Source organism: Streptococcus oralis, from assembly GCF_016028255.1.
Taxonomy (GTDB): Bacteria; Bacillota; Bacilli; order Lactobacillales; family Streptococcaceae; genus Streptococcus; species Streptococcus oralis_AC.
This window is the reverse complement of record NZ_CP065707.1, coordinates 865,686-923,356: the sequence shown is the minus strand read 5'-3', so window position 1 is coordinate 923,356 and position 57,671 is coordinate 865,686. Positions and strand designations below refer to the sequence as shown.

General features: G+C 41.6%; 50 protein-coding genes and 2 pseudogenes (1 of these 52 only partly in view). 16 read left to right on the top strand and 36 right to left on the bottom strand.

Annotation, left to right across the window (positions count from 1 at the left end; translation table 11 throughout):
* Positions 1-54 precede the first annotated feature (54 nt).
* From I6G42_RS04500 to thrS, 3 genes are all read left to right on the top strand, one after another.
* On the top strand, positions 55-429 hold the full coding sequence (locus I6G42_RS04500; protein ID WP_038804859.1) for a hypothetical protein: 375 nt from the start codon (positions 55-57) through the stop codon (positions 427-429).
* 262 nt (positions 430-691) lie between these two features.
* Positions 692-1,315 (top strand): ATPase AAA, encoded by a 624-nt coding sequence (locus tag I6G42_RS04495; RefSeq protein WP_038804858.1) that lies wholly within the window; start codon positions 692-694, stop codon positions 1,313-1,315.
* A 10-nt stretch (positions 1,316-1,325) separates the two neighbouring features.
* Entirely contained in the window at positions 1,326-3,269 is a 1,944-nt protein-coding gene (gene thrS / locus I6G42_RS04490) for a threonine--tRNA ligase (protein ID WP_038804857.1), read from the top strand.
* A 153-nt stretch (positions 3,270-3,422) separates the two neighbouring features.
* Here the strand turns inward: thrS and I6G42_RS04485 are convergent, their stop codons facing one another.
* From I6G42_RS04485 to I6G42_RS04470, 5 genes and pseudogenes are all read right to left on the bottom strand, one after another.
* Positions 3,423-4,472, bottom strand: coding sequence for a DUF389 domain-containing protein (locus I6G42_RS04485; RefSeq protein WP_038804856.1), 1,050 nt, complete (start codon positions 4,470-4,472; stop codon positions 3,423-3,425).
* A 330-nt stretch (positions 4,473-4,802) separates the two neighbouring features.
* Positions 4,803-5,053 (bottom strand): annotated as a pseudogene (locus I6G42_RS04480) (hypothetical protein).
* A gap of 55 nt (positions 5,054-5,108) precedes the next feature.
* Positions 5,109-5,207, bottom strand: a pseudogene (locus I6G42_RS10330) (peptide ABC transporter); the annotation flags it as partial.
* A gap of 6 nt (positions 5,208-5,213) precedes the next feature.
* The gene (locus tag I6G42_RS04475) at positions 5,214-6,188 is read right to left on the bottom strand and encodes a sensor histidine kinase (protein ID WP_038804855.1); all 975 of its coding nucleotides are present in this window, start codon (positions 6,186-6,188) and stop codon (positions 5,214-5,216) included.
* Positions 6,181-6,858 carry a response regulator transcription factor gene (locus I6G42_RS04470; RefSeq protein ID WP_000548982.1) on the bottom strand — a complete coding sequence of 226 codons (678 nt, stop codon included), beginning with the start codon at positions 6,856-6,858 and terminating at the stop codon, positions 6,181-6,183. Before I6G42_RS04470 ends, I6G42_RS04475 begins: the two co-directional genes overlap by 8 nt.
* A 325-nt stretch (positions 6,859-7,183) precedes the next feature.
* Here I6G42_RS04470 and I6G42_RS04465 point away from each other — a divergent pair, with 325 nt between their 5' ends.
* The 4 genes from I6G42_RS04465 to I6G42_RS04450 all read left to right on the top strand — a co-directional run bounded on the left by I6G42_RS04465 (position 7,184) and on the right by I6G42_RS04450 (position 10,513).
* Positions 7,184-7,753: a TetR/AcrR family transcriptional regulator gene (locus tag I6G42_RS04465; RefSeq protein ID WP_033605317.1), complete on the top strand. Its 570-nt coding sequence runs from the start codon at positions 7,184-7,186 to the stop codon at positions 7,751-7,753.
* A gap of 85 nt (positions 7,754-7,838) precedes the next feature.
* Positions 7,839-8,615 carry a ferredoxin reductase gene (locus I6G42_RS04460; RefSeq protein WP_038804854.1) on the top strand — a complete coding sequence of 259 codons (777 nt, stop codon included), beginning with the start codon at positions 7,839-7,841 and terminating at the stop codon, positions 8,613-8,615.
* Between the two features lie 111 nt (positions 8,616-8,726).
* The gene (locus I6G42_RS04455) at positions 8,727-9,800 is read left to right on the top strand and encodes a DUF2974 domain-containing protein (RefSeq protein WP_038804852.1); all 1,074 of its coding nucleotides are present in this window, start codon (positions 8,727-8,729) and stop codon (positions 9,798-9,800) included.
* Between the two features lie 83 nt (positions 9,801-9,883).
* A complete protein-coding gene (locus I6G42_RS04450; RefSeq protein WP_038804851.1) occupies positions 9,884-10,513 on the top strand; it encodes an MBL fold metallo-hydrolase in 630 nt (209 codons plus the stop codon).
* A 39-nt stretch (positions 10,514-10,552) separates the two neighbouring features.
* Here I6G42_RS04450 and I6G42_RS04445 read toward each other — a convergent pair whose 3' ends face one another.
* A complete protein-coding gene (locus I6G42_RS04445; protein WP_038804850.1) occupies positions 10,553-12,445 on the bottom strand; it encodes a M13 family metallopeptidase in 1,893 nt (630 codons plus the stop codon).
* 178 nt (positions 12,446-12,623) lie between these two features.
* Here I6G42_RS04445 and I6G42_RS04440 point away from each other — a divergent pair, with 178 nt between their 5' ends.
* The 6 genes from I6G42_RS04440 (at position 12,624) to I6G42_RS04415 (ending at position 17,017) form a co-directional block, all read left to right on the top strand.
* A complete protein-coding gene (locus I6G42_RS04440) occupies positions 12,624-13,346 on the top strand; it encodes a metal ABC transporter ATP-binding protein (RefSeq protein ID WP_038804849.1) in 723 nt (240 codons plus the stop codon).
* Entirely contained in the window at positions 13,343-14,191 is an 849-nt protein-coding gene (locus I6G42_RS04435) for a metal ABC transporter permease (RefSeq protein WP_000559799.1), read from the top strand. The genes I6G42_RS04440 and I6G42_RS04435 overlap by 4 nt, the downstream gene beginning before the upstream one ends.
* A gap of 26 nt (positions 14,192-14,217) precedes the next feature.
* Complete coding sequence (locus I6G42_RS04430; protein WP_038804847.1) at positions 14,218-15,150, top strand: metal ABC transporter substrate-binding protein; 933 nt, start codon at positions 14,218-14,220, stop codon at positions 15,148-15,150.
* 117 nt (positions 15,151-15,267) lie between these two features.
* Positions 15,268-15,762 (top strand): thiol peroxidase, encoded by a 495-nt coding sequence (gene tpx / locus I6G42_RS04425; protein ID WP_038804846.1) that lies wholly within the window; start codon positions 15,268-15,270, stop codon positions 15,760-15,762.
* An 83-nt stretch (positions 15,763-15,845) separates the two neighbouring features.
* The gene (locus I6G42_RS04420; RefSeq protein ID WP_038804845.1) at positions 15,846-16,496 is read left to right on the top strand and encodes a metal-dependent transcriptional regulator; all 651 of its coding nucleotides are present in this window, start codon (positions 15,846-15,848) and stop codon (positions 16,494-16,496) included.
* A gap of 107 nt (positions 16,497-16,603) precedes the next feature.
* Positions 16,604-17,017, top strand: a complete 414-nt coding sequence (locus I6G42_RS04415) for a hypothetical protein (RefSeq protein WP_038804844.1) — start codon at positions 16,604-16,606, stop codon at positions 17,015-17,017.
* A gap of 30 nt (positions 17,018-17,047) precedes the next feature.
* Here the strand turns inward: I6G42_RS04415 and dtd are convergent, their stop codons facing one another.
* From dtd to I6G42_RS04295, 24 genes are all read right to left on the bottom strand, one after another.
* On the bottom strand, positions 17,048-17,491 hold the full coding sequence (dtd, locus tag I6G42_RS04410; RefSeq protein WP_038804843.1) for a D-aminoacyl-tRNA deacylase: 444 nt from the start codon (positions 17,489-17,491) through the stop codon (positions 17,048-17,050).
* 18 nt (positions 17,492-17,509) lie between these two features.
* Positions 17,510-19,726: a RelA/SpoT family protein gene (locus I6G42_RS04405; RefSeq protein ID WP_038804842.1), complete on the bottom strand. Its 2,217-nt coding sequence runs from the start codon at positions 19,724-19,726 to the stop codon at positions 17,510-17,512.
* A 143-nt stretch (positions 19,727-19,869) separates the two neighbouring features.
* Entirely contained in the window at positions 19,870-21,000 is a 1,131-nt protein-coding gene (locus tag I6G42_RS04400; RefSeq protein WP_000229944.1) for an ABC transporter ATP-binding protein, read from the bottom strand.
* 114 nt (positions 21,001-21,114) lie between these two features.
* On the bottom strand, positions 21,115-21,984 hold the full coding sequence (locus tag I6G42_RS04395; RefSeq protein ID WP_038804839.1) for a helix-turn-helix domain-containing protein: 870 nt from the start codon (positions 21,982-21,984) through the stop codon (positions 21,115-21,117).
* Positions 21,985-21,986: 2 nt separating this feature from the next.
* Positions 21,987-22,373 carry a Mini-ribonuclease 3 gene (locus I6G42_RS04390; protein ID WP_038804837.1) on the bottom strand — a complete coding sequence of 129 codons (387 nt, stop codon included), beginning with the start codon at positions 22,371-22,373 and terminating at the stop codon, positions 21,987-21,989.
* Entirely contained in the window at positions 22,366-23,709 is a 1,344-nt protein-coding gene (gene cysS / locus I6G42_RS04385) for a cysteine--tRNA ligase (protein WP_038804836.1), read from the bottom strand. Before cysS ends, I6G42_RS04390 begins: the two co-directional genes overlap by 8 nt.
* Positions 23,710-23,726: 17 nt before the next feature.
* Complete coding sequence (locus I6G42_RS04380; protein WP_000301974.1) at positions 23,727-24,248, bottom strand: dihydrofolate reductase family protein; 522 nt, start codon at positions 24,246-24,248, stop codon at positions 23,727-23,729.
* A gap of 8 nt (positions 24,249-24,256) precedes the next feature.
* A complete protein-coding gene (locus tag I6G42_RS04375; protein WP_038804835.1) occupies positions 24,257-25,021 on the bottom strand; it encodes a nucleoside phosphorylase in 765 nt (254 codons plus the stop codon).
* Between the two features lie 125 nt (positions 25,022-25,146).
* Positions 25,147-25,764 (bottom strand): serine O-acetyltransferase, encoded by a 618-nt coding sequence (cysE, locus tag I6G42_RS04370; protein WP_038804834.1) that lies wholly within the window; start codon positions 25,762-25,764, stop codon positions 25,147-25,149.
* A 15-nt stretch (positions 25,765-25,779) separates the two neighbouring features.
* The gene (gene pnp, locus I6G42_RS04365; protein WP_038804833.1) at positions 25,780-27,993 is read right to left on the bottom strand and encodes a polyribonucleotide nucleotidyltransferase; all 2,214 of its coding nucleotides are present in this window, start codon (positions 27,991-27,993) and stop codon (positions 25,780-25,782) included.
* 485 nt (positions 27,994-28,478) lie between these two features.
* A complete protein-coding gene (gene metF, locus I6G42_RS04360; protein WP_038804832.1) occupies positions 28,479-29,345 on the bottom strand; it encodes a methylenetetrahydrofolate reductase [NAD(P)H] in 867 nt (288 codons plus the stop codon).
* Between the two features lie 94 nt (positions 29,346-29,439).
* The gene (gene metE / locus I6G42_RS04355; RefSeq protein ID WP_000108239.1) at positions 29,440-31,689 is read right to left on the bottom strand and encodes a 5-methyltetrahydropteroyltriglutamate--homocysteine S-methyltransferase; all 2,250 of its coding nucleotides are present in this window, start codon (positions 31,687-31,689) and stop codon (positions 29,440-29,442) included.
* Between the two features lie 352 nt (positions 31,690-32,041).
* A complete protein-coding gene (locus tag I6G42_RS04350) occupies positions 32,042-32,335 on the bottom strand; it encodes a helix-turn-helix domain-containing protein (protein WP_050562294.1) in 294 nt (97 codons plus the stop codon).
* The gene (locus tag I6G42_RS04345) at positions 32,325-32,690 is read right to left on the bottom strand and encodes a type II toxin-antitoxin system RelE/ParE family toxin (protein ID WP_038804830.1); all 366 of its coding nucleotides are present in this window, start codon (positions 32,688-32,690) and stop codon (positions 32,325-32,327) included. The genes I6G42_RS04350 and I6G42_RS04345 overlap by 11 nt, the downstream gene beginning before the upstream one ends.
* A gap of 156 nt (positions 32,691-32,846) precedes the next feature.
* Complete coding sequence (locus I6G42_RS04340) at positions 32,847-33,212, bottom strand: TIGR02328 family protein (protein ID WP_001241808.1); 366 nt, start codon at positions 33,210-33,212, stop codon at positions 32,847-32,849.
* Positions 33,196-33,600 carry a YbgA family protein gene (locus I6G42_RS04335; protein ID WP_000438473.1) on the bottom strand — a complete coding sequence of 135 codons (405 nt, stop codon included), beginning with the start codon at positions 33,598-33,600 and terminating at the stop codon, positions 33,196-33,198. Before I6G42_RS04335 ends, I6G42_RS04340 begins: the two co-directional genes overlap by 17 nt.
* Before the next feature lie 80 nt (positions 33,601-33,680).
* Positions 33,681-35,282: a type I restriction-modification system subunit M gene (locus I6G42_RS04330; RefSeq protein WP_000450450.1), complete on the bottom strand. Its 1,602-nt coding sequence runs from the start codon at positions 35,280-35,282 to the stop codon at positions 33,681-33,683.
* Positions 35,283-35,335: 53 nt separating this feature from the next.
* Positions 35,336-36,487, bottom strand: coding sequence for a restriction endonuclease subunit S (locus I6G42_RS04325; RefSeq protein ID WP_000042199.1), 1,152 nt, complete (start codon positions 36,485-36,487; stop codon positions 35,336-35,338).
* Positions 36,480-37,517, bottom strand: a complete 1,038-nt coding sequence (locus I6G42_RS04320) for a hypothetical protein (protein ID WP_000524474.1) — start codon at positions 37,515-37,517, stop codon at positions 36,480-36,482. Before I6G42_RS04320 ends, I6G42_RS04325 begins: the two co-directional genes overlap by 8 nt.
* Before the next feature lie 474 nt (positions 37,518-37,991).
* Positions 37,992-38,702: a hypothetical protein gene (locus I6G42_RS04315; protein WP_050562293.1), complete on the bottom strand. Its 711-nt coding sequence runs from the start codon at positions 38,700-38,702 to the stop codon at positions 37,992-37,994.
* Positions 38,703-38,705: 3 nt separating this feature from the next.
* Entirely contained in the window at positions 38,706-40,553 is a 1,848-nt protein-coding gene (locus I6G42_RS04310; protein ID WP_000784066.1) for an ATP-binding protein, read from the bottom strand.
* Positions 40,550-41,614 carry an SIR2 family protein gene (locus I6G42_RS04305; protein WP_000229487.1) on the bottom strand — a complete coding sequence of 355 codons (1,065 nt, stop codon included), beginning with the start codon at positions 41,612-41,614 and terminating at the stop codon, positions 40,550-40,552. The genes I6G42_RS04310 and I6G42_RS04305 overlap by 4 nt, the downstream gene beginning before the upstream one ends.
* A gap of 34 nt (positions 41,615-41,648) precedes the next feature.
* On the bottom strand, positions 41,649-44,642 hold the full coding sequence (locus tag I6G42_RS04300) for a type I restriction endonuclease subunit R (protein ID WP_038804829.1): 2,994 nt from the start codon (positions 44,640-44,642) through the stop codon (positions 41,649-41,651).
* 67 nt (positions 44,643-44,709) lie between these two features.
* Positions 44,710-47,343, bottom strand: a complete 2,634-nt coding sequence (locus tag I6G42_RS04295) for a DEAD/DEAH box helicase family protein (protein WP_038805612.1) — start codon at positions 47,341-47,343, stop codon at positions 44,710-44,712.
* Positions 47,344-47,478: 135 nt separating this feature from the next.
* Between I6G42_RS04295 and I6G42_RS04290 the strand changes: the two genes are divergently transcribed.
* Positions 47,479-48,096, top strand: a complete 618-nt coding sequence (locus I6G42_RS04290; RefSeq protein ID WP_000076173.1) for a TVP38/TMEM64 family protein — start codon at positions 47,479-47,481, stop codon at positions 48,094-48,096.
* Between the two features lie 324 nt (positions 48,097-48,420).
* On the opposite strand, the gene scrK is transcribed toward I6G42_RS04290, so the two are convergent.
* Positions 48,421-49,308, bottom strand: a complete 888-nt coding sequence (gene scrK, locus I6G42_RS04285; protein WP_000164292.1) for a fructokinase ScrK — start codon at positions 49,306-49,308, stop codon at positions 48,421-48,423.
* A 158-nt stretch (positions 49,309-49,466) separates the two neighbouring features.
* Positions 49,467-51,353 carry a sucrose-specific PTS transporter subunit IIBC gene (locus tag I6G42_RS04280; RefSeq protein WP_038804828.1) on the bottom strand — a complete coding sequence of 629 codons (1,887 nt, stop codon included), beginning with the start codon at positions 51,351-51,353 and terminating at the stop codon, positions 49,467-49,469.
* Between the two features lie 380 nt (positions 51,354-51,733).
* On the opposite strand from I6G42_RS04280, the gene I6G42_RS04275 reads away from it, so the two are divergent.
* Together I6G42_RS04275 and I6G42_RS04270 are read left to right on the top strand one after the other, a co-directional pair.
* On the top strand, positions 51,734-53,188 hold the full coding sequence (locus tag I6G42_RS04275; RefSeq protein ID WP_038804827.1) for a sucrose-6-phosphate hydrolase: 1,455 nt from the start codon (positions 51,734-51,736) through the stop codon (positions 53,186-53,188).
* The gene (locus I6G42_RS04270; protein ID WP_000225991.1) at positions 53,169-54,134 is read left to right on the top strand and encodes a LacI family DNA-binding transcriptional regulator; all 966 of its coding nucleotides are present in this window, start codon (positions 53,169-53,171) and stop codon (positions 54,132-54,134) included. The genes I6G42_RS04275 and I6G42_RS04270 overlap by 20 nt, the downstream gene beginning before the upstream one ends.
* 141 nt (positions 54,135-54,275) lie before the next feature.
* On the opposite strand, the gene I6G42_RS04265 is transcribed toward I6G42_RS04270, so the two are convergent.
* From I6G42_RS04265 to I6G42_RS04250, 4 genes are all read right to left on the bottom strand, one after another.
* A complete protein-coding gene (locus I6G42_RS04265) occupies positions 54,276-55,550 on the bottom strand; it encodes a hydroxymethylglutaryl-CoA reductase, degradative (RefSeq protein ID WP_038804826.1) in 1,275 nt (424 codons plus the stop codon).
* A complete protein-coding gene (locus tag I6G42_RS04260; RefSeq protein WP_038805611.1) occupies positions 55,550-56,722 on the bottom strand; it encodes a hydroxymethylglutaryl-CoA synthase in 1,173 nt (390 codons plus the stop codon). Before I6G42_RS04260 ends, I6G42_RS04265 begins: the two co-directional genes overlap by 1 nt.
* Before the next feature lie 118 nt (positions 56,723-56,840).
* Positions 56,841-57,296, bottom strand: a complete 456-nt coding sequence (locus I6G42_RS04255) for a threonine/serine exporter family protein (RefSeq protein WP_038804825.1) — start codon at positions 57,294-57,296, stop codon at positions 56,841-56,843.
* Position 57,297: 1 nt separating this feature from the next.
* Positions 57,298-57,671: the final stretch of a threonine/serine exporter family protein gene (locus tag I6G42_RS04250; protein WP_038804824.1), read on the bottom strand. 385 nt of this gene lie beyond the right edge of the window; only the last 374 of its 759 coding nucleotides appear in the window; the start codon falls outside the window, past its right edge; it ends in the stop codon at positions 57,298-57,300.

Here is a 57,671-nt window from a genome sequence, read left to right as displayed (position 1 = left end):
GGATCATGTGGTCTTCAACATCTCTCAATTTTTGTAGATTGGAGGACTATTGCCATGCGGAAATATCTTAAGTATATTCCATACTGCCTTGTCATTTTCTTCTTTTACTGGCCCCTCTATGAGTTGCTTTTGCTGCTGATATCTGACCCTTATACGCTGAAAGGGCTTTACATTTACAACATCATCCTCTTTTCACCTTTGGCAACCTTCATCGTGTCCCTTCTTTATAGCTACCGTTTCCAATTCTCACTGTGGTGGTTGCTCGGTATTGCTCTTCTCTATTGCTTTACCATCATCACTTTCAATGAATTCATTCTCGTTTATTTCCTAGCTTATGAACTCTTTGCCCTACTTGGTATGGCTTCAGGTTCAGGTATTAAATATATGCTCCAGCAAGGAAAAAATAAAAAACTTTCACAAAATCCTTGAAAAATCTCGCAATCATGCTATAATAATGCATAGAGACAAGTCACTTAGTACCTTTCTACTAGAGAGTGCGTGGTTGCTGGAAACGCATAGAGAGTCTAAACTGATACTACTCTACTGACTTTTATGAAAACATAAAACGGTGGCCACGTTAAAGCCAATCAGAGGTGTCCCTCTTTTTTGAGGAACATAAATGAAGGTGGAACCACGTTGCGACGTCCTTTCGAGGATGTCGCTTTTTGTTTTGTCAGAAGGAGGAAGAACGATGCTTTATATGATTGGCGGATCGCCTTGCAGTGGAAAGTCAACAATTACCTCACTTCTTGCTAGACAGTATCAACTACTTCATATCAAACTAGATGATTTGATAGAAGAGATGATGAGTCAAGCAAGTGCAGACTCACAGCCGATTTGCCTTCTTAGGCAGGATAGAAATCCAGAACAAATCTGGATGAGAAATCCAGAAGAGATGGCAGATGAAGAATGGCGCTTTTATGAAGAGATTTTTCCTTATGTGAAATCTTACTTGATAAAAAATCAAGATAAACCTCTCTTGGTGGAGGGGGCAGGACTTTTGCCTCACTTGGTAAAGGAGCTTGAATGCCCAGCATCTTCCTATCTATGCTTGACTCCGACAGCTGATTTTCAGAAAAAGCATTATAGACAGAGAGAATGGGTTCCTTATGTCTTAGAGGGTACAACCAACTCTGAGCAAGCTTTTGAAAACTGGATGCAACGAGACATTCTTTTTGCCCAAATGGTTCGGCAGGAAGCGGTGAGATTAGGCTATCCTAGTCTCGTAACAGATGGTAGTCAGTCAGAAAATCAGACTGCGGAAGAAGTTGCTCGGCTCTTAAAATTGTCCAATAAAAATAGAATAAATATTTAAGGAGAAAACCATGATTAAGATTACTTTCCCAGATGGCGCTGTTCGTGAATTCGAATCCGGCGTTACTACTTTTGAAATTGCTCAATCCATCAGCAATTCCCTAGCTAAAAAAGCTCTTGCTGGTAAATTCAACAGCAAACTCATCGACACTACTCGTGCTATCACTGAAGATGGAAGCATCGAAATCGTGACGTCTGATCACGAAGATGCTCTGCCAATCTTGCGCCACTCAGCTGCTCACTTGTTTGCCCAAGCAGCTCGTCGCCTCTTCCCAGACATTCATTTGGGTGTCGGTCCAGCTATCGAAGACGGTTTCTACTACGATACGGACAATCAAGCTGGTCAAATCTCTAATGAGGACCTGCCTCGTATCGAAGAAGAAATGAAGAAAATCGTTAAAGAAAACTTCCCATCAATCCGTGAAGAAGTTACCAAAGACGAGGCCCGTGAAATCTTCAAGAACGACCCTTACAAATTGGAATTGATTGAAGAACACTCAGAAGACGAAGGCGGTTTGACTATCTACCGTCAGGGCGAATATGTAGACCTCTGCCGTGGTCCTCACGTCCCATCAACAGGTCGTATCCAAATCTTCCACCTGCTCAACGTAGCCGGTGCCTACTGGCGTGGAAATAGCGACAACGCGATGATGCAACGAATCTACGGTACAGCTTGGTTTGACAAGAAAGACTTGAAGAACTACCTTCAAATGCGTGAAGAAGCCAAGGAACGTGACCACCGTAAACTCGGTAAAGAGCTTGATCTCTTCATGATTTCACAAGAAGTCGGACAAGGTTTACCATTTTGGTTACCAAACGGAGCCACTATCCGTCGTGAATTGGAGCGCTACATTGTTGACAAGGAAATCGCTGCAGGCTACCAACATGTTTACACTCCACCAATTGCCTCAGTGGAACTCTATAAAACTTCTGGTCACTGGGATCACTACCGTGAAGATATGTTCCCAACTATGGACATGGGGGATGGTGAAGAGTTTGTCCTCCGCCCAATGAACTGTCCTCACCATATCGAAGTTTATAAACATCATGTACACTCATACCGTGAATTACCAATCCGTATCGCTGAAATTGGCATGATGCACCGATATGAAAAATCTGGCGCCCTTACAGGTCTTCAACGTGTACGCGAAATGTCCCTAAATGATGGTCATACTTTTGTAGCTCCAGAACAAATTGAGGAAGAATTCAAGAAAATTCTTCAATTGATCATCGACGTGTATGAAGACTTTAATTTGACAGATTACCGTTTCCGCTTGTCTTATCGTGACCCAGAAGATAAACACAAATACTTTGACAACGATGAGATGTGGGAAAATGCACAACGCATGTTGAAAGCAGCTATGGATGATATGGAACTGGACTACTTTGAAGCTGAAGGTGAAGCAGCCTTCTACGGACCAAAATTGGATATCCAGGTTAAAACTGCCCTCGGTAAAGAAGAAACTCTTTCTACGATCCAGCTCGATTTCTTGTTGCCAGAACGCTTCGACCTCAAATACATCGGAGCTGATGGCGAAGAGCACCGTCCAGTCATGATTCACCGTGGGGTTATCTCAACCATGGAACGCTTCACAGCTATCTTGATTGAGAACTACAAGGGTGCCTTCCCAACATGGCTTGCACCACATCAAGTGACCCTTATCCCAGTATCTAACGAAAAACATGTGGACTACGCTTGGGAAGTAGCCAAGAAACTCCGTGACCGTGGTGTCCGTGCAGATGTAGATGAACGCAATGAAAAAATGCAGTTCAAGATCCGTGCTTCACAAACAAGCAAGATTCCTTACCAATTGATCGTTGGGGACAAGGAAATGGAAGACGGAACAGTCAACGTTCGTCGCTATGGCCAAAAAGAAACACAAACTGTCTCAGTTGATGACTTTGTTCAAGCTATCCTAGCTGATATCGCCAACAAATCACGCGTTGAGAAATAAAACAATCACAGTCTGAGAAACATTTTTCAGAGCCAGAAAAAGCAACAACTATTTCAGCTGTTGCTTTTTATATTTTATTTAATCTGAGCTAGTAGTGATTGGTCAAACCACCACACAAGATTTGCTTTCATGAGTTAGATAAGTTGACTATCCTCAATCCTTGTCTGCTTCATTTTCTTTTACGAGATCTTTTTGCGAATCCTTTTCAGAGAGTTTTTGATCGATATACTTGTTAATGTTTTCATAAAATTCCTTGGTCATCTCACTATCTAATTTTATCGAATTATGGACTTGATTGACTTTTAATTGAACAGATTGAATACCGTAAGAGGCTTGTTTTTGGTGGATCCTTTCTAATTCTTCTTCTGAAATCGGATCTCCAACAACCGTCAAGACTAATTCATTGTCCCTTGACTTATAGACTTGATTAATGACCGTGTGATTGGCGAATTCTTTTCCTACAAACTGTTTGATCCCTTCTTTTCGTGCTTGATCCATCGTCAGAGTGACTGCTGAATAGCTGGCTGGAAGAACCAATAATACAATCAAGGATATCAAGCCAATTTTCATTTTAATGTTTAGCTCATTAAATGAACTTAAGGGAGATTTTCTCATCAAAATTCTTGTTCCAATAATGTTGGCTAGCATGATAAAGACACAGTTGATCAAGAAAAGATAGAGAGCCCCAAATAAAAATCGTACATTTCCGTTAGCTAAACCATATCCTGCAGTACAGATAGGTGGCATCAGAGCTGTTGCAATGGCTACTCCTGGCACGATATTGTTTGCTTCTTTTTTCCTTGACCCAATTACACCTGCTATCCCACCAGCAATAGCAATGAGAACATCCCAAATGGTTGGAGAGGTTCGTGCAATCAACTCGCTACTTGCATAAGATAAGGGGGAAATCCAGAAATACAGAGTCGAAACAAGCAAGCTGACCAATACTTGAGTAAATAAAACCTCTAAAGATTGCTTGATTAAACGCGTATCAAAAATAGCTAAACCAAATCCGAGTCCAACAATCGATGTCATAAGAGGGGAAATCAGCATGGCTCCAATAATGACAGCTGTTGAATTCATATTTAAACCTATAGAGGCAATAAAAATCGCACACATCAAAATCACTATATCTCTTAATCGAACATGAAGATCATCATATAATTTCTCACGGTATTCACGTGTTGAATAATTTCCGGTCATTGGTTACTCCTTTTATTTCATATAATCTTGTTTCTGCTTGGATGATGGCAGAGAGACTTCTTTTCAATCTTACATATTTTTAATTCTCACCTGTTATTTTTTTGAAAATTATCTTTTAAGCATCCGTCAGTCTATCCTTAACATTGTATCAAAAATTTTACAGTCTTTCTCTGAAGAAATATATCAATTGAACAGATAGAGAAGGAAGAAACTTTTGTTTCCTTATACGAAAAAGAAAAAAAATGGTATCTCCTCTGAAAGAAGATGCCGTTTTAATCTTTAAACAAGATTGGTGTGTTCGACAATCCATTGCTTCATTTTTATTTTCAATCAGAAGCCATAGATCCCAAACGTGATGATGGTTAGAAGAAACCCCTTGATCCAGTTGCCGAACAGTTGTGCTCCAGTCCCGTCAAAGTATAGACGTTGCTCATCCACTACCGTGTGTTTGGTTTTCAATTTTGCATCATGCAAACCGCCCAAGATGTTGCGATCCCCAAGGTAAGCCTGAAAATTATGGCTACTAAGATAGAGTATCCAATATAATCTAGGATTCCTCCGTCAAAATAACTTTCTTTCATTTTTGCCTCTTTTATTTTTTGACTATATTCTAGTCGTTTCCTAGTGTAACATTTTTTACATCTGGACAATCTTACGGTAACTTCTAGACATTATCATGAAAATAGAGATATAGACTAGAACAAAAATTCCACAGATGGATAAGGTCATCATCAACTATGCTCACTCAATCATCAGATTCCTATTGGAAAACTTGATGCGTACTGTTGTTCCTTTTCCAACCTCAGACTCGATGCGAATCTGGTGGCCCAGTTCTTCAGAAATTTTCTTAGATAAGTAAAGACCAAGGCCAGATGACTGCTGAGTCAAACGACCATTGTAGCCTGAAAAGCCACGTTCAAAGACTCGGAGCACATCGCTGTTTTTAATCCCGATTCCCGTATCCTTGATACAGAGCTCCTGACCTTCCATATAAATCTCTAGCCCACCTTCCTTGGTGTATTTGAGACTGTTTGAAAGGATTTGTTCAATGACGACCAACAGCCATTTCTTATCAGTCACGATGATTTTGTCAAGGTCATGGAGATTGAGCGTCAGTCCTTTTTGGATAAAGAAAAGGGCATACTTGCGAACCACTTCCTTCACCAAATCCTCCACTTGAACCTTTTCAAATACCAAGTCATCATGGAAGCTCTCTAAACGCAGGTACTGCAACACCAGGTTGGTATAGGAGTCAATCTTAAAGATTTCCTGTTCCAGTTGCTGCTTGACCTCCCGATCAGAGACTTCTGCCACTAAAAGTCGACTAGCCGCAATGGGGGTCTTGATCTGATGAACCCACAAGGTGTAGTAATCCAGCAAATCCGTCAGCTTGCTCTGAGCCTCAGACTTCTTTTGATACAATTCAGATTCACGCTCTTCGAGCTTTTCTGCTAGCGCACATTCTAGAGGAGACTTGGGGTCTCGCTCAGCATAGAGTACTTCCTGCCGGTAAACCTGAGCTTCTGCAAAAATATCCCAAGCCAAAAATAAGAAGGTCAAAAAACTACTGAGCAGAAAGAAATAAAGAAAATAAGTTCCTAGACTAGCAAATAAAAACTGAAAGAGAAGGACGAGAAAGCCTAATGAAAAAATATAGGTAAAAACGCGACTGCGAGAACGCAGATAGGCTAGACAAAATGATTTCCAATCAAGCATGTTTCAGTCCGTATCCTATCCCTTTCTTGGTTTCGATAAAGCCTACTAAACCTTGCTCCTCCAACTTTTTACGCAAGCGAGCAACATTGACAGACAAGGTATTGTCATCGATGAAAAAGTCGCTATTCCAGAGTTCCCGCATCAAGTCATCACGCGCCACGATATTGCCAGCATGTTCAAACAGCACTCGCAAAATTTGAAATTCATTCTTGGTCAAACTCAGGACCTCCCCCTGATAGTGCAGGTCCATAGACTTGGTATTGAGGATTACACCTGCATACTCTAGCAAACTTTCATCCCGCCCAAACTCATAGGAACGGCGCAACAAGCCCTGAACCTTAGCAAGGAGGACCTGCTGGTCAAAAGGCTTAGTTACAAAGTCATCCGCTCCCATATTGATTGCCATGACGATATCCATAGCCTGATCTCTCGAAGACAGAAACATGATAGGTACCTTGGAAATCTTACGAATTTCCTGGCACCAGTGGTAACCATTAAAGAGTGGCAGGCCAATATCCATGAGGACCAAATGAGGTTCTGACTGGACAAAAAGGCTCAATACTTCCATAAAATCTTCTACCAAAACGACCTCAAAGCCCCACTCAGAGAGCAGTTTCCCCACTTGTTGCCGAATAACTTGGTCATCTTCTACTAGTAAAATCTTGTGCATGCGCTCCTCCTTTGTTATTTCTCAAAGTATCAAAACCCTTCATATCAGATTTACGGATCAGTATCTCATACTGTTTAGAAGCCTATTTCCCAAATCCAGATAAGAAAACAGATGCTAAATAGAGAACATTCCCACTGATATCATACCTTATTTTTAATTATAGTTCCAGCCTTATCCTATATTTTCCTTTTTGTGCTCATTTAGTTAGCGTTTCTTTAACTTATTTAATAGATCTAGCCTTCTTATTGACAAGCTAGCCATGATTTGTTAGAATATGAATGAACAAAAAATTCTATTCATTCATTCATAAAATAAAGGAGGTTAAATCCTATTGGACAAAAAACAATCTTTAAAGACAGCAGCCTATGAAGTTTTTTCGAAAAAAGGTTACAAGGCAACAGGTATTTCAGAAATTGCTAGGCAAGCTGGTGTTGCAGTTGGTTCTTTTTATAACTATTACGAGAGTAAAGAAGCCATTTTTCTAGACATCTATATAGATGAAAACAACCGTGTTCGCCAAGCTATGATCGAAGAACTGGATTGGGAAATTGACATGATCGACCTCATTGGTCAACTATTTGCTCAGTCCAGAACTCTCGTTTCTTCCAATAAAATCCTTGCAGAATGGTACAATCCTGCCATCGCAGATGAGTTGCACAGCTACTATTCCTCGGAAGAAGGCAAAGTCGCAAATCCTTTTCATCAGTTTCTAGTTAAAACTTTTACAAATCGCATGCAGGCTGAAGGGTACTCGCCAGAAAAGATTCAAGATATTTTACAGGTTTATAATCTTTTTTACTATATGGATATGCATATCACGGAAAAAGATTTTCCAGATATTGGCAAAACTGTTGAAATACTTGCAACCAACTTCATTAAAGGAGTTCTAAAATAAAGAATGGATTTCTTTATTTTTTGAAAAGATATGAATGAATTATTTTTAAGTTCATTCATAAATTTAAGAACAGGAGTCATAAAAAATGAAAAGAGGTAAAAAAATGTTTATTATCATTCTATCAACACTTGGAGCGCTATGTATTATAACTTGGGGTGCCATCGCTTATCTTGGACGAAGCCAGACATTATCGATAAAATCCATCGAAAACCCCAGCGGAGATCTATATTTAATTCATATCACAAAACCGAGTCATCAAATCTGGAAAGCTGGGGCTTATGCTAAGTTTACACTCCCTGATACCTCGTCTACTGCTAGTAAATATGAAGCTAAGGGAGAGCAAACCAGTCGATGGCTAACCATTGCCTCCACACCTGATGAAGATGAAATCCTCATTTTAACTCATCATAGTGGTAGCCACTTTAAGAACACCTTGACACATTTACCGTCTGGCAGTAAGATTGAGATGAGTTGGTTGGATTCCTCTTTAACCATTAAAGATACGAATCAGCCACTAGTTTGCTTTGCATCTGATGTTGGTATTTCTACTCTACGCCCCCTTATCAAAGAATGGGCTGGTAAATGTCCGATTATTCTCAACCATTTTGACAAAGGAGTTACTATTTTCGATAATGAGATGAAAGAACTGGCTCAAAAAACACCGAATTTTACTTATAAAACTAGCGATGATTTTTCTCAAAGTCAAGAATTTGTAAAACGTGCTATTGATGAATACGGCAATCAAGCCAGCTATCTCATCACAGGTCAGCCTGATGATGTTAAAGAAATGACGAATTTTTTAAAGGAAAATGGGATTGATAGCAATAACATACAAGTAAGCTCGTTTAGAGGTTTGAAATAGGAGCAATCTATCTTCTATATATTTCAATCAAACCCTACTAGGTCATTCGAACAAGTCTACTAGCTAATTCTAGGTAAATGTGATAGGATAAACATAGAGAAAGGAGCTTTTATGGCTAATATTTTTGACTACCTGAATGATGTAGCATACGATTCCTTTTATGATCTCCCCATGAATGAGTTAGATGTTCTTGCCTTGACTGAATTAACCTATCTTGCTTTCGATGATGTAGTCACCCAAGAACCAAAGCGTCTCATAGATCTTGCACCTCAAATCCCTAGAGAAAAGACTATGCTGACCAATAAGAACCGCCTCCAGTTGTTGGACCAACTCTCTCAACACAAACGCTTTAAAAATTGCAAACTCTCAAACTTTATCAATGATATCAATCCTGAATTGCAAAAACAGTTTGCAGCCATGACTTATCGTATCAGTCTCGATACCTATTTGCTTGTTTTTCGCGGAACGGATGATAGTATCATCGGTTGGAAAGAAGATTTTCATATGACCTATATGAAAGAAATTCCAGCTCAAAAACATGCCCTCCAGTATTTAGAGAATTTTTTTGCTCAACATCCTAAGCAAAAGGTTATCCTAGCAGGACACTCAAAAGGAGGCAATCTAGCTGTCTATGCTGCCAGTCAACTTGATCCAAACTTGCAGAAAAATATTATCTCTGTCTATACTTTTGATGCACCTGGACTTCACAAGGAACTAACCAAAACACCAGGCTATCAAAACATGATGGAAAGAACGAAAGTATTTATCCCACAAGGGTCTATCATCGGGATGATGCTGGAAATTCCAGATAAAAAAATCGTCGTTCGAAGCACCGCCTTAGGTGGCCTTGCTCAGCACGACACCTTTAGTTGGCAGGTTGAAGACAAACACTTTGTCCAACTGGACGAGACCAATAGTGACAGCCAGCAAGTCGATACAACCTTCAAGGAATGGGTTGAAACTGTCCCTGATACGGAACTGCAGCTCTACTTTGACCTCTTTTTTGGAATTATTCTTGATGCAGGCATCTCCTCTATCAACGATCTTTCTTCCTTCAAGGTCATTGAACACGTTCACCATCTCTTTGTCCAAGCTCAATCCCTCACTCCCGAAGAAAGAGAAACCATGGGACGCTTAACCCAACTCTTGATTGATACCCGTTACCAAGCTTGGAAAAATCGTTAAGGTATAAAAATACTTTCTAATACCCTAAGCCTTCTCTTCTGTGTTATACTGATATCAGTACATTCTTTGAGAGAGGAAATCCTATGAAAATCCATAAAACTGTCAATCCTGTTGCCTATGAAAACACCTACTACATAGAGGGAGACCATCACCTGATTGTGGTTGACCCAGGTAGCCATTGGGAAGCCATTCGCAAGACCATCGAGAAAATCAACAAACCAGTCTGCGCGATTCTGCTGACCCACACCCACTACGACCATATTATGAGTCTTGACTTGGTCAGAGATACTTTTGGAAATCCCCCAGTTTATGTAGCAGAGAGTGAAGCATCTTGGCTTTATACACCTGTAGATAATCTCTCTGGTCTCCCTCGACATGATGACATGGAAGATGTGGTCTCAAAACCTGCTGAGCACACCTTTGTTTTTCATGAAGAATACCAGCTTGAAGAATTCCGTTTTACTGCCCTACCAACCCCAGGCCACTCTATCGGTGGTGTTTCCCTAGTCTTTCCTGATGCCCATCTAGTCTTGACGGGAGATGCTCTTTTCCGCGAAACCATCGGACGGACCGACCTCCCTACTGGTAGCATGGAACAACTCCTCCATAGCATTCAGACTCAACTCTTCACTCTTCCTAACTACGACGTCTACCCCGGCCATGGTCCAGCTACGACTATCGCTCACGAAAAGACTTTTAATCCCTTTTTCTAGCAAGCAAAAAAACCAAGGATGCTATCCTTGGTTTTAGTCTTACCAAATAATCACACGATCCTCTGGTGCGCGCCACATACCGTCGCCTTCTTTTACATCATAAGTTGTAAAGAAGTCATCGAAGTTGGGTACTTGGATGTTGACACGGAGTTTAGCTGGCGCGTGGACATCGACACTAGCCATGAGTTTCATCAACTCCGGACGACCTTTCATGCGCCAGATACGAGCAAAGTTGTGGAAGAATTCTTCAGCAGAGAAGTCTGGTTCTCTCTTGGCAGCTTCAAGGGCTGCAGCAATTCCTCCCAAGTCGGCAACGTTTTCTGATACGGTTAGTTTTCCGTTGATCCTTGCGCCGTAAGATTCTTGGCCATCAAATTGGTCGATAACTTTTTGCGTTTTTTCTTTAAAGGCGGCATAGTCACTCTCTGTCCACCAATCCTTGAGACTACCATTTTCATCAAAGGAAGCGCCATTTGTGTCAAAGGCATGAGAAATCTCGTGGGCAATAACAGCACCAATACCACCGTAGTTAGCAGAAGACGACTGATGCAAGTCATAGAATGGAGCCTGTAAAATGGCCGCTGGGAAGACAATCAAGTTCTTCTGAGGATTGTAGTAGGCATTAACCATGTGAGCAGGCATACCCCACTCCTTGTAGTCAACAGGTTGGTTCCACTTGCCCCAGCTGTGCTTGATTTCCACACGCGCAAAGGCTAGGGCATTGTCAAAAAGACTAGCCGTTTCATCGACCACCTTGTCCTTGTAGCGTGCTGGCAATTCTTCTGGATAACCGATATAAGGCTTGATGACATTGAGTTTGACGATGGCCTTGTCACGCGTTTCAGGAGTGAGCCAGTCGTTCTTAGCCAAACGTTCCTTATAAACGTCAATCATAGTCGCTACTTTTTTCTCTACATCCGCCTTTGCTTCTGGGGAGAATTTTTCATGCGCATACCAGAGACCAAGGGCTTGCTTGAAAGGACCTTGGGCCAAGTGATAGGCTGCCTTGACCTTGTCCTGAGCTTCTGGAACACCTGAAAGGGCACGTCCATAGGCACCTGACAAGACGCGAATCTCATCTGTAAGATAGCTTGTTGAAAGATTGACCACAGCCAAAATCAAGGTTGCTTTGAGTAGAGGCCAAGCTTCTTCACTGTAAAATTGGTCTGCTGCTTGCCAGAAACGTTCCTCATCTACTATAACCTTGTCAGGCACTTGCCCAAGAACGGCTTGGAAAAAGTCATCTAGAGGTAGAGCAGGGGCGAATTTCTTGAAATCTTCATAAGCGTATGGATGATAGAGTTTGGCATATTCTGAACTTTCTTCGTTTGAAAGGACTACTGCTGCGATACGACGATCCAATTCCAATCTCTTCTCTAGCAAATCTGCGATTTCCTCATCTGAAAAATCATAGGCTTTGAGAAGATTCGTAGTACTTTCCTTCCAAAGCGTTAAGAGCTCCTCACGTTGAGGATGGTCTTCCGCATAGTAGGTCGTATCTGGCAAAATCGTTCCTGGTGCACTGGCCCAGAGAACATTGGTTCTGGCATCCATAAAGTCTGGTGAAACACCAAATGGAAGGAAGTTTGGTTTACCAGCTAGTTCAAACTCTGCTAGTTTGCTGGTAAAATCTGCAAAACTTTCTAAGTCTTGGTATTCCTTGAGTAGAGGAAGGACGGGCTTAATCCCATCTGCTTCTCTCTTATCAAAATCGCGTACCATGCGATGGTACTTAACAAAGTTGGCGAGGATAGCATCCTCTGGGACTTCCTCACCTGCCAACCACTTGTCTGTAGTTGCCAGCATCAACTCTTCAATCTCTTCATCAAGGTCAATAAAACCACCTGTTCGAGATTTGTCAGCTGGAATGACAGCTGTTTTTTCCCATTCGCCATTGATTGCATCATAAAAATCATCTTGATAACGTGTCATCTTGTTCTCGCTTTCATTTTTCACTTATTCTTAGCTTAGCAAAAAACACTTGGGAATGCAATTAAAAATGGTTTCTCTTTTCTCTTCATTTTTCAGTTATTATTTTAAATTTTTCAAAAATTAACTTGACTTAATTTTTTTTTTAAGGTATATTAAAAGGCAGGAGGAAAACAACTGTATGATACGTATTGAACACCTCAGTGTCTCCTACAAAGAAACGTTGGCACTAAAGGATATCTCACTAGTGCTCCAAGGACCAACGATTACCGGAATTATTGGTCCAAATGGTGCTGGAAAATCAACTTTATTAAAAGGTATGTTGGGAATTATCCCACATGAAGGTCAGGCCTTTCTCGACGACAAAGAAGTCAAGAAATCTTTACATCGAGTTGCCTATGTCGAGCAAAAAATCCATATCGACTACAATTTCCCTATCAAGGTCAAGGAATGCGTCTCTCTGGGACTCTATCCATCCATCCCACTCTTTCACACCTTAAAGGCCAGCCACTGGAAAAAAGTGGCAGATGCACTTGAAATCGTTGGACTATCAGACTATGCTGATCGCCAAATCAGCCAGCTCTCAGGCGGACAATTTCAACGTGTGTTGATTGCCCGCTGTTTAGTGCAGGAAGCTGACTACATTTTTCTAGATGAGCCATTTGTCGGGATTGACTCGGTTAGCGAAGAGATTATCATGAATACGCTGAGAGACCTTAAAAAGGCTGGTAAAACAGTTCTCATCGTCCATCATGACCTCAGTAAAGTCCCCCATTATTTCGACCAAGTTTTGCTTCTCAATCGAGAATTAATAGACCTTGGTCCGACCGAAGAAACCTTTACCGAGGCCAATCTCAAAAAGGCCTACGGTAGCAAACTCTTTTTCAATGGAGGTGACCTATGATAGCAGAATTTATCAATGGATTGCAAAATTTCCATTTCCTACAAAACGCCTTGATAACAGCTATAGTCATCGGAGTCGTTGCTGGAGCCGTGGGATGTTTTATCATCCTACGCGGAATGTCTCTCATGGGAGATGCCATCTCTCACGCAGTTTTGCCCGGCGTAGCCCTTTCCTTTATCTTGGGAATTGATTTCTTTATCGGAGCAATCATCTTTGGCTTGATGGCTTCCATCATCATTACCTACATCAAGGGAAACTCGATCATCAAGAGTGACACTGCCATTGGTATTACCTTTTCATCTTTCTTAGCCTTAGGTGTCATCTTGATTAGTGTTGCCAAGAGTTCGACAGACCTCTTTCATATCCTTTTTGGGAATATCCTCGCTGTCCAAGATACGGATATGTGGATCACCATCGGTGTGGGGGCATTGATTCTCTTGATTATCGGGATTTTCTTTAAACAACTATTGATTACATCCTTTGACGAGCTTTTGGCTAAAGCCATGGGAATGCCCGTCAATTTCTACCACTATCTGCTCATGGTGCTCTTGACCCTTGTGTCAGTCACTGCCATGCAAAGTGTTGGAACTATTCTTATCGTGGCCATGTTGATCACCCCAGCTGCGACGGCTTACCTTTATGCTAATAGCCTAAAGAGCATGATTTTTCTTTCATCAACCCTAGGGGCAACCGCTTCTGTCTTGGGACTCTTTATCGGCTATAGTTTCAATCTCGCAGCGGGATCCAGCATCGTGCTCACATCCGCCAGCTTCTTTCTAATCAGTTTCTTTATCTCTCCTAAGCAACGATACTTGAAACTGAAAAACAAAAAAATCATTAAATAACGGGGAAACCCTTCTGGAGGAATCTAATGAAAAAATTAGGTACATTGCTCGTTCTTTTTCTTTCTATCATTGGATTAGCTGCCTGTGCTAGCGGGAAAAAAGACACAGCATCTACAAACCAAAAACTAAAAGTTGTAGCCACTAACTCTATCATCGCTGATATTACTAAGAATATCGCTGGTGACAAGATTGATCTTCATAGTATCGTTCCTGTTGGTCAAGACCCACACGAGTACGAACCACTTCCTGAAGACGTAAAGAAAACTTCTCAAGCTGATTTGATTTTCTATAACGGTATCAACCTTGAAACAGGTGGCAATGCTTGGTTTACCAAATTGGTCGAAAATGCCAAGAAAACTGAAAACAAAGACTACTATGCAGTTAGTGACGGCGTAGACATCATCTACCTTGAAGGTCAAAACGAAAAAGGCAAAGAAGACCCACACGCTTGGCTCAACCTTGAAAATGGGATGATTTATGCCAAAAATATCGCTAAACAGCTCATCGCTAAGGATCCTAGCAACAAGGAATTCTACGAAAAAAATCTCAAAGACTATACTGAAAAACTAGACAAACTGGACAAGGAAGCCAAAGAGAAATTTAACAATATCCCTGCTGAGAAGAAACTCATCGTAACCAGCGAAGGATGCTTCAAATACTTCTCTAAAGCCTACGGTGTCCCAAGTGCCTACATCTGGGAAATCAACACGGAAGAAGAAGGTACTCCTGAACAAATCAAGACCTTGGTTGAAAAGCTTCGCCAAACAAAAGTTCCATCACTCTTTGTTGAATCAAGTGTCGATGACCGTCCAATGAAGACTGTTTCACAAGACACAAATATTCCAATTTACGCACAAATCTTTACTGACTCAATTGCTGAAGAAGGTAAAGAAGGTGACAGCTACTACAGCATGATGAAATACAACCTTGACAAAATTGCTGAAGGCTTGTCAAAATAGTCCATTTAAAAACGTCGTTCTCACATGAACAGGCGTTTTTTTACACTTTTCAGTCAAATCATTGGAAAAATCTGACAATTCTCGGTAAAATAAAAGAAAAAAGAATGGAGTAGTTTCATGACCACTTTTCTCGGAAATCCTGTAACCTTTACAGGTAAACAACTGCAAGTCGGAGACAAGGCACTTGACTTTTCTCTCACGACAACCGATCTCTCTAAAAAAACGCTAGCTGACTTTGATGGAAAGAAAAAAGTCTTGAGTGTTGTCCCTTCTATCGATACTGGTATCTGCTCAACACAAACACGTCGATTCAACCAGGAACTAGCTAACTTCGACAACACCGTCGTTCTTACCGTTTCTATGGATCTACCATTTGCCCAAGGACGCTGGTGTGGGGCTGAGGGTCTTGACAATGCCATCATGCTTTCAGACTACTTTGATCATTCTTTTGGACGTGATTATGCCCTCTTGATCAACGAATGGCATCTCCTTGCACGTGCCGTCTTTGTTCTCGATGCTGACAATATCATCCGTTATGTGGAATACGTTGACAACATTAACACGGAACCAGACTTTGAAGCTGCTATTGCTGCAGTGAAAGAACTGGACTAAAATCAAGGCCATTAGGGCAGAAGGCTAGAGAAATCTAGCTTTTTTTGATATACTAGATGGAGAGAAAAGACAAGAGGGAACGAATGACGCCAAATAAAGAAGACTACCTAAAATGTATTTATGAAATCGGTACGGAAATGCAAAAAATCACCAATAAAGAAATTGCTGCCCGTATGCAGGTCTCTCCACCTGCCGTAACAGAGATGATCAAACGCATGAAAAGTGAAAATCTCATTCTCAAGGACAAGGAGAACGGCTATCTATTGACAGATATTGGCCTCAAACTGGTCTCTGAGCTTTATCGTAAACACCGTTTGATTGAAGTCTTTCTAGTCCACCATCTCGACTATACTAGCGATCAAATCCACGAAGAAGCTGAGGTCCTAGAGCACACTGTCTCTGACCTCTTTGTGGAGAGATTGGATAAACTGCTTGGCTTCCCTCAAACCTGTCCCCACGGTGGAACTATTCCTGTTAAAGGAGAACTCTTGGTTGAGATCAACAACCTACCTCTAGCAGATACCAAAGAGGCTGGAACCTATCTCCTGACTCGGGTTCATGATAGCTTTGATCTACTCAAATATCTAGAAAAGCATGAAATTCATATCGGTGACCAACTCCAAGTCAAACAGTTTGATAATTTTTCCAATACTTTTACACTGGTCAACAAAGGTGAAGACCTCCAAGTTAGCATCGATATCGCCAAACAACTCTATGTCGAAAAAATCAACTAACCTCTTATTCCTGAAAGAAATTCCTTTCAGGGATTTTTTATCATTTTGCTTGTAACTCCCATTCGTTTGGTGTAGAATGAAGCTAGATAAAAGAGGGAGGTCTTCCTATGAAAAAGCTCTTTAGAATCCATTTTGCAGCCATTGCAGTCTCCGATTTACTACTATTAGCATTTTTTATCTCCAAAACCGATCTCTCTGTAGACTGGCTCCTGCTCTCTGGTTTTATTTTCATCCTTGCTCAGGCACTACTGCTATTTCGCTTGGTTGTCCGACTCAAACATCATTTCTCTGAGATTTATCCTCAGATGAACAAAAAAATTCGCCTCTACTACTTAGGGATTCTCTCAGTTGATCTTCTGTTATTGATCCTTTTAGTCTTCACCAGTTATCAGCGATTTTCCTCTCTTATGCCAATCGTTACTTCTTGTCATTCTACTTTTTATTATATAATGGCTAGCCACATAAGAGAAAACTATCCAGACTTTTACGATAAACATATCTCCTTCTGGGAGTGTCTATAAACAAAAACCAAGCCGACTGGCTTGGTTTTCTTATCTATTTTTAGTATCAAGTATAATGGTGACTGGTCCGTCATTGATCAGCTCAACCTGCATATCTGCTCCAAAGATGCCTGTCTGAACGGGCACTTCTTGCGCTAGTTTTTGATTGAAAGCGTCATAGAAGTCAGCTGCCATATCCGGCTTGGCTGCACCTGTAAAGGCTGGACGATTCCCCTTCTTAGTATCTGCAAAGAGGGTAAACTGAGAAATAGAAAGAATTGCGCCCTCAATATCCTTAACAGACAGGTTCATCTTGCCTTCTACATCTGAAAAAATCCGCATATTGACAAGCTTTCGGACTGCGTAATCCAGATCCTCCTCTTGGTCCCCTGGGCCTACACCGACCAGCAATAAAAGCCCTTGATTGATTTTTCCCTGAACCTGACCTTCAATACTCACTTGAGCTTTCTTGACTCGTTGAACGACGATTTTCATAAAAATCCTTTCTAGATCTTAGCCGTTGGTCCGTTTGACAGAGTAGACTTCTGGCACACTTTTAATCTTATCAACTACTGTCGTTAGAGTTGAGAGATTTGAGATTCCAAAGGACACATGGATATTAGCAAATTTCATATCCTTGGTTGGTTGGGCGTTAACGGTTGAGATATTCTTAGCTGTGTTGGAAAGAACTTGCAGAACATCATTTAAGAGACCTGTACGGTTGAGGCCGTAGATATCGATGTGGGCAATATATTCCTTGCTTGAGAATTGATCTTCCCATTCCACATCAAGGAGACGTTGCTCATAGTTTTCTTGGGCACGGAGATTCATACAGTCCACACGGTGAATAGCCACACCACGACCCTTGGTAATATAGCCAACAATGTCATCACCTGGCACTGGATTACAACACTTAGCAATCCGTACTAGGAGACCTGAGGCGCCTTCGATTACCACACCGCCCTCATGCTTGACCTTGAGCTTCTCCTTATTCTCAACCTTAACCTCGCCACCCTTAACTAACTCATCAGCCTCTGCCCTAGCTTTGGCACGTTCCTCCTCACGGCGTTCCTTTTCAGTCAGACGGTTAAAGACAGTAATAGCACTGATTTCTCCAAAACCGATAGCAGCAAAGAGGGAGTCTTCTGTCTTGTAGCTGGTCTTTTGAAGGACTTGGTCCATGTGCCGCTTGTCCATATACTTATTAGCCACATAGCCATTCTCTTGGAGTTGATTAATCAGCAGTTCGCGTCCCTTATTAACAGACAATTCCTTGTCTTGGTTTTTAAAGAATTGACGAATCTTGTTGCGTGCCTTGCTGGTCTTAACCATGTTGAGCCAGTCACGACTCGGTCCAAAAGAGTTGGGGTTGGTTACAATTTCGACCTGATCTCCAGTTTTGAGCTTGGTTGTCAGAGGAACCATACGACCATTGACCTTAGCACCAGTTGCTTTTTCACCGACTTTGGTATGGATTTCATAGGCAAAGTCGATCGGGCCTGAATCTTTCGGAAGTGAACGAACTGCACCATCTGGGGTAAAGACGTAAATCTCCTCCGCCAGATACTCTTCCTTAACAGACTCGACAAATTCCTTGGCATCATCAGCCTGGTCTTGCAACTCAATCATTTCCTTGATCCAGTTCATCCCGATAGCTGATTCTTTGCTGTTGACCTGCCCCTTGATTCCTTTTTTATAAGCCCAGTGAGCCGCAACCCCGTACTCAGCAACCTCGTGCATTTCCTTGGTACGAATCTGGAATTCAATCGGCCCTTTTGGCCCATAGACAGTCGTATGGATAGACTGGTAACCATTGGCCTTACGGTTGGCGATATAATCTTTAAAACGCCCTGGCATGGGTTTCCACAGCTCATGAACATAGCCAAGCATGGCATAGACATCACTATGAGTGTCTAAGATACAGCGAATGGCAATCAGGTCATAAATCTCCTCAAAGCGTTTCTTCTTATCCTGCATCTTGCGATAGATAGAGTAGATATGCTTGGGACGGCCATAGATTTTCCCTTTTAGATTGCGTTCAGAAGTGTATTCCTCTAACTTGGTTACTACTTCATCGACCAAAGCCTCACGCTCTCTGCGTTTTTCCTTCATCATGTGAGTGATCTTGTAAAACTCGGTCGGATTGAGGTAACGGAAGGATAGGTCTTCCAACTCCCACTTGACACTGGAAATCCCCAGACGATGAGCAAGTGGAGCATAGATTTCCATGGTTTCTCTGGAAATGCGTTCCTGCTTGTCCTTTCGTAGGTGGTTGAGCGTTCTCATGTTATGCAAGCGGTCAGAAAGTTTGACCAAGATAACACGGATATCCTCAGACATGGCCATGAGCATCTTGCGGTGATTTTCCGCTAATTGCTCTTCAATCGATTTGTACTCAACCTTACCAAGCTTAGTCACTCCATCAACGATAATCCGAACATCATGGCCAAACTCCCGCTCCAAGTCATCCAGTGTCGCCTCTGTGTCCTCAACCACGTCATGCAAAAAACCACAGGCAACTGTTACGGCATCCAGCTTGAGCTTAGCTAGAATTCCTGCTACCTGAATGGGATGGATAATATAGGGCTCACCTGATTTGCGAAACTGCCCACTATGACAATCAACTGCGTAAATCAATGCTTTTTGTACAAAAGCAACGTCTTCCTTTGTTAAATATTCTCTCGTTAAAGCGACAACCTCATCGCCCGTCAAATTCACTTCTTTCGGCATCTATTCTCTCCAATTCTTCCTACCATTTTATCACTTTTTTAAGAATATTAAAACTAGAAAAGCCTGTTTTCATGCCTAGCCTAAGCAATTAAAAGAAAAACACTGCAAGAGAGACTCTGCAGTGCTTTGTTATTTTATTTATCTTAGTAAACTGTTTTTTCAGTTTCTACGTCGAAGAAGTGTGCTTTGTTCAAGTCAAATCCGAGTTCAACTGTCGCACCTGTTTGCAAGTAGTCACGAGCATCCACTTTGGCAACAAATTCATCTTTACCAACTTGGCAGTAAAGGTGAGATTCTGAACCAAGCAATTCTGATACTGAGATAGTTGCTTTAACCACTGATTCTGGGAATGTTTCAAGGAAAGCAGGTTCTGCATTCACATCTTCTGGACGGATACCGAAGATCAATTCTTTCCCTTCGTAGCCTTTGTCACGAAGAACTTTCAAAGCACCTTCTGGAACTTTCAAGCGGAAACCGTCAGAAACAATTTCGCTACCAACCAATTTCACATTGATGAAGTTCATAGCTGGGCTTCCGATGAATCCTGCTACAAATTTGTTAACTGGGTTTTTGTAAACTTCTTGAGGAGTACCGATTTGTTCTACACGTCCGATAGTACCTGTACCAGCTGGGTTTTTAGTTGCTGACATGATAACGATACGGTCTGCAAGTGTCATCGCTTCTGTTTGGTCGTGGGTTACGTAGATAGTTGTAGCTCCGATACGACGGTGAATCTTAGCAATTTCAGCACGCATAGATACACGAAGTTTGGCATCCAAGTTTGACAAAGGTTCGTCCATCAAGAACACTTTTGCATCACGGACGATGGCACGACCCATGGCAACACGTTGACGTTGACCACCTGAGAGGTCAGCAGGTTTACGATCCAAGAATTCCTTCAAACCAAGAATTGCTGCCGCTTCTTGTACACGTTTGTCGATGTCTTCTTTGCTGTATTTACGCAATTTCAAACCGAAAGCCATGTTGTCATATACAGTCATGTGTGGGTAAAGAGCGTAGTTTTGGAATACCATGGCGATGTCACGGTCTTTTGGAGCCACGTCGTTGACAACCACGCCATCAATAGATGCAGTACCTTCTGTGATATCTTCAAGACCAGCAATCATACGAAGAGTTGTTGATTTACCACATCCTGAAGGACCTACGAAAACGATAAATTCCTTGTCTTTGATGTCCAAGTTGAAGTCTTCAACTGAGTAGTGTTCGCTGTTTGGATATTTTTTGTAAATATTTTTAAGATTTAATTCTACCATGGAAGGTGAACTCCTTTTATTTTTTGATAGTTTTATTATATATGAAAACGCTTTACATTTCTATGGCAAGGTGAACAAAAAAATAAAAAAGTTCTGTGCAACTTGCACAAAACTTTAGAGAATATCTGGTAAAATCAACTGATAACATAAGGTCAAATCTGTCAATTCTTTTAACTGCAGTCCTGTCAATTCTTCCCATTTGTCAATCTTGTATTGGAGAGAATTACGGTGCAGGTAGAGTTGTTGGGCTGTTTTCGTTAAGACAGCACTGTTTTCCCAGAGAGAAAGAATAATTTCCTGAATCTGATCTTGGTCCAGAATCAACTGACGAAGGTATTCTTTGATAATTCTATGGTCAACCAGCCCTTCCCCAAGACTCCAGAGATAGAGTTGTGAAAAAGTATGAACACCTTGATGACCTTGACGCCACCAAGTCTTAAACAAGTCCCGCTCTGCTTGGATCAAATCTGACAGGGCCTGATACCCAGTCTGAGACCAAACCTGGCCTAACATGATAGAGAGACGAAGTCCAAAGTCATACTCAACCGCTTCAATCGTATCGGATAAGATTGAGCGAACTGGGCTGTATTTATCTTGCTGGAGAACAAAAACATAGTCCTGAACTCCGACCTGCAACACTGTCTGGCAGTTAGGAAAGAGGGTCTGCATCATATCCAGCCAAGAAGCTAGATTCTCCTGTTGAGAATAGGATAGATGACAATAAACCAGCTGAATCTTTTTAAAAGTTTGAGGTGCCTGCCCTTTCCCCTCAATCAGATAGGAATACCAAGGATTGAGCGAACGAGCCTGCTCCTGCTGGGTCAAAAGGGAAATTAACTGCTTTTCACGCTCAGTGAGATTGGTCTCTTCCAGTAAAATCCACTGCTGCGAAGACAGAGGAAGAGTAAGATATCCTGGCTTCTCTATCGGCTGATCTGAAATCTGAGCCTCAGGAAACCAGTCTAGTAATTCTTTTGCAAGCATTTCTACTCCTCCACTTTTTGGATGCACCAAGAGATTAAGGTTTCTAAGCGCTCCACATTTTCTGTCAAATGGAGATAGCCCATGACTGCTTCAAAACCTGTGGACATACGGTAAGTCACCACATCAGCATTTTTAGCCTTTGTGTGACTATTGGTATTGCGGCCACGTTTATAGATTTCTTCTTCTTTTTCCGTAAGGACTTGCTCTTCTAACATAAGGGCAATCAAGCGAGCCTGAGCCTTGGCTGACACATACTTGGTCGCCTCTTGGTGGAGTTTATTGGGTTTGGTTATGCCTTTAAGGATGAGATGGCGACGAATATACATGGAGTAAACTGCATCTCCCTCAAAAGCCAACGCAATCCCGTTAATGAGATTGACATCAATCACGTGTCCACCTCACTCCATCCTTGGTGTCAAGTAGCTTAATTCCTTGAGCAGCCAATTGGTCACGGATTTGGTCTGCTGTCGCAAAGTCACGATTGGCACGCGCTTCTTGGCGTTTTTGGATTAAGGCTTCAATGTCTGCATCCAAAACTTCCTCAAGAAAAACAATCCCAAAGACCTCCAACATATCCGCAAGAGCTTCCTTAACACTTGCATCATAGTTGCCTGAGTTGATCCATTTGGCCATTTCAAAAACTACTGTGATACCATTGGCAGAGTTGAAATCCTCATCCATAGCGGCTACAAACTTATCTTTAAAGTCCTGTAACTCTTGAGCATCTACAGTCCCAGAAAATGGTTGCTCGTAGGTGTTCTTTAGATACTTGAGATTTGTCTCTGCATCACGCACTGCTTTTTCCGTAAAGTTGATAGGCTTACGATAATGTTGTGTCGCAAAGAAGAAACGAAGTACTTGCCCATCAAGAGTTTTAAGGGCATCATGTACGGTGATAAAATTCCCCAAAGACTTGGACATCTTGACATTGTCGATATTGACAAAGCCATTGTGCATCCAGTAGTTGGCAAAGGTCTTGCCTGTTTTGGCTTCTGACTGGGCAATTTCGTTGGTGTGATGAGGAAACTCCAGATCAGCTCCACCACCGTGAATGTCAATGGTATCTCCCAAAATCTCTGTTGACATGACCGAACACTCGATATGCCAACCCGGACGACCAGTTCCCCAAGGACTATCCCAAGAAATCTCGCTTGGCTTGGCTGCTTTCCATAAAGCAAAGTCTACAGGATTTTCCTTACGAGCCGTTTCTTCATCTGTACGACCTGATGCACCTAGTTCCAAATCTTCCAAGGTTTTATTGGCCAATTTAGCATAGTTGTGGGATTTTTCCACACGGAAGTAAACATCCCCTTGACTCTCGTAAGCATAACCTTTTTCAATCAAGTCAGCGACAAAACGAATGATATCAGCCATAAACTCCACTACACGCGGATGGTGAGTCGCAGGTTTCACGCCCAAGGCCGTCACATCCTCACGAAAGGCAGCGATGTACTTGTCCGCAACCTCCTGAGGCGTGATGCCTTCTTCCTTGGCACGGTTAATAATCTTATCATCTACATCTGTAAAATTGGAAATATAATTGACCTCAAATCCCCGATACTCAAAATAGCGACGAACTGTGTCAAAAGCTACTGTTGAGCGGGCATTGCCGACATGGATATAGTTATAAACCGTCGGACCGCAGACATACATGCGAACCTTGTCCTCTTCAATGGGCACAAATTCACGTAGGCTGCGGGTCATGGTGTCGTAAATTTTAATCATGCGGTCCACTCCCTTCTCTATTTCTGACTTTTTCGGCTGAAAACCAGCTCTGCAAAAGGGCCAAATTGTCTGAGGCTATCCAGTTGGTAAAAGCGCTGCCCTTCCTCTTGGGTAAAGAGGGGAACCCCCTTTCCTAGGATAAGGGGCGCTATCTGAATAATGAGGTGGTCGAAAAGATCCGCATCCAAGAGCGGTCCTACCAAGGAATTACCACCAATCACAAAGACATTTTTGCCTTTGTCAATCTGGTGAACAAAGTCCACCACATCCCCAGCTACTGGCTGGTAATTGCTGACAGGGAGGTGCCTATCATGCGTAAAGACATAGTTTTCCGTAGCTTGATAAAAACTTTCTACATCTTGCAAATCTTGGATTTCCTCAAAGGTCCGCTTGCCCATGATGGTGATATCCATTTGCCTGTAAAAGTCATCATAGCCTGTATCCTCTACAGAACCAAGCTGATGCAGCCAGTCTATCCTGTGCTGGCTGTCTGCCAAGTAGCCATCCATGGTGATACAGCCGTAAAAATATACTGCCATTCTTGTAGTTACCTTTCTAGTTCCTTTGCTATTGTCAAAGCGATAGTGAAAAAAGTCATGGCATCAGCTGTCCGCTCTTCATGGCGGGCATCCCAGGTTCGGTTATGATGATCCACATAGTCAGCTGTGTAGAAGAAGTGATAGACTTTACTCTTGCGAAATTTACTCCAAGCCATGATAGCTGAAGCTTCCATGTCCACCACTTTGGCTCCAGCAGCCAAGCGACGCTTGACCTTATCAGGCGTTTCTCGATAAAAGGCATCAGTCGTCCAAGACTTGGTGCGGATATGCTCAATATCGTACTTGTCAAAGATAGCTTCAAGCTTAACTAATAGAGACTCGTCATAAGCGACTTCATCACCCGGTGGGGCATAGTGGTAGCTAGTGCCTTCATCTCGCAAAGCAGCAGCCGGCAGGATAATCTTGTCCGCCTCAATTGAGCGATCCAAAACGCCACAAGAACCTAGAATGATGAAATTCTTGAAGCCTCTGGCCGCCAACTCCTCCAGTTGGCCAATCACTGATGGAGCTCCAATAAGCGCCGTCATGACCGCAACTTGATTTCCATCATAATTATATACATACCAAGGGAATTGACCGTTAAGATTTTTTAAATAGCCTCCTTGATAGACTTTTTCTGACTCAATCAAACGTTTCAGAATTTCGCCATTAAAGGACAGGATGATAGTTTCACAAACCTCACCCTTGTCCATAATCTGCCTATCTGTTGGCTCAACAACCCCAGCTACATCTTCGAATTCCTCTAATAACATAACTTCTCTTTCTTTAGGACTTCAGCAAAACCTCTTTCATCTTTTCTATTGGGTTACAGTTTGCTAAAGCATTCCTTGACAAGACCTCCGTAAGATGTCTTGTTACTGTTCAAAACAAGTCTTTCTTAGAGCTCCGACGAATGGTGGCTGGCTTCGCGGGCATGCTCTAGCTTGTCTAGATAATATTCCCGCTTCTCTTCTACCTCGTGAATGATAGGCTCATCCTTCTGTCCATGAACTCGGACGATCTTAGCCGGAATACCGACAACCGTCACATCACTAGGTACGTCTGCCACGACAACTGCTGCTGCACCGACTTTGGCATTTTCACCGATTTCTACCGGCCCGATAACTTGGGCATGGGCCGATATGAGAGCTCCTTTACGTACAGTCGGATGGCGTTTGCCAACATCCTTCCCTGTTCCACCAAGAGTCACTCCGTGATAGAGAAGAACGCCTTTTTCAACAATCGCTGTCTCTCCAATTACCAATCCTGAACCGTGGTCGATAAAAACACCTGAGTCAATCTGGGCACCCGGATGAATCTCGATTTGGGTCCAAAAACGCCAAAACTGACTGTGCATCCGAGCCAGGAGTTTGAAGCCGTGCTTCCAGAGAAAATGCGAGAGACGGTGGGCAGCTAAGGCCTTGACACCTGGATAGGTCAGTAGAACCTCCAAACTGTTGCGTGCCGCTGGATCATTTTCTTTTACAATATCAATGGTTTCGCGCCACCATCCCATACATTTCTCCTTTTCTTATTCTGAATCTTTTGGTGTTTCTGTAACTTCTTTCTTAGGTTTGTGGTCCTTGTGATGACGTGGACGGTGAGGTCTCTCAGACTTTTCGCCCTTTTCATCATGCTCAGGTTTTGGCGGACGAGGAAGAAGGGCTTTCATAGAGGCATCGATACGGCCTTTTTCATCAATCTTGATAACCTTAACATCGACTTCATCACCGATAGCTACCAAGTCCTCGACACGGTTGGTACGAGTCCAAGCCATTTCTGAGATGTGAACAAGTGCATCTGTCTTATCAAAGAGGTTGACAAAGGCACCAAATTTCTCGATACGAACAACCTTAGCATGGTAAACTTCATCCACTTTCGCTTCACGAACCAAGCCAGCGATGATTTCTTTGGTACGGTTAATGGCATCTTGGTCGCTAGAGTAGATAGATACATTTCCTTCTTCGTCGATATCAATCTTAACGCCTGTTTCAGCGATAATCTTATCAATGGTTTCTCCACCCTTACCGATGACAATCTTGATCTTGTCCACATCAATCTTGATGGTGTCAATTTTCGGTGCAGTTGGAGCCAATTCTGGACGAACTTCTGGAATGGTTGCTTCAATCACATCAAGGATTTCAAAACGAGCTTTCTTGGCTTGAGCAAGGGCTTCAGTCAAGATTTCTGCAGTAATTCCTTGGATCTTGATATCCATTTGAAGGGCTGTAATCCCCTCACGAGTACCTGCCACCTTAAAGTCCATGTCTCCAAAGTGGTCTTCCAAACCTTGGATATCTGTCAATACAGTGTAGTTATTTCCATCAGAGATGAGACCCATGGCAATACCAGCTACTGGCGCCTTGATTGGCACACCACCAGCCATAAGGGCAAGAGTTCCCGCACAGATAGAAGCTTGAGAAGAAGAACCATTTGATTCCAAGACTTCTGCTACCAGACGGATAGCGTATGGGAATTCTTCCAAGCTTGGCAAGACTTGAGCAAGAGCACGTTCTCCAAGAGCCCCATGACCAATTTCACGACGACCAGGCGCACCGTAACGACCTGTTTCCCCTACTGAGTATTGCGGGAAGTTATAGTGATGCATAAAGCGTTTCTTGTACTCTGGATCCAAACCATCGATGATTTGAGTTTCTCCCATCGGAGCCAAGGTCAAGACTGAAAGGGCTTGAGTTTGCCCACGAGTAAAGAGACCTGAACCGTGCACACGAGGAAGAAAGTCAACAACCGCATCCAAAGGACGGATTTCATCGACCTTACGACCGTCAGGACGCACCTTGTCTTCTGTAATCAAACGGCGCACTTCAGCGTGTTCCATTTGTTCCAAAATTTCAGCCACATCACGCATGATACGGTCAAATTCTTCGTGGTCTGCATATTTTTCTTCATACACAGCAGTCACTTGGTCTTTGACTGCTTGAGTAGCAGCTTCACGAGCCAATTTTTCTTCTACTTGAACCGCTTTTTGAAGGTCACTGTTATAGGCTGCGATGATTTCAGCTTGCAAGTCAACATCTACATGAAGCAATTCCACTTCTGCTTTTTCCTTACCAACCGCAGCAACGATTTCTTCTTGGAAGGCAATCAATTCTTTGACTGCTTCGTGCCCTTTGAGAAGGGCTTCCAACATGATTTCTTCTGACAATTCTTTGGCACCAGACTCAACCATGTTGATGGCGTGCTTGGTACCAGCTACTGTCAATTCAAGAAGCGAACGCTCTGCCTGTTCTTGAGTAGGGTTGATGATGATTTGGCCGTCGACATAACCCACTTGTACCCCAGCGATTGGTCCGTCAAATGGAATATCTGAAATAGACAAGGCCAATGATGAACCAAACATGGCTGCCATTGGTGCAGATGCATTTTCATCATAAGAAAGAACTGTGTTGATGACTTGCACTTCGTTACGGAAACCTTCCGCAAACATCGGACGGATTGGACGGTCGATCAAACGCGCTGTCAAGGTCGCATCAGTAGAAGGACGTCCTTCACGTTTCATAAAGCCACCAGGAAACTTCCCAGCCGCATACATTTTTTCTTCGTAGTTAACTTGAAGTGGGAAGAAATCCCCAGTTGCCATTTTCTTAGACATAACGGCCGCAGTCAAGACAGTTGACTCACCGTAACGCACGACAACAGAGCCATTTGCTTGCTTAGCAACCTGACCAGTCTCTACAATTAACTCACGACCTGCAAAAGTCGTTTGAAATACTTGTTTTGTCATTAAAATCCCCTTTGGATTAATTATATTATACGCCTTGCCTACAAAGATCAGGATATTTTGGACGGTTCGGCTTGCCGAACATTTCTGTAGAAAAATAGGAAGGTGACGCCGCACTCGATGAGTGCTAGGAAGCTTATCTTTTTTCCTAAGAAATGAGACCAAAATTCAATTAAGTAGTTTTTTTGATATTTCACTGGAATAGTGCGGACGGGAGCAACTTCCTTCGGAATTTCATCCCTAATTTTTGAGCCAAATGTCTCAAAAATCCCGTCTTAGATAATAACATTGTTATCCACTATAGCGTGAAATATCTTTTTATAGACACCTATTATCAGGTTTTAATAAAAACTTCTATAACTTAAATACCCTCATCTTTGTATCAAGTACGTACAGAGTCTATTTTATCATATTTTTCTTAAAAAGTGCGGGCTTTTCTATTAAAAAGGAACCATTCCCCTCACCTGAGAAGAATGGTTTGCTTTTTATTATCCTAAAGACTGATGATTAAACAAGGCATGGGTTGCTTGGTGGATGTATTTAGCTGTTTCTGCATTGTTCATGGTGTAGAGATGCACACCTGCAACATCCTGGGTTACCAAGTCCACGATTTGATCCACTGCATAGGCAAGTCCTGCTGCTCTGAGCGACTCAGGGTCATGCTCATACTTGTCTAAGATGGCCTTAAATTTACGTGGAAGGTGGATATTCTCACAAGTCTTCAAGAGACGAAGCGCTTGGTTACGGTTAAGAATAGGCATGATTCCCGCATGAATGGGAACATCAATCCCTGCCAAGGTACACTTATCTTGGAAATCATAGAAACGCTCATTATCAAAGAAAAGTTGAGTTACGAGACTTGAGCAACCTGCATCCACTTTTTTCTTTAGATTTTGAATATCCAATATCTGGTTTGGCGAGTCAGGATGCCCCTCTGGGTAGCAAGCACCAACAATATCAAAGTGAGGGGCTTGTTCTTTGATGAACTCGATCAAATCCGTTGCGTAGCGGAAATCCTTTTGTGGCTCCACATCAGGGATAATATCCCCACGCAAGGTCAAGATTTTCTGTACACCTACCTTGTCCAAGTCTGCAATGGTTTCAGCAACCTTTTCCTTGGTTAGATAGATAGCTGGCAAGTGGGCAATAGTTGGAATCGCCAAGTCATTCTGGATAAAGTCAGCCAATCGAACCGTCGTTTCCTTGATATTAAATTTATTATTGCTGGCAGTCACACTAATAAAGTGCGGTGTCAGCTCCCGCATATCCTGCAAGGCTGAAATAATTTTATCATTACCCACTGCTGGGTTTGGAGGAAACACTTCAAATGAAAGTGACGGCGTTTGGCGTGACATAGTCCTTATCCTTTTCTTTTTGATTTCATGATTGCTGAGCCAGCTAAGGCTAAGCAGTCCCTTGATCAGTCAGCGTCAAGAGAGAAATCCTATCTTACAATTTCTCACGCGCAGCTTTTGCTGCTTCGACAAGGCGGATCAAGCTTTCTTTTGTTTCTGGAATACCACGTGTTTTCAAACCACAGTCAGGGTTGATCCAAACTTTCTTGCTTGGAACTTTGGCAAGAATAGCATCGATTGTGTGGTCGATTTCGCCTTCATTTGGCACACGAGGTGAGTGGATATCGTAAACCCCAGGTCCCACTTCTGTTTGGAAGTTTTTCGCTTTGAGTTCGTCCAAGATTTCAAGGTTTGAACGGCTTGCTTCAAAGGAAATAACGTCCGCATCCATGTTGTCGATAGCTGGGATGATATCTGTAAATTCTGAGTAACACATATGTGTGTGGATTTGCGTATCTGGCGCTACTGTTGAGTGTACCAAGCGGAAGGCAGGAATTGCCCAGTCAAGGTAGTCTTCGTACCAGTCGCTACGACGGAGTGGCAATTTCTCACGGAGAGCAGCCTCGTCGATTTGGATGATCTTCACGCCAGCAGCTTCAAGGTCAAGCACTTCATCCTTGATGGCAAGAGCGATTTGAAGAGTTGAGTCCTTGATAGAGATGTCTTCACGTGGGAATGACCAGTTGAGGATGGTAACCGGTCCAGTCAACATACCTTTAACAGGTTTGTCAGTACGGCTTTGTGCATAGCTAGACCATTTAACAGTGATTGGGTTGAGACGAGTGACATCACCCCAGATGATTGGTGGTTTCACCCCACGCATACCGTATGATTGTACCCAACCATTCTTAGAGAAGAGGTAACCTGACAAGTTTTGACCGAAGTACTCAACCATGTCGTTACGCTCGAACTCACCGTGTACAAGCACGTCAAATCCAACTTCTTCTTGCCATTTGATCCATTCGTCGATAGTTTCAGCAAGGAAGGCATCGTACTCTTCTTGTGACAATTCACCCTTACGGAAGGCCAAACGTTTGGCACGAACTTCCTTAGTTTGAGGGAATGAACCAATAGTTGTTGTTGGAAGGGCTGGAAGTTTAAAAGCTTCTTCTTGGATGGCTTCACGTTCAGCAAAGGCTGGCAAACGAGTGTAGTCAGCGTCTGTCAATCCAGCGATACGCGCACGAAGTGCTGCATTTTCACCAACACGTTCAGTCGCAAAGAGTTCTTTGTTAGCTGCAAGAGCTTCTGCACCTTGACCATTGCGGATAGCATCCAAATCACGAAGTTCTTCCAATTTTTCTACTGCAAAAGCAAAGTGGTTCAAGATAGCTGGTTCAAATTCTTCGTTAGCAGTTGTAAATGGCACATGAAGAAGTGAGCATGAGCTTGTCAAAACAATGTTTTCAGCTGGGATTTGCTCAAGAACAGCCAAACTCTTTTCGTAGTTGTTGCGCCAGATGTTTTTACCATTGACGATACCTGCATAGAGAGTCTTGTCAGCTGGGAAACCACCTTTAACGAGTTCAAGAGTTTTCTTACCTTCAACGAAGTCAAGACCAATGGCATCAACTGGCAAGTTCACAAGGTCAGCGTAGACATCACGAACGTCACCGAAGTATGTCTGAAGCAAGACTTCAAGACCTTTTTTGTCAGCCAAGAGTTTGTTGTAGAGGTTCAAGAAAAGAGCCTTTTCTTCAGCTGTCAAATCTTTGACAAGAGCCGCTTCGTCGAGTTGGATGCGAGTCGCACCAAGTTCAGCCAATTTTGCAAAAACTTCTTGGTAAGCAGCTACTAAGCTGTCTACAAAGTCTTCTGCTTTCACGCCGTCTTCAAAGTCTGATAATTGAAGGAAAGTGAATGGACCTACAAGGACTGGACGAGTGTTCAATCCAAGTTCTTTGGCTTCTTGGAACTCATCAAAGATCTTGTGACCTGCAAGTTTGACTTGAGTGTCTTTTTCAAATTTAGGCACGATGTAGTGGTAGTTGGTGTTGAACCATTTCTTCATCGGAAGGGCACGAACATCCCCTTTTTCTCCTTGGTACCCACGCGCCAAAGCAAAGTAGCGCTCAAGGTCAGACAAGTCCAAGTTTTGAACTGAAGCAGGTACCACGTTGAAAAGGAAAGCTGCATCTAGGAAGTTATCATAGTGAGAAAAGTCGTTTGATGGAATTTCAGTGATGCCTTTTTCTTTGACAATGTTCCAGTGTTTCGCGCGCAATTCTTTTGCTGCTGCCAAGAGTTCTTCTTCTGAGATTTCTTTTCTAAAGTATTTTTCAGTTGTAAATTTTAATTCGCGGAATTCGCCCAAACGAGGGAAACCGATGATCGTAGTTGACATGATGTGTCCTCCAAAATTTGTTGTTGAAACTATCTTAACAGAAAAGAAACTGTCTGTATAATTGTAAATAATTAGGCTTTGATATAGTTTGAAACTATATCACTCTTTTAGACAACAGAAAAAGACTTGAGACCAGCGTCTCAAATCCTTTGTATTGCTTGTTTTAGGCTGTGTTTTAGTTGGAATGCTCAAACGTGTTATTAGTAATTCTTATAAGTGACTATGGCTTGTTATTAGAAAAGACTATAGGTTAGTTATCCTTTGGTAATTTTGATATTTCCCTTAAAAAGTGCGGGCGGGAGGTGAAATTATCCTGTGGACGATTTTAGCAAACAAAATAATCTCATCTCTATCAATTTTTTTCCTGTTCTAGTGGGACGACTGCTAGTGTCTTTCCTAAACTGGCTAGAACTTTCAAGACTGTATCCAACTGAGGACTAGTCTTTCCTGTTTCCATCCTAGCTATGACAGGCTGGCTTACTCCACTGAGTTCCTCTAGCTTTTTCTGACTGATACCTTGCTCATGTCTAGCCTCAATCAACTCACTCATAATAGCCACTCGCATATCACTTTCAAGAATTTCTTCCTTGGTAAAGAGTTCTGTTCGGATATCCTTCCAATTACTTCCAATGGCACTATTCTTCATCACTTAACCCTCTTTCTTTTATGTCCTTCAGTTCACGCTTGGATTTATCAATCTCTCTCCTAGGAGTTTTCTGAGTCTTTTTAACAAAATGATGTAAAAGAACAAAACTCCCATCAACCCATGCTACAAATAAAATCCTATCCTTAAGAGGTCGTAGTTCCCAAATCTCATCTTCCAAATGTTTGATATAGGGTTCACCAGTTCTAGTCCCATGCTGACTAAGCAACTCGATATAGTCGTTTAGTTTATTGAGTTTGATGCGACTGTCCTTACTCTTCTTTCTAGCCAATTGTCTCATATAATCTAAGACTGGCTCATTTCCATTTTTGTCCTTATAGAAGTAAATCGTATGCACCAAGTAGCCTCTTTCTAATTAAATTATAACTCAAAAGTTATTAAAAGTAAATTCTAATACCCATAAAAAGAAGACCTTAGAAAAACTCTAAAGGTCTCATCTTTATTATTCGAAAAAATTACGAGAAGAGTTATAATGTGGAGCTAAGCCTGACTCTTACTCCAGCTCAATGCCTTTCTCTCGGAGATTAGCCAGACACTCCTCATAGTATTCTGCATCATGCTCACTATAGACGGGATTACCTAGGTTCTCCTCAGGCAAGTCTTGATAAGGATGACAGATCTTGCCACGGTAGTTCTTGTCCAGCCACTCTGGACTGACATTATAGCCACGGTTAGCCATCTCCCCCATGATCAAGCGATGATAGGCATAGAGACGATAGGGCGAGTGGGTAAAGACATAGTTCACCGTCGCATGCTTTCTGCCCCAACCATTGCCACGCAGGGCGCAGCACTCTCGATGTTGCCCCAAAAGTTGAGGACGGGGAAGTTGTGAAATCAAAGCCTCATGCCAAAGTCTCATGGGAGTCTCCTTTCAGTAAAGTCGAATGTTGCAAGTAGCTATTTGGATAGAGTTCAAGCAAGTCTCGAGTTTTAGCGATCAAGTCTTCCTTAGAAGCTTGACCATAGCGGTAGCGATCCAGCAAGAGCATGTAGTCTTTGCGCTCAGTATCTGTCGCTTTCTTTTTGAAATAGCCCCAAATATGCTGAAAGGCATTGCAAACCTGACCCCTGTGTTCTGGAATCTGGCAGGCACGGTCAATCATCACTTGAACTTCACTCACCTCCACCACTTCTTGCTTTAGATACTCGCGAATCTCATTGTAAATATTGCTGGAATGACTCAAAACGAGGTATTTGTTTCTAGCCCAGAGTTGTTGGCACTGGGATTTTTGATTAGTTTGTTCCATGTTTCTCCTTGCTTTCTATCAGTTTCCAGGGAATATGGAAACAAAGTTGTATCTAAAAAATGAGCGAATCGATTACGCCATCACCCTTTAAATTTTTCCAAAAACTGTTTAAGTTCAGCATCGGCTTCTGGTGTGGTTCCGTGGAGTTGGTTCAGCATGTCAAGTAAAGAAGCTGTTTGACTTTCGATAGCTTTATTTGTCTCGTTAATCTTGCTGACGATATCTGTCAGTGGCTCTACTTCTTCTTCCTCAAAGGTATCTACATAGCGAGGGATATTGAGGTTATAGTCATTTTCGACGATATCTTCATAGCTTGCTAGGTGGGCAAACTTATCAATCTCCTCACGAGACTTGTAGGCTTCCAGAATCTTCTCGATATGAACATCCGTCATGATATTCTGGTTTTTCCCTTTATCAAACTCCTTAGAAGCATCGATAAAGTAGACATCACGATTGGTACGATTCTTTTTGAGAATGATAACCGTGGTCGGAATGCTGGTATTAAAGAAGATATTGGCAGGTAGACCGATAACCGTATCAATGGCCCCTTCTTCTAGCAAGGCCTTACGAATGGTGCCCTCCGCATTTCCACGGAAAAGAACACCGTGAGGAAGGACGATAGCCATAACCCCATTATCCTGCTTGAGGTGGTAATACCCATGCAAGAGAAAGGCAAAGTCAGCCTTGGACTGGGGCGCCAGTTTCCCAAAAGGAGAGAAACGAGGGTCCGCCATAAAGCCAGAGCTTGCTGACCACTTAGCAGAATACGGCGGGTTCATGAGAACACCGTCAAAGTTGGTCGGCTCTTGAGTCGGCCAGTCTTCATCCAGTGTATCGGCATTGTGTAGAAATTGATTCTCAACTGGAACACCGTGTAGAATCATGTTCATCCGAGCTAGGTTATAGGTCGAGGTATTGAGCTCCTGACCGAAGTAGACCACTGTCTGCGGTTTATGAGAGTATTTCTTGGCATTGAGCAAGAGAGAGCCAGATCCCATGGTCGCATCATAGATGGTAAAGCCTTGCTGGTCCTCACGACCCAAAAAGGCAATCTGAGTCATGAGTTTGGCAACAGGCTGCGGCGTATAGAACTCTCCAGCCTTCTTACCCGAGTCAGTCGCAAACTGACCGATCAGATACTCATAAGCATCCCCCAGCATATCGCCTGCATGACCAGCCACATCCAGCACTGCCAACTCTTTCATGACCGCCGCCACCGTTTGGTTTTGCTTTTGCGGAGTTGCCCCTAGCTTTTTAGAGTAGAGGTCGATATCTTCAAAGAGATTTTCATAGAGTTCGTCACTCTGCTCAATATCTCGAAAACCCTGAGCCAAATCTTCCAGCTGGAAAGTCCCCTCATTGACACGTGCTACAAGAGCCGTAAAGGTCAAGTCAGGCTTGATACTATAGTTGAGTTCGTCCTTCATAACTGCAAGAAGATCCTCGTGGGTGTCCGCATCCTCATAGTAGTTGCGATAGACCACAAGGGCAGCCTCTAGGCTCTCACTCCCCTCTTCCATAGTCTCCGCCACGAAAAAGAGCATCTTGTCTGACAGATACTTATAAAAGACCATACCCAAAAGATAGGACTTATAGTCATTAGCATCCATCTTAGAGCGGAGAACATCCGCTGAGTTCCACAGGGCTTGATAGAGCGACTGGGAAGTTTGTGTTGTTTCCATAATGTTTCTTTCTAAGTTTTTAAATATAATTGTTAAAAGTTATCACTAATCATCTAGATAAACATATCCTGCAAGAGTTTCTTTTTCAAAGTTTCTAGCTGAGTGATTTTTTCTTGGCAAGAGTTGATGAGGTTATCTAGGTTTGAGAAATAGGAGCCGATGGCTTGTTGTTCTTCCAATTCTGGAACTATCATTTGAATCTTAATAAAATCTTTTACATTTAAAACTCTGTTTCGTCCTGCTCCACCCGGTGATAGCAAATCCAACTTTTGTCTAAACTCTTCTCTCTTAATATAAATATTAATGAAATTCTTATCAGATTTATCAATTACAAATGTCGGAAACCTATGAGAAACCAATAAACCATCATCTTCTTTACTAGCTACAGCAATCGCATGTTCCCAAGCAAATGTAATATTTACAACCAAATCATTCTCTTTAACTTCGAATAAATTATCCATTGCAATTTTCTTAGGATCATCAACAAATTGTTTAAAGGTACCTTTAGCATGTGAGCGAATCGATAACCTATAGTAAGGATCGGAGGGTTTTTTTACTTTTCTGGACACTGGCGATACTAAGTCTATTAACTTTTTTTTCTCCCATTTTCTTTCAAATCCATCTAAACGAATCTCAGGAATAGTCTGCCCAGCTTTGGGAAACATCTTGGAGAGCATGGTTGCCTTGAGAGATTGGTAGTTGGTGAGATTGTCCTTGTAACTCGCTAGAAGGTCGTCGAGGGTGCGGAAAAGAGAACCTATGGCGGATTGTTCGTCAATTTCAGGACGATACACTTTATAGTTCCCAAGTTGAGGAGCTGTCAATTGAGGAACACCCGTAGACTCATTTAAAATTTTCATAGAATTAATCTGATTTTCAAGATAGTCCATATCAATACTATCTGATTGAAGAGTTAGAAGTCTAACAACTGGTGTAAAATTTTCATGTCTTGCTACAGCATATCCAACATCCCCACGACCTGTAACAGTCACTGCAGGAGCTTTCACTTTATAATCGTCATAAAAGCCAACGATTCCTTTGTTTGTCAAAGCATTTGCAATAACAGGATATTTTCCACTTTGCTTCAATCTTTCTTTATCTACATCACCACCAGCAGATATTTTGACTATATCTGCAATTTTTTTTTCTACCCAAAAAGCTTTAAAATTGTTAAACCTAATTTTGGGAATACTGTTTTTACTCATTATTTTCTCCTAGTGCCCAGTCTTTTGTTAAGAAATTGGGAATTTCGTCTGGCTTTACCGGTTCATATTTCAAATTAAAAAAATCATACATACTTAAATTTCCAAGATTAGGTTTCTGATACAATTCACGACTTAGCTGGATTAGTTTTTTATTATTTTGAATTTTTTCATAAATTGTTTTTGAAATAAAAAAATTTTCTGTGTAGGCAAATACAAGATAATTTAAAAATTCTTTGGTTTTTTTAGAATTTTCGCTATTAAACTGATGTCTTAGAGTTCTATAATTTTTGTCTTTTTTATGATAAAAAGCTAAAACAAGAGATGATTTTTTAAAAGGGAAAATGACCAGATGCAGATCTTGCATACTGACTTTTGGATCAGGATTAAAAACATCATTTACGGGATACCCATACATATCATCTTGTAGTGTAATAGCTACTTGTGTAGCAATAGGAACCACAAATGGGAGAATCTCTTTAAACACGATTTGATATGCACCTTTTGTATTATTTAAAATTTCTCGCTTATGAACTTCCACTTCTTGAAGAAAATCTCTTAAATCTAAACTATACAAATCTATCATATCGTCAATACCAATTATTCTTTCTGGAAGAGAACTATATAATTTTACTTCTTGGCTTCGCTTTGAAACATTCATCAATCCATTTTTCAGAGCAATTTCAGCTAACATTTTATCTGAAATTTCCCCTAACAATGCTTCTTCAGATTCATAGTCATTAAAGAATTCATTATCACAAGAATGACATATAAATTTAAAGATTCCAGAATTGTTCACTCCTTTTTCAATTTCAAATAAATCTATATCTTCAAAAGACATTAGTGAACTTGACTGCATAATTTTTCCATTCTCAGCCAAATGTTTTAAGACAAATTGAGGAACTGAATGTGAGTTGCAAAGTTTAGTAAGTGGCTTCTTGCATAGTAAACATGTCTGAGGTCTAGACTTCTTTCTAGCTTCTTGGAACCGCCTAGATAACTCCTTTTTTATTTCAATATTAGATAAACCCATTTCAACCTCTCTAAATTAAAACTCTATTTTTTTTAAGAATAATTCTACATACTAAAATTATACCACGAAACCAGCAAAAATCCCCTTAGCAATTCCTTTCTAAGGGGTTTGTCCATATCCTTATACTGGGCTGATTCTTCTGGTTTGACCTTTTTCTTTCTTGCTTACTAGAAATGAGACGGTACTTGCTATCTCGAATGCTATTGAGGTCATTGAGTAGTTGAGTCACTATTTCTTTTCAAGATAGTCTTCCGCAGTAGCGCATAAACGCATAAAGAGGCAGTAAGTCCCACTTTACTCTTCATAAACAACTTACTCGCCACTTGAACAAAATATTCTTTTTTAAAGCACTACCAAATGGATCTCGTCTAATTCTCTCCGTTGGGTCTAATAATTCTTTAAATTTTTTTGATTTCCATGACGAATCTTCATTGAATCTTGAAAAAATAATACTTGGAAAATCTGCTTGTATTATCATTCTAACCTCGTTATCTTACCTTCTGTATAATCAATTGATATTCCTGGAGAAACATTTGGAATAAAAACATTAATGGACAGTTCTTCATCAATAGAGATAGCTTGAATTTGAATACCTATAGGTATTTTATCAATTTTTGTTTTATAAATTAATTTTGATTTATACAAAATATTTTTTCCATTTTTTATTATTTCTTCAAGCATATTCTCAAAATAAGACTGACTATAATAATTGAGACGTTGAAGGTTTATATTACTCCATGCTGTTTGAACAAACAAAATTTTCTTATTTTTATTATAAATATTTCTAACAAGTTCATTAGCTAATGAATGACCAATAATATGTCCTCTATGAAAATATTTTTTTGCAAATATATCTGAAGCAACACATTCCCAATTGACTGGATCCTTTAATTTCTTTCTCTTCTTGCTTCCCAAAGTATCCAAACTTTCCCCAGTTAGATATGCTTCACAAATATATGGTTGCTTATTTAAATCCATTGATAATTCAAGTAACTTATGTTTTTTAATATCAAATCCGCTACGTTCAATCGATGGAATTCCATACTTAGATGTTTCACGATTAATTATAAAATAATTTTCTTCAGTAATTACATCGGCATATTCAACTGATTTATAATCCAATAAGCTTTCCAATTCAGTTTCATCTGATACTCCTAGTAATCTAAATATTTCTTCTTTTCTCATAGTTCAACTCCACAATTCAGTCAAAATAACATCATCACTATTCGGTCTAATGATTTCTTCTTTATCTACTTTCACAAATACTGGAACTTGAATAGCATTACCAGTAATTATAACCTCTCCTTTACCTAAACTAGGAATTTTATTAAAGGAAGTTTTGTCCAGCGTAGGCATAGTATTCAGCAACATTCGTAAATCATTATCATTAACCAATCTATGGATGAAATAATTATGAACTTGTGAAAGAATAGTCGGTGAAATATCGGCCGGTCGTTGACTAGATAAAGTTAAGTAGAAACCAAATTTTCGTCCTTCCTTAATGATTTCCTCAAAAATATTTAATCTATAGTCCTGCCAAGTATCTCCTACTGAATGATTCTGAGCATTTAAAATATTATGTGCTTCATCAATAATCAAATGACTAGTACAGGTGACATCTTTTCCAGCTATTTTCGTTTTCTGTTGATCATATATCATCTTAGAGATAAGCATAGGAATTAATCTAGTGATTTCCTGATTAGCATGTACAAGATTAATAATATTTAGACTAGAAAAATCTCCCTCAATACTCTCTTTAACCTCAACAACTTTCTTCAAGCTATTCAGAGCTGTATCAATCCTATGAAATAAAGGATTAATATGCTCAATATTAGTTGATTTCCAAGTACTATAGTGAACTTTCTGAAAATCTAAAAAGAACTTTAATTTATCTATCAAGTCCAAAGAATCAAAACTTTCTGCAAGTTCTTGTCTAATTTCATCTATCTGTAACTTTTTTTCTATCTGTTCAGTTAAATCAGACTTATCATTTAAATAAATATGTTCTTCTCCCTGAGTGTAATAAGCTTTTGTTGTTGCATAATAAGTTAACGAGGAAACTTGAATAAATATTCCCCAGTTTTCTTTTGCTATGTATGATTTTGCTACTTTGATCCAATTATCCCTTGAATCAGATAATGCTGCATCTCCCGTTGTAAGAATTTTTTTCAACGTTCCAACCACAAATTTCGCAATAACTTCTCCAGTATGTTCTTTTTCATTCCACTCTTTCATTGCTTTCCTAAGAAATGGAACTTGAGTTGCTGAAGAAGCGCCAAATAAAATTGAAAGGATATCTGGATCAAAAAGATATTTCTCAGTAATAGGGATTTTCTTTGATGTTTTACTCCTAGTTTTAACATTAAATACTTTTTTATGGGTACCGGCCACACCAAAACTATCATCTTTCGTATATTCACCATTAAAATCAATAATATAAAATTTTGAATACTTTAAAATATTTTCTCGATATTCTGACCGAAAGAGTTCTAAGAATAACTTATGCAAAGTATTTGACTTACCACTACCAGTATTCCCAAACACACCAATATGAGAAGCAAATATTTTATTAATCGATAAAGGAACAACTTGACCTTCTAAGATTGACTGTCCAATGGAAATAGTTGGCTCAGACTTATTAATCCCATATATTAATTCTAAGTCTTTTTTTGAAGTAATACATACTTCATTTCCAATCATAGGTACATATTGACTTGTTACTTGGAATTCACCGTTTTCAATAACACCTTTAGTTTTTAAATGAACGATTCGATTTATAGAATTCTTTGAAAAACGATTATCAAATTCTGTGCTTCTAATTGTATTTTTTTGATCAGCAACTTTTTCAGTAACAACAGAAGCGATAATTTTTACATTGTTCTGTAAAATTGTTAGATATGCTCCAATTTTTGCTCCTTGTAACACGTCACCATGCCATAGGTACTCTGCATCATTAGATAAATGATACATTCCAACTTGAGAAATATCCCCATCAACACCTACTATTACACCTAATTTTTTGATACTCATTTTCATTCTAACTGCTCCTCAAAAGATACATCTCTAAGCAACTCAGTTAGATTGCTAATATCGAAACTAAACCATTCACTTCCATCGTCACTTTTTTGCTTTGATTTATACTTTTCCTCTAATTCATTAGGTGCAATGACATTCAAATTTCTTGGACAATCACTGAGGCCCAAATTTGTTAATATTTTTTGTTTATCAGATTCAGAATAACAAAATATAAAGACATTTAATTCAGGATTTTTCAAAGATCTGTTCAACATTTTAGCAATATGTTTATCTTGAAATGAGAATCCAATAACAATAAGAATAGATTGTTGTTTATCTAACTCAAGTTGAAATACTCTTAGCATGTCATGAAAATGATTGTTTAGAAACGTTTCTTGACCCTCTAAGCCCGTTGGTTTAACTACTACAGGATTTTCAACTACACTTTGCCTTATTAAAATATTGTCCTCTTGCCCTCTTTCCCAGTTCATCGAACCATGTGGTTTAATCAAAGATAATGTAGGAAGTTCATTAAGGTAATTATCATTTAATCCCCTATATGCAACAGACTTATTATAGTTAGCACTATCTAAAATTCTATTAAAATATCCATTACTTCCATCATTAAAAACAAATGATTCATATTTCATCAATTCATCCAGTGACTTCTCAATAAAGAGATCGTAGTTAGTAGTAAAAATATTGATATTTTTTGTCACTTGTCTAGAATTTGCATGGTAAAGAAGTTGAAGTACAACTTTAATAAATTCAGAATATCTTTTTAAAACTGCTTTAATATTATCTTCATCATTGGCGTTGCTAGTATCTTCAAGAACTTTCATTGAAGCTGCTTTATTATTTTCTTCATCATTAGCATTACTAATATCTTCAAGAACTTTCATTGAAACTGCTTTAACTTTATCAGATAGTAAATTATTAGCTTCCTCATCTGAATTATCTTTACTTTTGAAAAAAGACATTAAAGGTATGGCTGGAACTGAAGTCCCTGATCCAATTAGAAAATTAAGCCTCTTAGTCATTGCAAAATAACGCAACTGTTTTATATCAAATTTTTCAACCATATTTGTTCCTCGAATAAGAATAAAATACTTTCCTCTATCTCCCAACCCTCAACGGCTCAATCACTTCTTCGATGAGTTGGGTATAGGCTTCTTTGATTTGTTTTTTATAGAGGAGTGGATTGAGGGCATCTGTCACCTCAACTTTATAGTCCTTGTAGCGCTGACTCTTAGTCAGTTGACTTTCTCCTAGTTGTTTTTTAGCTCCCTTGCGGTAGTGATTGACATAGTAGCGGAGTTCGTCTTCACCCACATACCAAGTCTTACTAAAATCTTGGATATGTTGCTGGATGACTGCTTCAATCATCTGGTCAAGAATATTGGCGATAGATTGACCTCTGTAGCGTTCAGGATTTGCCTGTACTTCTTGCCAAAGCTCTGAGATGATTTGCGCGAGATTTGGATTGGTCTTCTCCAGACTTTGGATATAGGTATCCACTGCTTCTCTGTCCTGTGCACTGAGACTCTTTTCCTGGCTTTGCTCTTGCTCAATCAGGCTTTGGATCAAGGTCAGGATATAGGCGTAGTTAATCTCATCCACTTGGATAGACTCTAGTTCATAGTGAATATCAAGGGGTTCCCCATCCTCATCATCATCATCTCTTCGACTTTTTAATTCTGCAAGGATATTTTGATAAAAGCCTAGATAGTTTTCCAATTCTTCTGCGCTTAGTCCTGTCTGGGCATAGATTTCTTCCTCATCATACTCTTTATACACTCGGATAGAGGCTAGATATTTATCAAAGACTTGATAGGCCTTGGCGAGCTTTCTCAACTCAGGTGTAGAGATTTGCTCGATTTGAAGGCCTTCCTCAGGATCATCGGTGATGAGATTTTGGAAATCACTGCAACTCCGCAAAAAGTTTCTCTTTTCCTCTTCCCAGCTCGGAGCTAGGACCTCATTTTCTCCACCATTTGAGTAGAGTTTAAGGGCATTATCGACTGCTTCCTTAAAGTCTAAAGGCTTTTGGAAGGTGATGATATGACCATAGGTCTTACTGGAGTCAAAGATACGGTTGGTACGACTAAAGGCCTGAATTAAATCCTGCGGTTGCATTGGTTTACGATCGATAAAGAGAGTCGATAGACAAGGAGCATCAAATCCAGTTAGGAGACGATTGACCACGATAACCAAGTCCAACTGTTCATTGCGATAGAGATACTTATCCTGTTTCCTAGCTAGACGGTTATTGACATCTGTATTAAAACCACGAAGATCCGCCATGGTAAAGTGGGTATCAAACTCTTGGTTATAGTCCTCTAGGACCTGCTTCATGTGGTCTTGGTTGGCTCTTGACTCTTCTTCATTTTCAGTGACAGAGTAAGTGATGGTCGCCTTTGGAAAATCCGGAAGGACCATCTTGACTCTCTCAGATACCTTGACTCGTGTCTGACCAGCCTTGACTCTTTTGAGAAGGTCATAGTAGGCTTGGGCTTGAGGGATGGACTTGACCGTCAGGATGGCATTGTAGGTATTGCCCACTCCCTTTTGGAAGCCTAGCTGTTGGCGCGATTTATTGATAATGGCATCCAAGACTTCTAGCATGTGCTCCTCATCCTCGTAGACAGTATCTGGTACGTCATTTTCAGATTTATCCGTGATGAGGGTATTGCGATAGTCTACCTTAAAGCCTAGGACAGCTCCGTCATGGATGGCTTCCTTGACCGTATATTCATGGAGACGATCTCCATACTGTTGCTGGGTGATTTGGGCAAGGTCACCGACCTGCTGGCGTTTATTTTCCTTAAAGATAGGCGTTCCTGTAAATCCATACCAGAGCGACTGTTGGAAAAAAGTCTTAATGTCCTTTTGTGTTTGTGGCGTAACAGCACGGTGGCATTCATCCACGACAAAGGCCACTCGGAGTCCTTTGATTTTATCCGCATCTTTTTGGTAAAGACCTTGGTCAAACTTGCGCATCATAGTAGTGATTTTCTGGATGGTGGTCACTACGACACGCTTATCATTACTTCCTAATCGCTTGACCAAATCATGGGTATTGTCCGTCTCGTCAATATCAATGACATCATTGGTCGCATAGGAGAGGAAAGATGAAGTGGTTTGTTGGTCCAAGTCCCTGCGGTCAACGACAAAAATCGTCTTTTGGATTGATGGAATTTGAAGGAGATTCCTCGCCACCTTATAGGAAGTCAGGGTCTTTCCTGAACCAGTTGTATGCCAAACGTAGCCAGAATCCTGACGGCGCGAAGCTTCCTGCACCGCTTCGATAGCATGGATCTGGTAGGGACGCAAGAGGATAAGAGATTTCTTGCTATCATCAAGGACAGAATACTGCATGACCATCTGGTGAGCACGAGGGATAGAAAGGACTTCATGGGCAAAACTGGTCAAGTTTGTCACAGGATGATTGTCCTTATCCACCCACTTGGTTAGAAATTGTTTGTTGAGTTTATTTTCACGAGCTGCAGCGATATAGCGAGTATCTACCTTGTTGGTCACAACAAACATCTGCAAGCTAGAGTAGATGCCACGGAATTTACCTTCACGATCATATTTTTTTATCTGGTGAAAGGCATCGATAAACGCAGCTTGGGAACTCTTGAGCTCGATTTGAATCATGGGCAAGCCATTGATGAGAAGAGTAACATCCAGTCTACGGTCTTGGTCCAGAGGATTCGCCTTGTCTCTCTCAACTTGGTTAACAACTTCATAGCTAGACTTACCAGCTGCGATATTGTCTCTCCAGATGACTGACAAACGGATGGTGCCTAAGCTAGCATCTTCTCTTTGAACTTCGACTTTAGCAATGCCATTTTCACCTACCAACCACTTAGCAGCATCATAGTAGCTGACAAAGTTCAGTTGGTTCTGAATCTGACGTTTTTCCTGCTCTGTCAATGGATGGTCTGCTAGTAGAGCAACATTGTTTTGAGCCAGTTTCTCAAAGAAATTGTCCCATAGTTGTTCTTCTGTTTTGAGGTCTTCTCTATAAGTCCATTGGCTTTCCCCAGTTACCAGTTGGTTGATCAGTTGTTTTTCTATCTCCAGTTCTGGTTTTACTTGCATCATTCTCTCCTTTATAATGCACAATTTTACTATATTATATCATGTTTCAGATGGATTTTCCCATACGCCCCTACTCCAACTGGCTTTTAACCTTCTTCTTAGTCAAGATACGGTCGTTTTTGTTAGAGAGAGCTTTGATACGAGCTTCGAGAAGGATTTTCCGTCCGGCCTCTGTTCGTGTGTAGACGAGGTGATAGCGTCCGATAGTTGGCGTCAGAAAGTCAAGGAATTTCTGCGCTTCTTCCTTGCGCTTGTCAAAAAGACTAGGCACGACATAGTAAGGTGACTGACCTTGTCGGACTTTCTCTGCCTTCAAGAGATAGCGCTGATTGTCCACTGGAGCAAAGAACTCTCCCACAGTCTGCACAAACAGCTCCTTGTCCCTCATGCTTCCTCCCTTGAGATAGGCGAAAACCATATAATTTTCCTTGTCCTCCTCTACCTGAACACGGGATTGATCGTCCGTTAGATGCCCCGAATCTAGCAGAACCTTTCGGATCTGCTCACACAGAGATTGCAAGCGTTTATAGGGACTCTTATAGGAGAGGTAGCGCCAAGATGCAAAGGACAAAAAGAGGAGACAGGCTGCTGTAAGCCACCAAACTCCAGTCAGTCTCATTCTAAACAACAAGACCAACAAATCCACTGCTAACAGCAACAATGACATGCGAACCCATTTTAATGCATCAAACTGGAGCATGATTGGAATTTTCTGTTTTTGAGTCGCAACTTCAGTGACAATCTCAAATCGATCTGCCATTACGAGAGAATCGTACCATTTTTTGCGCAAACCTGCTCGATCCTTGGATAACATCTTAATCCGTTCGTTATACTCTCTGATTTGCTTTTTCTTAAAAGGGGGCTTTGGAAAATCCAAACGATCCAAACCAGTCTCAATACTCTCCTGATTATAGGCCAGTCCAAGAAAATGTTCCATCCGTCGCGACAGGGTTTGCAGATCCTGATTGCTATCTAGCGTCGGCTCTTCTCCGGAGAGTGTGATGAGCGGCTCCGATTGAACGGCTACCAAATGCCAGATATTGCTAGTCTTTTCTGGATGTCCTTGCCAGGTACGAATGGCACGTCCACGCATCTGATTACTCAGCATAAAGCTCCCCACAAAACTTCCAAGGATTAAAGAATTGACACAAGGGGCATCCCAACCCTCTCCGAGGAGAGATTTGGTTCCAACTAGGACTTGGATCCGACCGCGTTGGAAAAGTTCCGTCACCGCCGCTACAATACCCTTAGCCGTACTAGGGAATCCCACCAGCACATAATCCTCTTGGTCTAACTGACCAATAGACGAAAAACTAAGATGAACCTGAGGCAAGAGTTCCTTCAACTCTGCTGCCACATTGATGGGAAGAATAACGACACTCCCTGACAAGACAGCCAAAGATACAGATATCTCATGCTCCTGAGCTTTCCGACGAATGCTTTCAAAATAGGGGAGAACTCCCAACTGAGAAATTGTTGCCTGATTATCTCCCAGATAGGTGGCAAAATCCTTGCGAATATAGTCAGCTAAGACGAGTTGTCGCAAATCTTGTCCCATACTTTTATACTCAGTCAGAAAAATATCTGCAATACCAGACAATTTCCCCAAAGACTGATTTAAAATCTTGTCCCTAGACTTGGACTTGACTAGAAAAACCTGTCGCTGTTCGATCAACCCCCGTGCTTTCAAATCGGATTCTAACTTTTCCCTAAATCCATTTGGATCCTCATACCAATCTGGAGTTTGATAGAGAACGCTCTGCAACAACAGCTCGAGCCAGTAGGAATTCACCTGAGGCAGACGTTTCGCCCCCAAAAGATTCTCTAAAGAGTCAGGAATGGTCAAGCCCTGAGAATGCATAAAGATTAAAATAGCCGACAAGTACTTAGGGTCTTCTAGTAGAACATCAGATGAAATGTCTCCTTTGAGTACCTTTGAACCTGACACTAGAGCTTGAAAGTCAGGATTGACCAAAAGCTGATGGATATACTCCCACTTTCTATCTTCAAACTGCCTGAGGTGTTCCGACTCTTCAGCTGTTGGTGAACAGATATAAACAAAATCCTGATGAGGACAGAGGGTGTTTTCTTTTACTAGCTCTGGAACGGTGATCTCTTGGTCAATCTCTCCGCACATTTTGATATAGCGTTCCCAGAGTTCAGGCTCGCTGTCATAAGGTGGTGTCGCTGTCAGGGAGATGACTTGCAGCTGTCCATACTGCTTACGAAAATCTTCTAGACTTCGCCACCATTCATTGCGTAGATGGTGGCATTCGTCTAGGCAGAAAGTCCCTACTCCCTGCTCTTTTAGACTAGCAAGTAGGTTAAATCCTGTAAAATCTTCTATCTCTCCTTCTTCCTTGGAGTTAATCTGATTCATAGCACTATGAAAGGCTTGATAGGTCACAATCGTTAGTGCCTTCATCTCCTTTAAGTTTTGGGAAACGAGATCTGAAATCTTCTGTTCGTTCTCTAAAAAGGCTGTTTGGATCCTATCTACCCATTGTTCACGAATGGTGACAGTTGGAACCAAGACAAGGGCTGGGTTGCCAAAACGAGCGATCAGCTCGATACCAATGGTGGTCTTTCCAGACCCTGGTGCTGCCACTAGGTGAACATGGCCATCTGTTTGATAGCTCTGAAAACGATCTAAGACTTCCTTTTGGTACTTTCTCCATCTTCCTTTAAAATTTAAATCTAACATTTCTTTCACCGTTATATCTCTTGACTTACTTCTTTAATTGTACCACACTTATATAAAAAGCAAGATAAGGAATCAAATTAGTCTTTATAAGAAAAATATGGTATAGTAGAATCATACTATCTATAAGGAGTTTCTATGTCACAGGATAAGCAAATGAAAGCTGTTTCTCCCCTTCTGCAGCAAGTCATCAATATTTCGTCTATCGTCGGGGGAGTCGGCACCTTGATTTTCTGCATTTGGGCCTATCAGGCAGGAGTGTTACAGTCCAAGGAAACCCTATCGGCCTTTATCCAGCAAGCTGGGATTTGGGGACCACCACTCTTTATCTTTTTACAGATCCTACAAACCGTTGTTCCGATCATTCCGGGAGCTTTGACCTCAGTGGCTGGGGTCTTTATTTACGGCCACATCATCGGAACTATCTATAACTATATCGGCATCGTGATTGGCTGTGCCATTATCTTTTACCTCGTCCGTCTCTATGGGGCTGCTTTTGTCCAGTCGGTCGTCAGCAAGCGCACCTATGACAAGTACATCGGTTGGTTAGATAAGGGCAATCGTTTCGAGCGGTTCTTTATCTTTATGATGATCTGGCCAGTTAGCCCAGCTGACTTTCTCTGCATGCTGGCTGCCCTTACCAAGATGACCTTCAAACGCTATATGATTATCATCGTGTTGACCAAGCCCTTTACCCTAGTGGTTTATACTTATGGTTTGACCTATATTATTGATTTCTTCTGGCAGATGTTTTGAGAATAGAAAAATCCGTTTGGTGTCCCAAGCGGATTTTTAGAGCATAGATAGACTATAGCTTGATACTAAATATACTTTGGTATGGAAATCATGCCTATTTTTCGATAGCGAAGCGAGGACTTACCTAGCCTTTCCACCGTGATAGAAAGGACTGAAATCTAATGATTTCAGGTGTTGGAAAACTTTGAGACATTAGGCTCAAAGTTTAGGTATGGAATTTCGAGGAAAGTCGCTACCGTCCGTAATCACTTAAGGGAAGGCTCAAAAAACATTGTCTTCAAACAAAACATCCGCTTGGGCAACCAAACGGATGTTTTGTTTGTTTTATTTTGCGACACTTTTAGCAAGGACAAAGTTCCCAAGTGTGGCAGAACCATTGCCTGCGACTGCTGGAGTCACGATGTAGTCACGCACATCTGGTACTGGTAGGTAGCCATTGAGAAGAGCTGTGAATTTCTCACGCACACGGTCCAGCATGTGTTGTTGGGCCATAACGCCACCACCAAAGACGATCACATCTGGACGGAAAGTCACAGTAGCATTGACCGCAGCCTGAGCGATATAGTAGGCTTGAACATCCCAGACAGAGCTGTTGAGTTCGATGTTTTCGCCACGAACACCTGTACGAGCTTCTAGACTTGGTCCAGCCGCAAAGCCTTCCAAACAACCCTTATGGAAAGGACAGACGCCGTTAAATTCTTTTTCTACATCCATTGGGTGTTTAGCCACATAGTAGTGACCCATCTCAGGGTGACCGACACCACCGATAAACTCACCACGTTGGATAACACCTGCACCGATCCCTGTACCGATCGTGTAGTAAACCAAGTTTTCGATACGGCCACCAGCATTGTTACGAGCAACTACTTCACCATAGGCAGAGCTATTTACGTCTGTGGTGAAATACATGGGTACGTTGAGGGCACGACGGAGAGCCCCAAGTAGGTCTACATTTGCCCAGTGAGGTTTTGGAGTCGTTGTGATAAAGCCATAGGTTTTTGAGTTTTTGTCGATATCGATCGGACCAAATGAACCGACAGCAAGACCAGCAAGATTATCGAATTTTGAAAAGAACTCGATGGTTTTATCGATAGTCTCGATAGGAGTTGTTGTTGGAAATTGTGTTTTTTCCACAACATTAAAGTTTTCATCACCGACAGCACAGACAAACTTTGTACCGCCCGCTTCTAAGCTTCCATATAATTTTGTCATGATAAACCTCTTATCTTTGTTTTCTCTATTATAGCACATTTTAAAGGGCTAGATTTCTCAATATTTTAGATTTTCCTCTGTAAATCTTACCATCCAAGTAAAAACGAACAAACATAATATTTGTTCGTTTTATTTTTAAATCTGATTTTCGAAGAGGACTAGGCTTTCACTTCGATGATAGCGTCACCCTTGACAACTGAACCGCTTGCGACTGGTGTTACAGAAGCGTAGTCTGCTGTGTTGGTTACGATAACCATTGTTGTGTCGTCAAGACCTGCAGCAGCGATTTTGTTTGAGTCAAAGGTTCCGAGAACATCACCAGCTTTGACCTTGTCGCCTTGAGCAACTTTTTGTTCAAAGCCTTCACCGTTCATAGTCACCGTGTCGATACCAACGTGGATCAAGATTTCAGCTCCGTTTGCTGTCTTCAAACCGTAAGCATGTCCTGTAGCAAAGGCGATTGATACTTCTGCATCAGCTGGTGCGTAAACCACGCCTTGGCTTGGTTTCACTGCAATCCCTTGTCCCATTGCACCACTTGAAAAGACTGGGTCATCAACATTCTCAAGGGCAACTACGTCCCCAACGATTGGAGTTTGGATTGTTTCATTTTGAGGAGCTACTGGAATGTTACCAGTTGTTTCTTCTTGAACCAAACGTTCTGTCGCTACTTCGCTAGCAACTTCTTCTTCGTCCTCGTAACCAAACATGTAAGTAAGTGCAAAACCAAGAACGAATGATACAGCTACCATAAGGATGTATTGGAATAATTGACCGTTACCAATGTACAACATTGTACCAGGGATGATGGTGATACCATTACCAGTACCAGCAAGACCAAGGATTGAAGCCAGTCCACCACCGATAGCACCAGCAATCAATGAAAGGAAGAATGGTTTACGGAAACGCAAGTTCACCCCGAAGATAGCAGGCTCTGTAATACCGAGGAAGGCAGAAAGAGCAGCTGGGAAAGCAAGTGTTTTCAGTTTAGGATTTTTAGTTTTGACACCAACGGCAACAGTTGCAGCCCCTTGAGCTGTCATAGCTGCAGTGATAATGGCGTTGAATGGGTTGGCATGATCGGCAGCAAGCAATTGCACTTCAAGCAAGTTGAAGATGTGGTGTACACCTGATACGACAATCAATTGGTGAACCCCACCAATCAAGAAACCACCAAGACCAAATGGCAAGCCAAGAATCGCTTTTGTACCGATAAGGATGTAGTTCTCAACAACATGGAAGACTGGTCCGATGACAAAGAGTCCAAGAATAGACATAACCAGAAGTGTCACGAACGGTGTCACCAAGAGATCCAAGACATCTGGAACCACTTTGCGGAGAGCTTTTTCAAACTTGGCTCCGACTACCCCGATGATAAAGGCTGGAAGAACAGAACCTTGCAAACCAACAACAGGAATGAAGCCAAAGAAGTTCATAGCTGTTACTTCACCACCTGATGCTACTGCCCAAGCGTTTGGAAGTGAACCAGAAACCAGCATCATACCGAGAACGATACCAACGGCTGGATTTCCACCAAATACGCGGAAGGTTGACCATACAACCAAACCTGGCAAGATGATGAAGGCTGTATCTGTGAGGATTTGGCTGTAAATGGTAACATCTTCTGGAAGTGTCATTCCAAGAGCATTCAAGAGACCACGAACACCCATGAAGAGACCAGTTGCTACGATAACTGGGATGATTGGCACGAAAACGTCACCGAAAGTACGGATAGCACGTTGGAACCAATTTCCTTGTTTAGCAGCTTCTGCTTTCATGTCTTCTTTAGAAGATGTTGGCAAACCAAGCGCAACGACTTCGTCGTACATCTTGTTTACTGTACCAGTACCAAAGATAATTTGGTATTGACCTGAGTTAAAGAAAGCTCCTTGAACTTTATCCAAGTTCTCAATCACTTCCTTATTGATTTTCCCTTCATCTTTGACCATGACACGTAGACGAGTCGCACAGTGGGCAACACTGTTGACATTTTCACGTCCGCCAAGGGCTTCGATGACCTTTTTTGCAATATCCTGATTGTTCATTTGCAAAAATCTCCTTATAAAAATTTTGTTCTTGTTTGAAAGCGATTTTATTCGCCCTACGACTATTATTTTATCATGTTTCTAAAATATGTCAAGCGTTTTGCAGAAATTTTTATTTCCTTTCTTTTTTCTCTGATTATTTTTGCTTGTTTTTGAGGGATATTCTCTTTTTCCTCAAAAAAATATCTTTATATTAGAGGATTCAAAGCTTTTTATTTACATTTTCTTTCATTTTTTCGTGAAAATTTGCCAGATTTCCTTTACTTGATTTCTGGTAATCGTTTGACATATTTTTCTCTTTTTTAACATAAAAGACTTGCTTTTTTTGCCGAAAACGTTTACTATTAATAATAGAATAGAACTTATGGAGGAAAGATAAAATGGAATGGACAACTGAGCGCCGTTACAGACGCTATGAAGACTGGTCTAATGATGAAATCAAGCAAATCAAGGAAAAGATGGCACAATCTCCTTGGCATACTTGTTACCATGTCGAGCCTAAAATGGGGCTTCTCAATGATCCAAATGGCTTTTCTTATTTCGATGGCAAATGGATTCTCTTTTACCAGAACTTCCCCTTTGGTGCAGCCCACGGGTTGAAGTCTTGGGTGCAGCTTGAAAGTGATGATTTGGTACACTTTACAGAAACTGGAGTCAAAGTTTTGCCAGATACTCCGTTGGATAGCCACGGTGCTTACTCTGGTTCTGCCATGCAGTTCGGCGATCAGTTGTTTTTATTTTATACTGGAAATGTCCGTGATGAAAATTGGATCCGTCACCCTTACCAGGTTGGTGCCCTGATGGATAAGAATGGCAAGATTACAAAGATTGACAAGATCTTGATTGACCAGCCAGCAGACTCTACAGACCACTTCCGTGATCCACAAATTTTTAACTTTAAGGGACAATATTATGCTATCGTCGGCGGACAGGACTTGGAGAAAAAAGGCTTTGTTCGTCTCTACAAAGCTGTGGACAATGACTATACAAACTGGCAGGCAGTTGGCGATCTTGACTTTGCTAACGACCGCACTGCCTACATGATGGAATGCCCAAATCTGGTCTTTGTAGGGGAGCAACCTGTCCTTCTCTACTGTCCACAAGGATTGGATAAGAGTGTTCTAGACTATGATAATATTTATCCAAACATGTACAAAATCGGGGTTTCCTTTGATCCTGAAAATGCTAAAATGGTAGATGTGTCTCCATTGCAAAATCTAGACTATGGTTTTGAAGCCTATGCAACTCAAGCCTTCAACGCTCCAGATGGACGTGCACTAGCAGTAAGCTGGCTTGGTTTGCCAGATGTTTCTTACCCATCTGACCGTTTTGACCACCAGGGAACCTTCTCATTGGTCAAAGAACTCACTATCCAAGATGGCAAACTCTACCAATATCCTGTCGTAGCCGTCAAAGAACTTCGTTCTTCTGAAGAGGTCTTCTCAAATCGTACTCAAACCAATAACACCTATGAACTGGAGCTCAACTTGGAGGCCAATAGCCAAAGCGAGATTGTCTTGCTCGCTGACAAAGAAGGCAAGGGGCTTTCAATCAACTTTGACCTTGTCAATGGACAGGTAACTGTGGACCGTAGCCTGGCTGGTGAACAGTACGCCCAAGAATTTGGTACGACTCGTTCTTGCCCAATCGACAAGCAAGCTACTACTGCCACTATCTTCATCGACAAGTCGGTCTTTGAAATTTTCATCAATAAAGGAGAAAAAGTATTTTCTGGTCGTGTCTTCCCACATGCGGATCAAAATGGTATCCTGATCAAGTCTGGAAATCCAACTGGAACTTACTATGAATTAGATTATGGTCGCAAAACTAACTGATGTCGCAAAACTTGCAGGCGTCAGCCCTACTACCGTCTCACGGGTCATCAATAAAAAGGGGTATCTATCTGAGAAAACCATTCAAAAGGTAAATGAAGCCATGCGAGAATTGGGCTACAAACCCAACAATCTGGCTCGAAGCCTCCAAGGAAAATCTGCCAAGTTGATTGGACTTATTTTTCCAAACATCAGTCATGTCTTTTATGCGGAGTTGATTGACAAGTTGGAACACCAACTCTTCAAGAATGGCTACAAGACCATCATCTGTAACAGCGAACATGACTCTGAAAAAGAACGGGAGTACATTGAAATGCTGGAGGCCAATCAGGTAGACGGTATCATCTCAGGAAGTCACAACTTGGGAATCGAGGACTACAATCGTGTGACAGCACCGATTATTTCCTTTGACCGAAATCTATCACCTGACATCCCTGTCGTCTCCTCTGATAACTACGGTGGCGGGGTCCTCGCAGCCCAAACTTTGGTCAAGACTGGCGCTCAGTCTATCATCATGATTACAGGAAATGACAACTCTAACTCACCGACTGGACTGCGCCACGCTGGCTTTGCATCCGTACTCCCAAAAGCACCTATTATCAATGTTTCGAGTGACTTTTCTCCCGTCAGAAAAGAAATGGAGATCAAGAATATCTTGACCCATCAGAAACCAGATGCGATTTTTGCTTCAGATGATTTGACAGCTATCCTGGTTATCAAAATCGCTCAGGAGCTGGGAATTTCTGTTCCTGAAGAGCTCAAGGTCATCGGTTATGATGGGACCTACTTTATCGAGAACTACTACCCTCATCTGACAACGATTAAGCAGCCTATGAAAGAGATTGCCCAACTCACTGTTGATCTCCTCTTGCAGAAGATTGAAGGTAAAGAGGTCGCGACAACTGGTTATTTCTTACCAGTTACATTATTACCAGGAAAAAGTATTTAATACTCTTCGAAAATCTCTTCAAACCACGTCAGCGTCGCCTTACCGTACTCAAGTACAGCTTACGGCTAGCTTCCTAGTTTGCTTTTTGATTTTCATTGACTATAAACACAAGAAAACTCAGACCAATTCGTCTGAGTTTTTTTATGATCTTAAGTTTTCTAGATAGCGCTGGGCTGTCTCTAAGTTAAAGGTTTTATCTGCGATGAGGCGCTCAACGAGGGGAGCAACTTCAGACTCACTAGCACCAGCTAGGAGAGCTAAGGATTTGGCCTGTAGTTTCATGTGGCCTTGCTGGATGCCCGTACTGACCAAGGCTTTGAGGGCCGCAAAGTTTTGGGCAAGACCGATGGACACGATAATCTGAGCTAATTCCTTGGCTGAAGGATTTCCTAGTAGTTCATGACTGAGGGCTACACGAGGATTGAGACCGATAGAGCCACCTTTTGTAGCTACCGGCATGGGCAGTGTCATCTCACCGACCAATTCTTCTCTTTCCATGTCCAGCGTCCATTGACTAAGACCTTGATAGCGTCCATCTCGACTGGCAAAGGCATGGGCCCCAGCTTCGATGGCACGCCAGTCATTACCAGTAGAAATCAAAATGGCATCAATACCATTAAAAATCCCTTTATTATGAGTAGCCGCTCGATAGGGATCAACCTGCGCAAACTGGCTAGCCGAAGCTATTTTCTCCGCAATTTCTCGTCCTTGGTCCCTTTGGGGACTCAAGTAGCGAAAGGCAATGCGACAGCTTGCAGTCACCAGAGAATCGGTCGCGTAGTTGGACAAAATACCCATGAGACTCTGTCCCTGACTGAGTTCTTGTAAGACTGGTTTCAAGGCTTCTAGCATGGTGTTGAGCATATTGGCTCCCATGGCTTCTTGGGTATCAACATGGAGATAAACAACGAGAAAGTCTGTTTCTCCTTTGATCTGCTCTACATGCAAATCACGCGCCCCGCCACCACGTTTGACGATAGAAGGATAGGCTTGATTGGCAAGTTCCAAGAGTTCGGCTTTCTTGCTGGCAATCTTCTCTTGCGCTTGTTCAGGATCAGCAACGTGGTAAAGAGCTACCTGACCAATCATCTGGCGCTCATGTACTTGAGCAGTAAAGCCACCTGCTCGCTTGATGATTTTACTGGCATAACTAGCCGCAGCAACCACTGAGGGCTCTTCTGTCACATAAGGAACTGTGTAGTCCTGACCGTTCACCAAAAGTTCTGGAACGATAGAATAAGGCAGAGAAAAAGTTCCCACTACATTCTCACTCAGCTGGTCTGCAACAGCCAAGCTGACTTGTTCATCCTGCTCCAGACTGGTTTGCTTTTCAGGACTAAGGAGCGCCTGAGCTCGCAATAACTCAAGGCGCTCATGGTATGATTTTTTAGAAAATCCATTCCAACTTCTCTTCATTACTTTTCAACCTTGCTATAACGGCGTTGGTGGTCGACAATTTCAACCAAGGCATAATCTTGATGTTCATAGCCTGCAAATTGGGCTGAACCAGACTCATCCAACTGCAATTCTTCGAAGAAGACTTTTTCATAGTCTGCAACTGACAATGCTGTACGTTGCTTGAGTTTGCTCAAGCGATCCTTATCAAGGTAAGTTTCATAACCTTCGACCAGCTCTCCACTAAAGAACTCTGAAACCGCTCCACTTCCGTAACTGTAGAGGGCAATTTTATCTCCAGCCTTCAAAGTCTCTGCATTTTCCAAAAGAGAGAGGAGGCCGAGGAAGAGAGAACCTGTGTAGATATTCCCAATCATCTGACTATAGAGAATGGACTTATCAAAGTTCTCTTGCAAACTATCCTGTTTTTCTTTAGACAAAGTTTTGTCCATCATCTTGCGCAAGCCTTTTAGGGCCAACTTAGGATAAGGCAAGTGGAAGCAGATAGCCGCAAAGTCATCCATAGTCCAATCATAGCGTTTCTTGTATTCATCCCAAGTCGTTGTCAGGCAATCAAGATACTGTTGGGTCGAGTACATGCCATTTACATAAGGAGTGCTTGAATAGTTCGGACGCCAGAAATCCATGATGTCGCGTGTTTGAGCAACATTATCATTGTTAAAGGCCATGATGCGCGGATTTTGGGTGATCAACATCGCTACACTTCCAGCACCCTGAGTTGGTTCACCTGGAGTTCCCACACCATACTTGGCAATATCACTGGCAATGACCAAAACCTTAGACTCTGGAGAATTTTCCACATGCAATTTAGCATAATGAAGGGCAGCTGTTGCTCCATAGCAGGCTTCTTTGATTTCAAAGCTACGGGCAAAAGGCTGAATGCCTAATAGGCCATGAACAAAGACTGCCGCTGCCTTACTCTGGTCAATCCCTGACTCGGTCGCCACGATGACCATATCGATTTCTTCTTTTTCTTTGTCTGTTAAAATGGAGTTGCTTGCACTAGCTGCCAAGGTAACAATGTCCTCAGTCAGTGGCGCAATACTAATTTCATTTAACAAGAGTCCCTTGCTAAATTTTTCGGGGTCAACTCCCCTCGCTTCTGCTAAGTCTTGTAATTTCAAGACATATTGACTGGTTGCAAAACCAATCTTATCAATACCGATTGTCATATTTACCTCTGTTTTTTCATTCATTGTAAAAAATCGTTTCATTCTATTTTATCACAAATAGGGACAAAAGAGAGAAAAAAGACTTGATTCACCAAATCAAGTCTTTGCTTTGACTGCATTAGGAAGAGATTCTTCGTTGCTTTCGGATGTAGTAATAAAGCTTTAGAATTACCGTTCCACTTGCCATTCCGATAGAAATGACCAGAGCTAACATAACCACCAAAGTCGCGCTGGCAAGGGCATGGCTGTAATCGCCTGTCACAAAGAAAGCTGTCGTTCGATAGGATAAATAACCTGGCACCAAAGGGGCAAGAATGGCCAAGACAAAAACCACTGCTGGTGTCTTATAGACAATACTTAAAATCTGGCTGATGCAAGAGCCAATTACTGCCGCGATAAAGGTCGCAACAATAACATTGGTCGGTTCTTTGAGCACGAGATAAAGGAGCCAAACGCCCATTCCCAAAACACCACCAGGCAAGAGCATGGAACGCTGGACATTTAGTACGATTAGAAAGGTGATAATGGCGAGCAAACTCGCTACTGCTTGGAGTAAAATACTTGTTAGAGTCATCTTATGTCATCAAAACCAGGGCTACAGAGGTGCCGGCCCCTAAAGCGAGGGTAATGAGCAGGGATTCAAACATCTTGCTCATACCAGAGTTGATATGATTGGTCATGATATCTCGAACCGCATTGGTCAGAGCAATACCTGGAACAAAGGGCATGACGGCTCCTGCTATGATCAGGTCTGCCGTCGAAGGAAATCCAGTATAGCGAGCCCAGAGCTGGGCAATCAAGCCAAAAACAAAGGCACCCGCAAAAGCTGTTACAAAAGGAATTCGGATAAACTTCTCGACATAGAGAGAGAAGGCAAAACCAAATAAGGTCGCAATAGCTGCGCCAAAAGCGTCATAGACATTGCCCCCAAACATAATCGAGAAGAAAG

Bases quoted from the DNA above. Each gene is read 5' to 3' on its own strand.
- I6G42_RS04440 (WP_038804849.1), top strand. From the start codon at position 12,624: ATGATACGTATTGAACACCTCAGTGTCTCCTACAAAGAAACGTTGGCA.
- I6G42_RS04485 (WP_038804856.1), bottom strand. From the start codon at position 4,472: ATGACCGGAAATTATTCAACACGTGAATACCGTGAGAAATTATATGAT.
- I6G42_RS04445 (WP_038804850.1), bottom strand. From the start codon at position 12,445: ATGACACGTTATCAAGATGATTTTTATGATGCAATCAATGGCGAATGG.
- I6G42_RS04260 (WP_038805611.1), bottom strand. From the start codon at position 56,722: ATGACAATCGGTATTGATAAGATTGGTTTTGCAACCAGTCAATATGTC.
- I6G42_RS04405 (WP_038804842.1), bottom strand. From the start codon at position 19,726: ATGCCGAAAGAAGTGAATTTGACGGGCGATGAGGTTGTCGCTTTAACG.
- I6G42_RS04255 (WP_038804825.1), bottom strand. From the start codon at position 57,296: ATGACTCTAACAAGTATTTTACTCCAAGCAGTAGCGAGTTTGCTCGCC.
- metE (WP_000108239.1), bottom strand. From the start codon at position 31,689: ATGTCAACTACGATCATCGGTTTCCCTCGTTTGGGCGAATTCCGCGAA.
- I6G42_RS04350 (WP_050562294.1), bottom strand. From the start codon at position 32,335: ATGAAGAATAGTGCCATTGGAAGTAATTGGAAGGATATCCGAACAGAA.
- I6G42_RS04415 (WP_038804844.1), top strand. From the start codon at position 16,604: ATGAAAAAGCTCTTTAGAATCCATTTTGCAGCCATTGCAGTCTCCGAT.
- I6G42_RS04340 (WP_001241808.1), bottom strand. From the start codon at position 33,212: ATGAGACTTTGGCATGAGGCTTTGATTTCACAACTTCCCCGTCCTCAA.
- metF (WP_038804832.1), bottom strand. From the start codon at position 29,345: ATGTCACGCCAAACGCCGTCACTTTCATTTGAAGTGTTTCCTCCAAAC.
- I6G42_RS04450 (WP_038804851.1), top strand. From the start codon at position 9,884: ATGAAAATCCATAAAACTGTCAATCCTGTTGCCTATGAAAACACCTAC.
- tpx (WP_038804846.1), top strand. From the start codon at position 15,268: ATGACCACTTTTCTCGGAAATCCTGTAACCTTTACAGGTAAACAACTG.
- pnp (WP_038804833.1), bottom strand. From the start codon at position 27,993: ATGACAAAACAAGTATTTCAAACGACTTTTGCAGGTCGTGAGTTAATT.
- I6G42_RS04375 (WP_038804835.1), bottom strand. From the start codon at position 25,021: ATGTTATTAGAGGAATTCGAAGATGTAGCTGGGGTTGTTGAGCCAACA.
- I6G42_RS04475 (WP_038804855.1), bottom strand. From the start codon at position 6,188: ATGCTTGATTGGAAATCATTTTGTCTAGCCTATCTGCGTTCTCGCAGT.
- I6G42_RS04500 (WP_038804859.1), top strand. From the start codon at position 55: ATGCGGAAATATCTTAAGTATATTCCATACTGCCTTGTCATTTTCTTC.
- I6G42_RS04455 (WP_038804852.1), top strand. From the start codon at position 8,727: ATGGCTAATATTTTTGACTACCTGAATGATGTAGCATACGATTCCTTT.
- I6G42_RS04310 (WP_000784066.1), bottom strand. From the start codon at position 40,553: ATGAAAATGAGTATCAAAAAATTAGGTGTAATAGTAGGTGTTGATGGG.
- I6G42_RS04330 (WP_000450450.1), bottom strand. From the start codon at position 35,282: ATGGAAACAACACAAACTTCCCAGTCGCTCTATCAAGCCCTGTGGAAC.
- I6G42_RS04275 (WP_038804827.1), top strand. From the start codon at position 51,734: ATGGAATGGACAACTGAGCGCCGTTACAGACGCTATGAAGACTGGTCT.
- I6G42_RS04335 (WP_000438473.1), bottom strand. From the start codon at position 33,600: ATGGAACAAACTAATCAAAAATCCCAGTGCCAACAACTCTGGGCTAGA.
- I6G42_RS04270 (WP_000225991.1), top strand. From the start codon at position 53,169: ATGGTCGCAAAACTAACTGATGTCGCAAAACTTGCAGGCGTCAGCCCT.
- dtd (WP_038804843.1), bottom strand. From the start codon at position 17,491: ATGAAAATCGTCGTTCAACGAGTCAAGAAAGCTCAAGTGAGTATTGAA.
- I6G42_RS04380 (WP_000301974.1), bottom strand. From the start codon at position 24,248: ATGGCAGTATATTTTTACGGCTGTATCACCATGGATGGCTACTTGGCA.
- I6G42_RS04295 (WP_038805612.1), bottom strand. From the start codon at position 47,343: ATGTTAGATTTAAATTTTAAAGGAAGATGGAGAAAGTACCAAAAGGAA.
- I6G42_RS04495 (WP_038804858.1), top strand. From the start codon at position 692: ATGCTTTATATGATTGGCGGATCGCCTTGCAGTGGAAAGTCAACAATT.
- I6G42_RS04395 (WP_038804839.1), bottom strand. From the start codon at position 21,984: ATGCTTGCAAAAGAATTACTAGACTGGTTTCCTGAGGCTCAGATTTCA.
- I6G42_RS04315 (WP_050562293.1), bottom strand. From the start codon at position 38,702: ATGAGAAAAGAAGAAATATTTAGATTACTAGGAGTATCAGATGAAACT.
- I6G42_RS04320 (WP_000524474.1), bottom strand. From the start codon at position 37,517: ATGGGTTTATCTAATATTGAAATAAAAAAGGAGTTATCTAGGCGGTTC.
- I6G42_RS04400 (WP_000229944.1), bottom strand. From the start codon at position 21,000: ATGGTAGAATTAAATCTTAAAAATATTTACAAAAAATATCCAAACAGC.
- I6G42_RS04325 (WP_000042199.1), bottom strand. From the start codon at position 36,487: ATGAGTAAAAACAGTATTCCCAAAATTAGGTTTAACAATTTTAAAGCT.
- I6G42_RS04470 (WP_000548982.1), bottom strand. From the start codon at position 6,858: ATGCACAAGATTTTACTAGTAGAAGATGACCAAGTTATTCGGCAACAA.
- I6G42_RS04420 (WP_038804845.1), top strand. From the start codon at position 15,846: ATGACGCCAAATAAAGAAGACTACCTAAAATGTATTTATGAAATCGGT.
- I6G42_RS04435 (WP_000559799.1), top strand. From the start codon at position 13,343: ATGATAGCAGAATTTATCAATGGATTGCAAAATTTCCATTTCCTACAA.
- I6G42_RS04290 (WP_000076173.1), top strand. From the start codon at position 47,479: ATGTCACAGGATAAGCAAATGAAAGCTGTTTCTCCCCTTCTGCAGCAA.
- cysS (WP_038804836.1), bottom strand. From the start codon at position 23,709: ATGATTAAAATTTACGACACCATGACCCGCAGCCTACGTGAATTTGTG.
- I6G42_RS04460 (WP_038804854.1), top strand. From the start codon at position 7,839: ATGAAAAGAGGTAAAAAAATGTTTATTATCATTCTATCAACACTTGGA.
- thrS (WP_038804857.1), top strand. From the start codon at position 1,326: ATGATTAAGATTACTTTCCCAGATGGCGCTGTTCGTGAATTCGAATCC.
- scrK (WP_000164292.1), bottom strand. From the start codon at position 49,308: ATGACAAAATTATATGGAAGCTTAGAAGCGGGCGGTACAAAGTTTGTC.
- cysE (WP_038804834.1), bottom strand. From the start codon at position 25,764: ATGGGATGGTGGCGCGAAACCATTGATATTGTAAAAGAAAATGATCCA.
- I6G42_RS04300 (WP_038804829.1), bottom strand. From the start codon at position 44,642: ATGATGCAAGTAAAACCAGAACTGGAGATAGAAAAACAACTGATCAAC.
- I6G42_RS04265 (WP_038804826.1), bottom strand. From the start codon at position 55,550: ATGAAGAGAAGTTGGAATGGATTTTCTAAAAAATCATACCATGAGCGC.
- I6G42_RS04430 (WP_038804847.1), top strand. From the start codon at position 14,218: ATGAAAAAATTAGGTACATTGCTCGTTCTTTTTCTTTCTATCATTGGA.
- I6G42_RS04280 (WP_038804828.1), bottom strand. From the start codon at position 51,353: ATGAACAATCAGGATATTGCAAAAAAGGTCATCGAAGCCCTTGGCGGA.
- I6G42_RS04305 (WP_000229487.1), bottom strand. From the start codon at position 41,614: ATGGTTGAAAAATTTGATATAAAACAGTTGCGTTATTTTGCAATGACT.